52 protein-coding genes and 1 riboswitch (2 of these 53 running past the window's edge) are annotated in these 57,671 nt (G+C 57.7%); of the genes, 47 read left to right on the top strand and 5 right to left on the bottom strand.

Features of this window, described 5'->3' with window-relative positions; all coding sequences use genetic code 11:
- The 17 genes from DESHY_RS03945 to DESHY_RS03865 form a co-directional block, all read left to right on the top strand.
- On the top strand, positions 1 to 906 hold the 3' portion of the coding sequence (locus DESHY_RS03945) for an Ig-like domain-containing protein (protein ID WP_008410580.1). The gene continues 741 nt to the left of window position 1, outside the view; only the last 906 of its 1,647 coding nucleotides appear in the window; its start codon lies off the left edge, out of view; its stop codon occupies positions 904 to 906.
- A 170-nt stretch (positions 907 to 1,076) separates the two neighbouring features.
- Positions 1,077 to 3,551 (top strand): preprotein translocase subunit SecA, encoded by a 2,475-nt coding sequence (gene secA / locus DESHY_RS03940; RefSeq protein WP_008410578.1) that lies wholly within the window; start codon positions 1,077 to 1,079, stop codon positions 3,549 to 3,551.
- A gap of 138 nt (positions 3,552 to 3,689) precedes the next feature.
- On the top strand, positions 3,690 to 4,445 hold the full coding sequence (locus DESHY_RS03935) for a WecB/TagA/CpsF family glycosyltransferase (RefSeq protein WP_008410577.1): 756 nt from the start codon (positions 3,690 to 3,692) through the stop codon (positions 4,443 to 4,445).
- Between the two features lie 281 nt (positions 4,446 to 4,726).
- Positions 4,727 to 5,980 (top strand): LCP family protein, encoded by a 1,254-nt coding sequence (locus DESHY_RS03930; RefSeq protein ID WP_008410575.1) that lies wholly within the window; start codon positions 4,727 to 4,729, stop codon positions 5,978 to 5,980.
- Between the two features lie 52 nt (positions 5,981 to 6,032).
- On the top strand, positions 6,033 to 6,620 hold the full coding sequence (locus tag DESHY_RS03925) for a stalk domain-containing protein (protein WP_008410573.1): 588 nt from the start codon (positions 6,033 to 6,035) through the stop codon (positions 6,618 to 6,620).
- A gap of 34 nt (positions 6,621 to 6,654) precedes the next feature.
- Positions 6,655 to 7,746, top strand: a complete 1,092-nt coding sequence (locus DESHY_RS03920; RefSeq protein ID WP_008410571.1) for an acyltransferase — start codon at positions 6,655 to 6,657, stop codon at positions 7,744 to 7,746.
- Between the two features lie 13 nt (positions 7,747 to 7,759).
- Positions 7,760 to 8,575, top strand: a complete 816-nt coding sequence (locus DESHY_RS03915) for a polysaccharide deacetylase family protein (RefSeq protein WP_008410570.1) — start codon at positions 7,760 to 7,762, stop codon at positions 8,573 to 8,575.
- A gap of 102 nt (positions 8,576 to 8,677) precedes the next feature.
- Positions 8,678 to 10,675, top strand: a complete 1,998-nt coding sequence (locus tag DESHY_RS03910) for an FAD-dependent oxidoreductase (RefSeq protein ID WP_008410568.1) — start codon at positions 8,678 to 8,680, stop codon at positions 10,673 to 10,675.
- Positions 10,676 to 10,792: 117 nt separating this feature from the next.
- Entirely contained in the window at positions 10,793 to 12,133 is a 1,341-nt protein-coding gene (locus DESHY_RS03905; protein ID WP_337999083.1) for an HD domain-containing protein, read from the top strand.
- Positions 12,134 to 12,628, top strand: a complete 495-nt coding sequence (locus DESHY_RS03900) for a YwgA family protein (protein WP_008410565.1) — start codon at positions 12,134 to 12,136, stop codon at positions 12,626 to 12,628.
- 128 nt (positions 12,629 to 12,756) lie between these two features.
- Complete coding sequence (locus DESHY_RS03895; protein WP_008410563.1) at positions 12,757 to 13,935, top strand: iron-containing alcohol dehydrogenase; 1,179 nt, start codon at positions 12,757 to 12,759, stop codon at positions 13,933 to 13,935.
- A gap of 76 nt (positions 13,936 to 14,011) precedes the next feature.
- Positions 14,012 to 16,147 carry a sensor domain-containing protein gene (locus DESHY_RS03890; RefSeq protein WP_008410561.1) on the top strand — a complete coding sequence of 712 codons (2,136 nt, stop codon included), beginning with the start codon at positions 14,012 to 14,014 and terminating at the stop codon, positions 16,145 to 16,147.
- A 146-nt stretch (positions 16,148 to 16,293) separates the two neighbouring features.
- Positions 16,294 to 18,225, top strand: a complete 1,932-nt coding sequence (locus DESHY_RS03885) for a DUF5693 family protein (protein WP_008410559.1) — start codon at positions 16,294 to 16,296, stop codon at positions 18,223 to 18,225.
- The gene (gene csaB / locus DESHY_RS03880) at positions 18,218 to 19,336 is read left to right on the top strand and encodes a polysaccharide pyruvyl transferase CsaB (protein WP_008410557.1); all 1,119 of its coding nucleotides are present in this window, start codon (positions 18,218 to 18,220) and stop codon (positions 19,334 to 19,336) included. The genes DESHY_RS03885 and csaB overlap by 8 nt, the downstream gene beginning before the upstream one ends.
- Positions 19,337 to 19,415: 79 nt before the next feature.
- On the top strand, positions 19,416 to 20,858 hold the full coding sequence (locus tag DESHY_RS03875; protein ID WP_008410555.1) for a phosphodiester glycosidase family protein: 1,443 nt from the start codon (positions 19,416 to 19,418) through the stop codon (positions 20,856 to 20,858).
- Positions 20,848 to 21,855, top strand: coding sequence for a hypothetical protein (locus DESHY_RS03870; RefSeq protein WP_048817839.1), 1,008 nt, complete (start codon positions 20,848 to 20,850; stop codon positions 21,853 to 21,855). The genes DESHY_RS03875 and DESHY_RS03870 overlap by 11 nt, the downstream gene beginning before the upstream one ends.
- 186 nt (positions 21,856 to 22,041) lie before the next feature.
- Positions 22,042 to 22,608, top strand: coding sequence for a hypothetical protein (locus DESHY_RS03865; RefSeq protein WP_008410552.1), 567 nt, complete (start codon positions 22,042 to 22,044; stop codon positions 22,606 to 22,608).
- Here DESHY_RS03865 and DESHY_RS14085 read toward each other — a convergent pair.
- Together DESHY_RS14085 and DESHY_RS03860 are read right to left on the bottom strand one after the other, a co-directional pair.
- A complete protein-coding gene (locus DESHY_RS14085) occupies positions 22,566 to 22,865 on the bottom strand; it encodes a hypothetical protein (RefSeq protein WP_162470931.1) in 300 nt (99 codons plus the stop codon). The genes DESHY_RS03865 and DESHY_RS14085 overlap by 43 nt on opposite strands.
- Before the next feature lie 54 nt (positions 22,866 to 22,919).
- On the bottom strand, positions 22,920 to 24,596 hold the full coding sequence (locus tag DESHY_RS03860; protein ID WP_008410551.1) for an FAD-dependent oxidoreductase: 1,677 nt from the start codon (positions 24,594 to 24,596) through the stop codon (positions 22,920 to 22,922).
- A 202-nt stretch (positions 24,597 to 24,798) separates the two neighbouring features.
- Here DESHY_RS03860 and fabZ point away from each other — a divergent pair, with 202 nt between their 5' ends.
- The 19 genes from fabZ (at position 24,799) to hpf (ending at position 43,895) form a co-directional block, all read left to right on the top strand.
- A complete protein-coding gene (fabZ, locus tag DESHY_RS03855) occupies positions 24,799 to 25,227 on the top strand; it encodes a 3-hydroxyacyl-ACP dehydratase FabZ (protein WP_008410549.1) in 429 nt (142 codons plus the stop codon).
- A gap of 174 nt (positions 25,228 to 25,401) precedes the next feature.
- A complete protein-coding gene (locus tag DESHY_RS03850) occupies positions 25,402 to 26,490 on the top strand; it encodes a glycosyltransferase family 4 protein (RefSeq protein WP_008410547.1) in 1,089 nt (362 codons plus the stop codon).
- A gap of 50 nt (positions 26,491 to 26,540) precedes the next feature.
- Positions 26,541 to 27,425, top strand: coding sequence for a UTP--glucose-1-phosphate uridylyltransferase GalU (gene galU, locus DESHY_RS03845; RefSeq protein WP_008410546.1), 885 nt, complete (start codon positions 26,541 to 26,543; stop codon positions 27,423 to 27,425).
- A 2-nt stretch (positions 27,426 to 27,427) separates the two neighbouring features.
- Positions 27,428 to 28,348 carry an NAD-dependent epimerase/dehydratase family protein gene (locus DESHY_RS03840; protein ID WP_008410545.1) on the top strand — a complete coding sequence of 307 codons (921 nt, stop codon included), beginning with the start codon at positions 27,428 to 27,430 and terminating at the stop codon, positions 28,346 to 28,348.
- Between the two features lie 574 nt (positions 28,349 to 28,922).
- Positions 28,923 to 30,386 (top strand): phosphoglucomutase/phosphomannomutase family protein, encoded by a 1,464-nt coding sequence (locus DESHY_RS03835; RefSeq protein WP_008410544.1) that lies wholly within the window; start codon positions 28,923 to 28,925, stop codon positions 30,384 to 30,386.
- Positions 30,387 to 30,696: 310 nt separating this feature from the next.
- On the top strand, positions 30,697 to 33,738 hold the full coding sequence (locus DESHY_RS03825) for a S8 family serine peptidase (protein WP_008410542.1): 3,042 nt from the start codon (positions 30,697 to 30,699) through the stop codon (positions 33,736 to 33,738).
- A 185-nt stretch (positions 33,739 to 33,923) separates the two neighbouring features.
- On the top strand, positions 33,924 to 35,513 hold the full coding sequence (murJ, locus tag DESHY_RS03820; RefSeq protein WP_008410541.1) for a murein biosynthesis integral membrane protein MurJ: 1,590 nt from the start codon (positions 33,924 to 33,926) through the stop codon (positions 35,511 to 35,513).
- 24 nt (positions 35,514 to 35,537) lie between these two features.
- The gene (locus DESHY_RS03815) at positions 35,538 to 35,801 is read left to right on the top strand and encodes a YlmC/YmxH family sporulation protein (protein ID WP_008410539.1); all 264 of its coding nucleotides are present in this window, start codon (positions 35,538 to 35,540) and stop codon (positions 35,799 to 35,801) included.
- A 62-nt stretch (positions 35,802 to 35,863) separates the two neighbouring features.
- Positions 35,864 to 35,961: riboswitch (SAM riboswitch) on the top strand.
- A gap of 94 nt (positions 35,962 to 36,055) precedes the next feature.
- The gene (metK, locus tag DESHY_RS03810; protein ID WP_048817838.1) at positions 36,056 to 37,249 is read left to right on the top strand and encodes a methionine adenosyltransferase; all 1,194 of its coding nucleotides are present in this window, start codon (positions 36,056 to 36,058) and stop codon (positions 37,247 to 37,249) included.
- A gap of 238 nt (positions 37,250 to 37,487) precedes the next feature.
- Entirely contained in the window at positions 37,488 to 38,231 is a 744-nt protein-coding gene (locus DESHY_RS03805; RefSeq protein WP_008410537.1) for an ATP-binding protein, read from the top strand.
- Positions 38,232 to 38,289: 58 nt separating this feature from the next.
- Positions 38,290 to 38,754, top strand: coding sequence for a glycosyltransferase (locus DESHY_RS03800; protein WP_008410536.1), 465 nt, complete (start codon positions 38,290 to 38,292; stop codon positions 38,752 to 38,754).
- Between the two features lie 46 nt (positions 38,755 to 38,800).
- Positions 38,801 to 40,492: a GGDEF domain-containing protein gene (locus tag DESHY_RS03795; RefSeq protein WP_008410535.1), complete on the top strand. Its 1,692-nt coding sequence runs from the start codon at positions 38,801 to 38,803 to the stop codon at positions 40,490 to 40,492.
- A gap of 179 nt (positions 40,493 to 40,671) precedes the next feature.
- Entirely contained in the window at positions 40,672 to 40,896 is a 225-nt protein-coding gene (locus DESHY_RS03790) for a DUF1659 domain-containing protein (RefSeq protein WP_008410534.1), read from the top strand.
- A 20-nt stretch (positions 40,897 to 40,916) separates the two neighbouring features.
- On the top strand, positions 40,917 to 41,135 hold the full coding sequence (locus DESHY_RS03785; RefSeq protein ID WP_008410533.1) for a DUF2922 domain-containing protein: 219 nt from the start codon (positions 40,917 to 40,919) through the stop codon (positions 41,133 to 41,135).
- A 50-nt stretch (positions 41,136 to 41,185) separates the two neighbouring features.
- Positions 41,186 to 41,395, top strand: coding sequence for a hypothetical protein (locus tag DESHY_RS03780; protein WP_008410532.1), 210 nt, complete (start codon positions 41,186 to 41,188; stop codon positions 41,393 to 41,395).
- Between the two features lie 19 nt (positions 41,396 to 41,414).
- On the top strand, positions 41,415 to 41,882 hold the full coding sequence (locus DESHY_RS03775; protein ID WP_008410530.1) for a hypothetical protein: 468 nt from the start codon (positions 41,415 to 41,417) through the stop codon (positions 41,880 to 41,882).
- Positions 41,883 to 41,895: 13 nt separating this feature from the next.
- Positions 41,896 to 42,639 (top strand): ComF family protein, encoded by a 744-nt coding sequence (locus DESHY_RS03770; RefSeq protein ID WP_008410529.1) that lies wholly within the window; start codon positions 41,896 to 41,898, stop codon positions 42,637 to 42,639.
- Between the two features lie 393 nt (positions 42,640 to 43,032).
- Positions 43,033 to 43,230 carry a cold shock domain-containing protein gene (locus tag DESHY_RS03765; protein ID WP_008410528.1) on the top strand — a complete coding sequence of 66 codons (198 nt, stop codon included), beginning with the start codon at positions 43,033 to 43,035 and terminating at the stop codon, positions 43,228 to 43,230.
- A 143-nt stretch (positions 43,231 to 43,373) separates the two neighbouring features.
- A complete protein-coding gene (hpf, locus tag DESHY_RS03760; protein ID WP_008410527.1) occupies positions 43,374 to 43,895 on the top strand; it encodes a ribosome hibernation-promoting factor, HPF/YfiA family in 522 nt (173 codons plus the stop codon).
- 5 nt (positions 43,896 to 43,900) lie between these two features.
- Here hpf and DESHY_RS13990 read toward each other — a convergent pair whose 3' ends face one another.
- Positions 43,901 to 44,059, bottom strand: coding sequence for a hypothetical protein (locus tag DESHY_RS13990; protein WP_160162478.1), 159 nt, complete (start codon positions 44,057 to 44,059; stop codon positions 43,901 to 43,903).
- A 107-nt stretch (positions 44,060 to 44,166) separates the two neighbouring features.
- Here DESHY_RS13990 and secA (DESHY_RS03750) point away from each other — a divergent pair, with 107 nt between their 5' ends.
- From secA (DESHY_RS03750) to DESHY_RS03705, 10 genes are all read left to right on the top strand, one after another.
- Positions 44,167 to 46,782, top strand: coding sequence for a preprotein translocase subunit SecA (gene secA, locus DESHY_RS03750; protein ID WP_008410526.1), 2,616 nt, complete (start codon positions 44,167 to 44,169; stop codon positions 46,780 to 46,782).
- A 45-nt stretch (positions 46,783 to 46,827) separates the two neighbouring features.
- Positions 46,828 to 47,929, top strand: a protein-coding gene (gene prfB / locus DESHY_RS03745) for a peptide chain release factor 2 (protein ID WP_143147822.1) whose coding sequence is annotated in 2 segments (ribosomal slippage) — positions 46,828 to 46,896 and positions 46,898 to 47,929 — 1,101 coding nt in all. Because the reading frame shifts where the segments join, the coding sequence is not laid out codon by codon here.
- Between the two features lie 213 nt (positions 47,930 to 48,142).
- The gene (locus tag DESHY_RS03740; protein ID WP_008410524.1) at positions 48,143 to 49,000 is read left to right on the top strand and encodes a YitT family protein; all 858 of its coding nucleotides are present in this window, start codon (positions 48,143 to 48,145) and stop codon (positions 48,998 to 49,000) included.
- A 26-nt stretch (positions 49,001 to 49,026) separates the two neighbouring features.
- On the top strand, positions 49,027 to 49,842 hold the full coding sequence (locus DESHY_RS03735) for a transketolase (protein WP_008410523.1): 816 nt from the start codon (positions 49,027 to 49,029) through the stop codon (positions 49,840 to 49,842).
- A gap of 36 nt (positions 49,843 to 49,878) precedes the next feature.
- A complete protein-coding gene (locus tag DESHY_RS03730) occupies positions 49,879 to 50,832 on the top strand; it encodes a transketolase family protein (protein ID WP_008410522.1) in 954 nt (317 codons plus the stop codon).
- A gap of 192 nt (positions 50,833 to 51,024) precedes the next feature.
- Positions 51,025 to 51,711 carry a cell division ATP-binding protein FtsE gene (gene ftsE, locus DESHY_RS03725; RefSeq protein WP_008410520.1) on the top strand — a complete coding sequence of 229 codons (687 nt, stop codon included), beginning with the start codon at positions 51,025 to 51,027 and terminating at the stop codon, positions 51,709 to 51,711.
- The gene (ftsX, locus tag DESHY_RS03720) at positions 51,701 to 52,588 is read left to right on the top strand and encodes a permease-like cell division protein FtsX (RefSeq protein ID WP_048817836.1); all 888 of its coding nucleotides are present in this window, start codon (positions 51,701 to 51,703) and stop codon (positions 52,586 to 52,588) included. Before ftsE ends, ftsX begins: the two co-directional genes overlap by 11 nt.
- A 46-nt stretch (positions 52,589 to 52,634) precedes the next feature.
- On the top strand, positions 52,635 to 53,762 hold the full coding sequence (locus DESHY_RS03715; protein ID WP_008410518.1) for a murein hydrolase activator EnvC family protein: 1,128 nt from the start codon (positions 52,635 to 52,637) through the stop codon (positions 53,760 to 53,762).
- Between the two features lie 119 nt (positions 53,763 to 53,881).
- Positions 53,882 to 55,033, top strand: coding sequence for a S41 family peptidase (locus tag DESHY_RS03710; protein ID WP_008410517.1), 1,152 nt, complete (start codon positions 53,882 to 53,884; stop codon positions 55,031 to 55,033).
- 68 nt (positions 55,034 to 55,101) lie between these two features.
- On the top strand, positions 55,102 to 56,352 hold the full coding sequence (locus tag DESHY_RS03705) for a PDZ domain-containing protein (protein WP_048817835.1): 1,251 nt from the start codon (positions 55,102 to 55,104) through the stop codon (positions 56,350 to 56,352).
- Positions 56,353 to 56,584: 232 nt separating this feature from the next.
- Here DESHY_RS03705 and DESHY_RS03700 read toward each other — a convergent pair whose 3' ends face one another.
- Complete coding sequence (locus tag DESHY_RS03700) at positions 56,585 to 56,848, bottom strand: DUF3243 domain-containing protein (protein ID WP_008410515.1); 264 nt, start codon at positions 56,846 to 56,848, stop codon at positions 56,585 to 56,587.
- Positions 56,849 to 56,989: 141 nt separating this feature from the next.
- On the opposite strand from DESHY_RS03700, the gene DESHY_RS03695 reads away from it, so the two are divergent.
- Positions 56,990 to 57,562 carry a uracil-DNA glycosylase gene (locus DESHY_RS03695; protein WP_008410514.1) on the top strand — a complete coding sequence of 191 codons (573 nt, stop codon included), beginning with the start codon at positions 56,990 to 56,992 and terminating at the stop codon, positions 57,560 to 57,562.
- Between the two features lie 29 nt (positions 57,563 to 57,591).
- Here DESHY_RS03695 and DESHY_RS13315 read toward each other — a convergent pair whose 3' ends face one another.
- Positions 57,592 to 57,671 carry the end of a hypothetical protein gene (locus DESHY_RS13315; protein WP_008410513.1) on the bottom strand. 358 nt of this gene lie beyond the right edge of the window, so only the last 80 of its 438 coding nucleotides appear in the window; the start codon falls outside the window, past its right edge — the gene reads right to left on this strand; the stop codon is at positions 57,592 to 57,594.

The raw sequence follows: 57,671 nt of genomic DNA, 5'->3' as shown, positions 1-57,671 counted from the left end.
AACTATCCCACCAAAGACGGCAACGGCGCCTTTAAATTTATAAATTCCTGGGGTAAAGACTGGGGCCGGCAAGGTTACGGCTGGATGAGTTATGCCTATTTGGCTAACGCTGTTTTTGAGGCCCATGCCATGGAGGATTTAACCGGCACCCTGCAGCTCAGCCAGGCTGCGCTGACCCTCAGCCCCGGCCAAAGGGCGGCCTTAACCGCCCGGGCCGACTATTCCGACGGCACCGTTGAGGATATTACCGGCCAGGCGGTTTGGGCTTCCCTTAACGAAGGGGTGGCCCGGGTGCAGGGCGGCCAGGTGGAAGCGGTGGCGCCGGGCAGAGCCGTCATAACGGCTGATTACGGCTTTAAACAGGTAACCTGCGAAATAACCGTGCAGGACGGCCGGCATATTCCGGTACAAGGCCTGACCCTGGACCGGCAGGAACTGCTGCTGCCCCTTAACAGCCAGGTGCGGTTAACCGCTGTCATCGAACCGGCAGAGGCCAGCAACCCGGCGGTCAGTTGGGCCAGCAGCAACCCGGCGGTGGTGGCGGTGGATAAAAACGGCTTGCTCAAGGCCCGCCGCACCGGCACAGCGGTGATTACCGCCACCAGCGCCGACGGGGGCTTTACCGCCCAGTGCACCGTTGAGGTGGCCCGGCTGAAAAAATTAACTGCCGACAGCACCTATATTAAAGGCTTGCCCGGCCAGTCTGCGGGCCTTACCCTGCTGGCGGATTTCGGCGGCGGCCGGCTGGTGGATGTTACCCAGCAGGCCCGCTGGCGTTCCAACCGCAGCAAGGTGGTGACCGTCAACGCCGGTGAGCTGCAACTGGTTGCCCCCGGTTCAACCACGGTTACCGCCGGTTACGGCGGCAGAAGCATTACCATAAGGGTGAAGGTAGAGAAACCCTGATTAACGCTTCCAAAGGAGCGGCAATAAACCTCCCGCAGGCCGGGAGGTTTATTGCTGCCGCCGGGCAATGGAATTATTTTAAACTGGTGATGCCCGGTGATATATATTATAATGACATTTGACAATAAAAACCTTAATTAAGCATAGTATCCTGAAAGGTGGTTACATACTTGTTAGGCATATTAAAAAACTTGTGGGATGACAACGCCCGTGCCGTGAAGCGCCTGCAGCGCACGGTGGAAGATATTAACGGCCTGGAGCCGGCCATGGCCGGCCTGACGGACGAGCAGCTGGCCCAAAAAACGGTAGAATTCAAGCAAAAGTTGCAGCAGGGCAGCAGCCTGGAGGATATTTTGCCCCAGGCTTTTGCGGTCTGCCGGGAAGCCTCCCGCCGGGTGCTGAACCTGCGCCATTATGACGTGCAGCTGCTGGGCGGCCTGGCCCTGCACCAGGGGGCGGTGGCGGAAATGAAAACCGGCGAGGGCAAAACCCTGGCCGCCACCCTGCCGGTTTACCTTAACGCCCTTACCGGCGAGGGGGTGCATGTGGTAACCGTCAACGACTACCTGGCCGACCGGGATTACCGCTGGATGGCTCCGCTGTACCGTTTCCTGGGGCTGTCGGTGGGCCTGGTGGTGCAGGGCCTGCCGCCGGAGCAGCGGCGGCGGGCCTACGGGGCGGACATTACCTACGGCACCCACAAGGAATTTGCGGTGGATTATTTAAGGGATCACCTGGTGTTGCAGCCCTCCCAGCTGGTGCAGCGGCAGTTGAATTTTGCCCTGCTGGACGAGGTTGACTGCATTTTGCTGGATGACGCCCGCACGCCCATCGGCATTTCCGGCGGCGCCGAACAGCCCAGCGATTTATATTACCAAACCGACAAGCTGGTGGCCGGCTTAACCCGGGACGTGCATTATGTGACAGATGAAAAGTCCCGCACCGTCACCCTCACCGAAGAAGGGGTGGCGTATCTGGAAGAACAGTTGGGCTTAGACAACCTGTATGATGAAGCAAATATTAATTTGAATCACCATCTTAACCAATCCCTCAAGGCCCGTTATTTGCTGCAGCGCAATGTGCATTATGTGGTGCGGGAGGGCCAGGCGGTAATTGTGGATGAAATCAGCGGCCGCCTGTTGTTTGGCCGCCGCTTCAGCGACGGACTGCACCAGGCGTTAGAAGCCAAGGAGGGGCTGCCCATCAGGCCGGAATCCCGTCTCCTGGCCACCATTACTTTCCAGAATTATTTCCGCATGTATAAAAAGCTGGCGGGCATGACCGGCACCGCCCGCAGCGAGGCGGCGGAGCTGCAGCAGGTGTACGGCCTGCCGGTGGTGGAAATCCCCACCCATAAGCCCATGATCCGCCAGGATTTACCTGATGTGATTTATAAAACCGAGGCGGTCAAGTTCCGCCAGGTGGTGGAGGAAATTGCCAACCGCCACCAGACCGGCCAGCCGGTATTGGTGGGCACCACCTCCATTGCCAAATCGGAAGTAATAAGCGCCCTGTTGAAGCGCCGGGGCATCCCGCACCGGGTCTTAAATGCCCGGCACCATGAGCAAGAGGCGGAGATTATTGCCCAGGCGGGCCGCTTGCGGGCGGTGACCATTGCCACCAACATGGCCGGCCGGGGGGTGGATATTTTGCTGGGCGGCAACCCGGAGGTGCTGGCGCAAACCGCCCTGCGCCGGCAGCAGTTAACCGGTGCGGCGGCCCAGGAAGCCTACCAGGCCCTGCTGGAACAATTCACCGGGCAGTGCGAGGCGGAGCGGCAGCAGGTGGTGCAACTGGGCGGGCTGCATATTATCGGCACCGAGCGCCACGAAAGCCGCCGCATTGATGACCAGCTGCGGGGCCGCGCCGGCCGCCAGGGCGACCCGGGATCCAGCCGGTTCTTCCTCTCGCTGGAAGACAACCTGCTGCGGCTGTTTGCCGCCGACCATGTGGCAGGGCTGATGGAACGCCTGGGCATGGAGGAGGAGGCGCCCATTGAATCAACCCTGGTCACCCGGGCCATCGAAACGGCCCAGAAACGGCTGGAAAGCCAAAACTTCAATATGCGCAAGCATGTGCTGGAATACGACGATGTGCTGCACCGGCAGCGCCAGGTGATTTACCGGCAGCGCCGCCAGGTTTTGGAGGGCGCGCAACCGGCTGACACCGTCCGGCAAATTATCCGGGACGTGGTGCAGCGGTCGGTGGAATTTTACTGCCCCGAAGGGGTTCATCCTGAGGAGTGGGATCTGGCGGGCCTGCTGGCCTACGCCAACGAGGTTTATTTGCCCGGGCATACCCTGCAGCCCGGCGACCTGGAGGAGATGGGCAAGCAGGGCTTGCAGGACGAGCTGGCGGAACGGGCGGAAGAATTCTACCGGCAGCGGGAGGCCGCCCTGGGCAGCGACACCCTGCGTGAAGCAGAGCGCCTGCTGATGCTGCAACTGGTGGATAAGCACTGGCTGGAACACCTTGCCGCCATGGAACAACTGCGGCAGGGCATCGGCCTGCGGGCCTACGGCAACAAAAACCCGCTTATGGAATACAAATACGAAACCCACCGCATGTTCAACCACATGATTGCCAACCTGCAGGAAGACCTGCTGCGCCATCTTTGCCGGTTAACGGTATCCGGCAAGCAGTGATTGCTTGCATTGCGGTTAAAACATAAATAACGGCTAAGGGCAAACAGCATAATAACCCTAAACCATGCAACCCTTTTTCCCTTGGCCATGGGCCAGGATATTTATTAAATGTGCCTGTACAAGACAGGAGGATACGGCGTGCGCATCAATCTTCTGGGAGCTAACATAGACGGCTTGAACATGCAGGATACGGTGGCGAAAATTGCCTCTTTCATCAACCAGGGGAACCGGGCCTGCCAGGTGATTACCCTTAATCCCGAGTATCTTTACCGGGCCCAGCATGAACCGGAACTGCTGCAATTGGTCAACCGGGCCGACCTGGTTACCCCGGACGGGGCCGGCATTGTCTGGGCCAGCCGGCTGCTGGGCACACCGGTGCCCGAGCGGGTTACCGGCATTGATCTGATGCTGGCTTTAATGCCGGTGGCCGCCCGGGCGGGCTGGCGGGTCTTCCTGCTGGGGGCGGCGCCCGGGGTGGCGGCGGCTGCGGCGGCTAACCTGCAGCGGCAGTACCCGGGCTTGCAGGTGGTGGGCAGCCGCCACGGCTATTTTACGCCGGCCGAGGAAGCCGCCCTGCTGCAGCAAATTAAAGAGGCGCGGCCCCATTTGCTGTTTGTGGCCCTGGGCATGCCCCGGCAAGAGCAGTGGATCGCCCGCCATAAAGACCTGCTGGGTGTGCCGGTGGCCATCGGGGTGGGGGGCAGCCTGGATGTCATTGCCGGCCGGGTGCGGCGGGTGTCGCCCTGGCTGCAAAAACTGCAGTTGGAGTGGCTGGGCCGCCTGCTGCAGGAACCCTCCCGCTGGCGGCGGCAACTGGTGCTGCCCAAATTTGCCTGGCGGTGCCTGGCCCTTAAATTAGCAAGTTATTGCCCCAAAAGATCCCCTCGACGGTGAGGGGGTCTTTTTTGCTGTGGCCCGGCATAGTTTGCCGCGACACCGGCTGCTGCAAGGTTGGGCTGAAAAGTTTTGGCCGGGGCGTTATTTTTTGCGGCGGCCGCCGTCTATATTAACAAATAAATGCAGGTGGTTAACCCTTGGTGTCGAATTATAACAATATTATTCCGGCGGCCGGGCGGCCTGCCCGGCCAAGTGCCTGTTATTGGCGTTGAATCTTGCCGTTGAATAATGATACAATACCTTTGGTATGCCACTTTGTATTTGAAAGAGGTGCGAGCATGGAACGCCGAAAACGCAGAAAGCTGAAAATATTGCCCTTTATGCTGTTTTGTGCCTTTTTGGTGCTGGTGATCGGCACCGGCTATGTGCTGGCCAACCAGTTCCTGTTTGACGGGGGGGACCCCCTGGGCCTGGTGCCGGATGAGCCCAAGGAAGAGGATGTTTTGAAAAAACGTATGAATTTCCTGCTCATGGGCATTGATGCCCGGCAGGGGGAAACCCGCACCCGCACCGACAGCCTCATCCTGGTGAGCGTGGATAAAGAGCACAACCGCATTGCCATGATTTCCCTTCCCCGGGATACCCGGGTGGAGATTCCCGGCCACGGTTACGACAAGATTAACTCGGCCAACGTGTTCGGCGGGCCGGAGCTGGTGATGCAGACGGTATCTGACCTGACGGGAGTGAAAATTGACCATTATTTAATGACTAACGTGCGGGGCTTCCGGGATATTGTGGATGCCCTGGGCGGCGTTACCATTGATGTGGAAAAGCGGATGTACCACTACGACCCTTACGATGAGCCGGATTTGCGCAAGATTGACTTGCAGCCGGGGGTGCAGCGGCTGGACGGCGCCAAGGCGCTGCAGTATGTGCGCTTTAGAAGCGATGCCCTGGGGGATGTGGCCCGCACCGAGCGGCAGCAAAAGTTTCTTAAAGCCCTGGCCAAGGAAATGATGCAGCCCTCCACCATCACCAAGCTGCCCAAGCTGGTGCCCACCATTAATAAGTACCTGGATACCAACCTGGGCCTCTCCCAGATGATTACCCTGGCCCGGGCGGCCCAAAATTTAAGCAATGTGGAAATTGTCACCCAAACCATGCCGGGCAAGTTCCTCAACCTGAACGGCGTCAGCTACTGGAGTGTGGATCCCCAACAGGCCCGGCAGGTGGCCGAGTCGCTGATCCGGGACGGCAAGGTGTATGAGGTGGTGCTGGGCGAGGAAAACATTAACGACAAAACCCCGGCCCGGCAGGCCGCCGCGAAAGAAACCGCCTCCCGCGAGAGCGCTGACCGCACTGTTAAGCAAACGGCCGGCCGGGAGGGAACTGCCCGCTACCGGCAGGAGGATGCGGCAACCGGCAGGCAGCAGCCCGCCGGACAGGCTGACAGCGGCGTGCAGATCATTGTTAACCCAACCGGGGGTGCGGCACCCGGGCAAAGCAACAACGCCGAGCAGCAGCCGCCTGCCGCCCCCGCCGGCGAAGGCGGATCCGGCAGCGGCAGCTGGCTGCCCGCCGCCCCCCTCTAAGGGCGATGCGGGAGCAGTTCTTGCATAATCTTTGCAAAGGAGAGTTTGCCAGGTGCCAGGTTTACGGCAGTATGTGTTAATGCTGGTGTTTTTGGGCATGTCTTTATTTGGCCTGCCGGCAGCGGCGGCAGCCGGTGAAGCGGTTTTTCCGGTGGGCCGGCAGGTTTACCTGCTGAACGGGCAGCCGCAGCCCATGGAAGCCCAAACTTTTGTCAGCGGCGGCTGTACCTATGTGCCCCTGCGCTACCTGGGCGAGGCCCTGGGGGTGCAAGTACAGTGGGTAGGCGGCTCCGGGCAGGGGCTGCTGATGTTAAGAAAGGGCGATGGCGGACTGGTGCTTCGCCTGAACCGGTCTTCTTACACCGTCATCCGGGGCGGCCGGGCCGCGGTCAGGCAGCTGGAGGCAGCGCCCCTGCTGCAGGAAAACCGTGTTTACCTGCCGGCCCGGCAGGTGGCGCAGGAGTTTGGCTACCGGGTGAGCTATAACCAGGCAGCCCGGGCGCTGCAGCTTTCCTACGCCGGCGAACCCGGGCCGCTGCCGGGCGATGGCGGCCAGGCCGCAGCGGGGCAGGTTAACTGGGCCTGGGTACCCGGCCTGGTGGCCGGGCTGTTGCCCCTGTACAGCCTGCTGGTGTATTAAAGCCCGGGCGGATTCTGAGTGCGGGAGAATTTTTATGAAGGTTACCGACAAGCCGTCCCTGGCGGCCGTTGAGATAACCAGGGGCATGGCCATTTTGGCTGTTTTGCTGATTCATATTAGCGGCCTGCCCCTGCGGTTGCTGGCGCCGGGCAGCGGCGAGCATTTTTTCTATACCTTGCTTAACCGGGGAATGCAGTTTGCAGTGCCCCTCTTTTTGATGATCAGCGCCCTGGTGCTGGCCTACCGCAGCGGCCAGGCCGACCTCTGCCTGGCTGAGTTTTACCGACGGCGCTGGCGGCGGGCGGTGCTGCCCTTTATGGTCTGGACCACCCTTTATTTAGCCCTGCGCTTCTGGGTGCTGCATGACATTCCCTATTTTTCATTAAAACAGGGCCTGCTGTGGTATATTTTTGGCAAAGGTTTCTTCCACCTGTATTTTTTATCGGTGGTCATCCAGTTTTACCTGCTGTTTCCGCTGCTGCACCGCTGGTGGCGGGCCTGGCAGCCGGGCTTTTTGACGGTGCTGCTGCTGTTTGGCGCCGGCCAGGTGGCCTTTTACTGGCTGAACCGGCTGTACTTATACCAGCATTTTACTTATACCGGGTCGCTGCTGTTCAGCTACTGGCTGCCCATTGGCTGCGGCCTCTGGCTGGGCTACAACACTGCCGGCTGGGACGCCTGGTGGCGGCGCCGGCGGCTGTATTGCCTGGTCTTGGCGGCCGCCGCCGGGGCCTTTTATCTGAACCGGCATTTTGCCATATTGGCGGGGGTAAAAATAAGCACCTTTTATTATCAAATGGCCTGGGCCCTGTATGTTACCGCCCTGGGTACAGCAGTTATTTTCCTGGCCCGCCGGCTGGCGGCCGGGGGCCCGGCAGTCGGCTTCTTCGGGTGGCTGGGGCGTTATTCCTACGGCATTTACCTGATCCACCCCTTTTACCTGCTGATGTGGCAAAAACTGGTGGTTCCCCATAGCCCGGCAGCCTTGCACCTGGCGGTGGCCGGCGGCCTGGCGGCGGTAACCGTCCTTTCCTGGTTGACTACCCGGCTGCTGGAGAGGACGGCGCTGGCCGGCCTGCTGTACGGCGTTAACCAAACCAGACCCAGCGGATTATTTAATACATAAGGAGTCAGAGTGTATGCCAAACATGATCAGCCGCATCTTAACCTGCCTGTTGCTGTGCTGCTGGCTGGCGGCTGCCCCGGCCCCGGCAGCGGCGGCCGAGGGGCGGGTGCTGGTGCTGAATTACCACCACCTGGACCCCCGGCCGAGAACCAGCTCCACCATTTCGCCCGCTTTGTTTGCCGAACACATGAAGTATTTAAAGGAACAGGGCTACCAGGTGATCAGCCTGCAGCAGTTGAAAGATTATTTATTGAAAGGGCCGGCCCAGGGGCATACTGATAACAAGCCGCTGCCCCGGAGGGCGGTGCTGATAACCTTTGACGACGGTTATGCTTCCTTTTACGAGCATGCCTTTCCGGTGTTGAAACAGTATAATTTTCCGGCGGTTATGTTTACCATTGTGGGCAAGGTAAGCAATTCGCCCAACGAAATACCCAAATTAACCTGGGCCCAGGTCAAGGAACTGGCGGCCGGCGGGCTGGTGGACTTCCAGTCGCATACATATAATATGCATTACCTGGTGGGCAAAAAGTCTGCCCTGCTGGCGGAACCCGCCCGGCAGGTGCAAGATGACCTGCAGTTGTCCCGGGATGTGCTGGCCTTCCATACCGGGCGGCCGGTGGATGCCATTGCCTTTCCCTACGGGCACTGGGACGGGCCTTTGCTGCAGCTGGCCCGGCAGGAGGGTTTTGCCCTGGGTTTCACCCTTTATCCCGGAGCGGTGCAACAAGGCCTGAACCCGCTGAGTTTGCCCCGGGTGGCAGTGGGGGATGAGAAGATTAATGTGCAAGAGTTGGCCAAGCTGCTGCAAAAATACCTGCCCGACTAAACAAGTTGCCCTTTTCAAAAAGCGCCCGGCTATATCGGCAGGCGCTTTTTTTACAGCAGGCGGCAGGCAGTTTACATAATGTTAGAGGGGTGACCTTAATTTATGAACAAGATAAACAAGGTGTGGCTGCTGTTGCCGGCAGCCCTGCTGGCTGCGGCGCTGCTTTGGCTGGCGGGCGGCCGCCAGGCTGAGCGACAGGTGGTGCCCCTTAAACAAAGCACCGTTAAGGATAGTTACGATGTGCTGGTGGTGGGGGGAGATCCCGAAGGGGTGGCGGCGGCAGTGGCAGCCGCCCGCAGCGGGCAAAAAACCCTGCTGGTAGATACCCGGCCGGTGCTGGGGGGCTTGATGACCCGGGGCTGGCTGAACAGCCTGGATATGAATTACGGGCCGGATAAAGAAATTTTAAATAAAGGTATTTTCCAGGAGTTTTTTGCCGGTGTGGAAGGAGATTCCTTTGATGTGATTACCGCCGCCAATGTGCTGCACCGCCTGGTTAACCGGGAGGCCAACCTGGATGTTTTGCCCGGCGCCAGGGCGGTGTTCCCCATTGTTGACGGCGTGCCCCGGCCCCTGCGGCGGCCCGGCCAGTCGGCGGCGGCGCCTGAGCTGGCTGCCGACGAGGTGCTGCCCCTGGCGGCCCGGCAGCCGGCTGTGGCCGGCCGGCCGGCGGGAGCGCAGCCGGCCCTCAACGGCGTGCAGGTGGTGCTGGCAGACCGGAGTGTCAAAAACATCCTGGCCGGGCGGCTGATAGACGCCACCCAGGACGCCGACCTGGCGGCGGCGGCGGGCGTGCCCTTTACCTACGGGCAGGAGGATTTGGGCAACCCGCACAAGGTGATGGCGGTGACCCTGGTGTTCAAGCTGGAAGGCATCAGCAATGCTAACTGGGTTCGCCTGATGGCGCATTTGAACAGCAGGCGGTTGCAGGCGCCGCCGGACAGCGCGGAACGGCACAGCGGCGCCAACTGGCACAGCGCCTGGGGCTTTGATAATATAATGAAGGATTATCAGCCGGCGCTGTCCCAGGTGGGTATGCGGGGGCTTAACCTGGGGCGGCAGCGGGACGGCAGCGTGCTGGTTAATGCCCTGCAGGTGTACGGCATCGACGGGCTGCGCCGGGAGGATCGCCGGCAGGCGGTGGCCCTGGCCCGGCAGGAGCTGCCCCGCATTGTCGAGTATATTAAAGAACACGTGCCGGGCCTGCACAACGCCCGGCTGGCGGCCACCGCCCCGGAGCTGTATGTGCGGGAAACCCGCCACATCCAGGCGCTGTACCGCTTAACGGTGGATGACGTGCTGGAAAACCGGGATTTTCCCGATCGCATTGCCTTTGGCTCTTATCCCATTGACATCCAGGCCACCGACCCGCATTTCCGGGGCAATGTGGTGGGCGTACCGGTCCGCTATGCGGTGCCTTTCCGCTGCCTGGTGCCCCGGGGAGCCGACAACCTGCTGGTGGTGGGGCGGTCGGCCGGCTTTGATTCCCTGGCCCACGGCAGCGCCCGGGTTATACCGGTGGGCATGGCCACCGGCCAGGCTGCCGGGGTGGCGGCCGCCTTAAGTTTGCAGGCGGATGTTTCCTTTGCCCGGCTGGCCCAGGATGCCGGTCTGGTTAAGCAGTTGCAAGAGCGTCTGATGGCCCAGGGCGTGGCGCTGCAGGCCAAGCCGCTGCCGCCGCCGCCGGAAACCCGCCACTGGGCCTATGAGGGCCTGAAGTTTATGCGCCGCTACGGCCTGGCCGCCGGCGGCTACAGCAACAACTACCGGCTGGATGAAGATATGCCGGAAACCCAGTTTATTAACGGCCTGCACTGGGTGGCCCGGCTGGCCGGGGCGCCGGTGCAGCAGCCGCCCCTGTTGTATGCCGAGGGCAACGAACTGACCCTGCCGGATGTGGCCTACATGCTGGCTTGCTATACCGGCCACCGGTTCAACAAGGCCGAGGCTTACGATTACCTGACGGCCCAGGGTTTCTGGGATCCGCAAATTATTAAGCGGGTGCAGGAAAACCGGGGCGTTGTTACGGTGGGCGCCGGTTACATGCTGCTGCGCGACTTTGCCCGCTGGCTCGACCGGGAGGGCACCGCCGGCCGGTAAACAAGGCTGTGTTTAACAAGTTGGTATTACTTATGCCGGAAACGCTTCCCTGGTGCCAGGGGGCGTTTTATTTAGGCGAGCTGCGTAAAGCATTCCCTTGTCAAGTTACATTATTTAGTGATAAGATACAAAAAACTGGTATTTGCCGGTGGTGACAATGTGAAGGCTATAAGGGATCCCGTTCATAATATAATTTTATTTGACAAAGCGGAAGAAAAAGTGCTGCTGGACTTAATTGACACCAGGGAATTTCAGAGACTGCGCCGCATCAGACAGCTTGGCTTTTCTTCCTTCACCTACCCCGGGGCTGAACACACTCGGTTTATTCATTCTATCGGAGTGGCTCACTTAACTAAAAGATTTATTGAAAAGATAAGCTATGTTAAGGCAGATCGCTGCTTTGCCAAAGACCTTATTGATCGCAAGTTGCTAATTGTTGCATCTGCGTTGCTGCATGATATTGGCCATGGCCCTTTTTCCCATGCTTTAGAACATATTACCCATATACCTCACGAAGAATGGACGAAAAAAATAATTAAAGGAAAAACAGAAGTCAATCAAGTTTTGACTGCGCATGGTATTAATCCTCACGATGTGGCAGAGATGATTCAACGCACCCATCATTTAAAAGCTGCGGTAAAGATTCTATCCAGTCAACTGGATGCAGATCGGATGGATTACTTGCTTCGTGACTCAAAAATGACAGGTGCCGGTTATGGCAGTTTTGATTTAGAATGGATTTTGAACGTACTAAGGATTGGCAAAATTAACGAAGATATAGAAATAGGCTTGGATAGGGAAAAGGGGCAAAGCATTGCTGAGGATTTTGTAATGGCTCGGTATTACATGTATATAAATGTATATTTCCATAAAACTACCAAAAGTGCTGAACTTATGGCAAATAAAATATTTCAAAGGGCCCTGGAGCTGCACAAGGAGCAACAAAATATCTTGCCGGAAGGGTTAAACTTAGTTTTAAGCGACGGCATCTCTGACCACACTTTAAATAAATATCTTGAATTAACAGATGATACTTTTTGGCATTACATTTATTTGTGGCAGCAAAACGATGATCCGATTTTAAAAAATTTATGCAAAAGAATTATTACAAGAAAACTGTATAAAGCCGTTACGCAAAAGGTTGATCCTTTTGAACTGGTTGAAAAGGCTAACCGGGTGGCCGACAAAACAGGCATCCCGCAATCTTATTTAATATTAAGAGACGAGGCAAGTACTAGTTCTTATAAAGATCCTTATTTGCTTGAACCCAAAATTGACGAGCAACAGACAGAGAAAGAAGCTTCAGAACAGATATTTTTATTTGACCGGAAAGGAAAAGCGCAGGAACTTTCCGACATATCTGACGTGATTAGGCAAATCAGAAACAAAAAGATACATATTGAAAGGTTATTTGTACCTGAGGAATACAAAAAAGAAATTTTTGGGGGTGATGTTTAAATGTTTGATGCTGCTTTTAAGTTACTGAATTTATTTAGCCAGGTTGGTGAAATACATGGGCGAAAAAAGTTACAGAAAATGGTGCATTTACTAAAAAAAGGTGGAGTAGCTTTTCCTTTTAAGTACGAGTATCATCATTACGGCCCTTATTCTGCTCAACTGCAGTCGGAAATAAACTCCCTTGTATACAATGGGTTTTTAGCGGAGAAAAAAGAAAACGATACTTATGTATATTCATTGACGGATCAGGGACGCAGGTTTAAAGAGAAACTGGCTGAATGTCTCCATTATCAATTTGAAATAAAGAAGACTTTGGTTAATCTTTTGGCTGAGAAAAACTCACAGTTTTTGGAGATGGTCAGCACCTTTGCTTTTCTCATAGACGCCGGTTATGATGCGGCCGCAGCCAAGGAAAAATGTTTAGAACTAAAACCGCATTTGCAAAAGCACATTGATGAGGCAATTGCTTTTTATGAGAAAAACTTTTTACAATAAAAAATTAAGAGCATGTTTGTTAAATTGTTAAAAACAGATTTAAAGTGGCGCTTGGCTTTGCACCAAGCGCTTACATATTCTTACATATTAAAGAAAATGTACCATACCTGGCAGAGGAGGTGTTAGTCATGGAAAGGGAGGTAATACCAAACCAGGAGCTTTACAAGCTTTTGCTGCCGGAGATATTCGGGGGCAGCGGTTGCCGTTTGCTGGTGGGCCAGTACCTGCGACAACTGGCGGTGACAAGGGTTTTATTAGTGACTGACGAGCGGGTATGGCAGGCCGGCTGGGGGCAGGAGATGCATTATACGCTTCAAAAAGAAGGCTTTCATGTTACGGTATTCCGCCGGCTCAGCAGCAATCCCCGGGTCACCGAGGTAATGGCCGGGGCGACCTGCTACAGTGAGGAGTTTTGTCAAGGTATTCTGGCAGTGGGAGGCGGCAGCGTGATAGATTGCGCCAAAGGAATTGGTGCAGTGGTCAGTAACGGCGGACATGTTTTAGATTATGCGGGTATTAATAAGGTATTGCGACCGCTGCCGCCGCTGCTGGCTGTTTGCACACTTGCCGGCAGTGCGGCTGATATTTCACAGTTTGCCGTTATTACTGATGAAATAAGCCGTCATAAATATGTGCTGGTAAGCAAAGCCCTGGTGCCGGATGCCGCTTTTTTAGATCAGCAACCCCTGGCAACCGTACCAATGGCTATGGCAGCCTATGGCGCTGCAGATATTCTGGTACATGCTGTTGAGGCAGCTGTTTCCAGCCTGGCTTCGCCTCTGACCGATGTTTTTGCTTTTCAATCTCTGCGCCGGTGGTCACGGGCCATCGAGAATTTTCACAAGTACCGGGAGAGTGAAACTGTGCGAGGAGATTTACTGTTGAGTAGTTTTTACGCCGGAGCGGCTTTTTCCAACGCTTCTTTAGGGGCAGCCCATGCCCTGGCCCACAGCTTAGGGGGCTGGCTGGATTTACCCCACGGCCAGTGTGTGGCAACCCTCCTTTCCGGTGTAGTTGAGTTTAATTATGCGGCGGCAGCGGCACGTTACCGGGAGGTAGCCGTGCACCTGGGCTGCTGGCGGCCGGAGCAGGATGAAGGCTTGGTGCTGCCGGCATTGCTGCAATATTTGCATGATGTTAGACAACGCCTTGGTATAACCACAGACAACCTTGGCAACTTGCAGGTGCAGGAAATTGCTTTGTTAGCCGATCGGGCAGAGCAGGATCCCTGCCTGTTGACCAATCCCTGTTGGTTGACCAGGTCAGATTTAGAGGTGTGTTATGGTAGAACCTGCAGATCAAAATAAAGCACTTTTACAACAATTGCGTTTGCAGTTGGCGGGGTTGGGCTAACATTCCCAGCGAAAAAATTATTATCCTCAGTTGCAGCAGCATTTAAAAGATAGTGAGCGCTTCCGGGCGCTGTTGGATCAAGTGTCGGAGGCTATACTGGTACTGGAAGCGCCCCATTGGCGTTTTGTGGATGTCAACCAGGCGGCCTGTACTTTGCTGGAGTTGGAGATGAGTGCTTTTTACGAAAAAACGGCACCCCAGTTGCCTGGTTTGGCCTGCTTGCCTGTCTGGCAGGAGGCTTGTGTTGCCTGGGAGCGGGGAGAGCCTTATGTCCAGCGCTTTATCCACTATTTTAACCCATCCGAGGGCAGCCAGGCGTCGGATCCCAGGGTGCTGGAGATTGAGGCCCGGCTGTTGCGGTTTCAAGAAAACAGCTACCTGGTGGCGATTGCCCGGGATATCTCTGAACGACATGCCATGGAACAGGAACTGTGCGCCGTCAATGAAGAACTGGAAGAAACCATTGCTGAACTAACCGCCGCCGAAGAGGAACTGCGCCAGAATTATGTGTTGATGCAAGAAAGAGAAAGGCAACTGGCTGAGTGGGAACGGCGTTTTCGCAACCTGTTGGAGAATATCCAATTGCTGGCGGTGTTGCTGGATCAACAGGGGAAGATTGTTTTCATCAATGATTTCTTTTTAAACTTAACCGGCTGGCGACGCCAGGAGGTTTTAGGGCAAGATTATTTCAAATTATTTATCCTGCCCGCAGAGCGGCAACTAATGTCAGGCAGGTTTTGCCAATGCATTAAGGAAGGTTGCATAGAAACCAATTTTAAAAACTCTATCCTTACTCGCCGGGGCGAACAGCGGCTGATTTACTGGAATAATACAATTTTATATGACGAACAAGGCAGAGCCATAGGAACGGCCAGCATCGGCGAGGATATTACCGAACGGCAGCGTTTTGAAGAAAAAGTAAAGTTTTTGGCTTACCACGATGCCATGACCGGGTTGCCCAACCGTTTAAGTCTTACCGAACAACTGGCCCGGGAAATTAAACGGGCGGAACAGCTGGGCAGCTGTTTGGCGGTGCTGTTTTTGGATTTGGACCGTTTTAAACTGACCAACGATACATTGGGGCATACGGCAGGCGATGAATTGCTCAAACAAGTGGGGGAACGGCTGTTGGGGCTTTTAAACCGGCAGGGTATGCTGACCCGCCTGGGAGGCGACGAGTTTATTATTATATTGCCTGATCTGACGGTGCCGCAGCAGGCTGTGGAATATGCCGAGGCATTGCTGCAAACCTTTCAGCGACCCTTTAATGTCATGGGCAGCCAACTGCATGTGACCTGCAGCATTGGTATTGCTTTATTCCCGGATGACGGCAAAGATGTACAAACTCTGCTAAAAAACGCCGACCTGGCCATGTACCGGGCCAAAGCACAGGGGCGCAACAGTTACCGGTTATATACGCCGGAGCTGCAAGAAACGGTACAGCGGCAATTAGAACTGGAAGAGGCCCTGCGCCAAGGGTTGGCGGGACGGGAGTTTACGCTTTTTTACCAGCCGGTGCTTGATCGCCAGGGACGAGAGGTATACCGGGAGGCACTGCTGCGTTGGCAGCGTCCTGGGGGGATATGTATTTCTCCCGCTGAGTTTATTCCGGTAGCGGAAGAAACCGGCCTTATTTTGCCCTTGGACGACTGGGTGCTTCAAGCGGCCTGCCGGCAGGCCGCCAACTGGGATGTGCAGGTGGCGGTTAATATGTCTGGCTTACAATTTGCCCAGCCCAACCTGGTGGACAAGGTGGCGTCGGTATTGCGTGAAACCGGTTTGCCGCCTGGCCGGTTAATTATCGAGATTACAGAAAATACGGCCATGCGCAATTTACAGCAAACCATAAAACATATTAACGGCCTTCGACGACTGGGGGTAGAAGTGGCACTGGACGATTTCGGCACCGGCTACTCCTCATTAAGCTACTTAAAAAATTTTGCGGTGAACATTATCAAAATAGACCGTTCCTTTGTGGCTGACCTTTTAAATAACCAGGTAAGTGCTGCCATTGTGCGGGCAGTATTGTTGATGGCGGAAAGCCTGTCGGTGGCTGTAGTGGCTGAAGGGGTGGAAACCAGGCAGCAGTTGACGGCCTTACAGGACATGGGCTGCCGTCATTTTCAGGGTTATTTGCTGGGGCGCCCCCAACCGCCTAACCGATAAAGTGGCGCACCCTTCATAAAACAACAGATCACAAAGAACCGGCAAGATTTGTTTCCTTATGTGCCGTGCCATGATGCGGCTTTATTTGTGCCGGTTTGTTGAGCGAGATATAATAGATAAGGACTTTCTCAGAGGAGGTAGATAGTTTGTCCAAGTGGTGGCGTTACGGCCTGTGGGGGCTGCTGGCGGTGGCTGTGCTGGCGGCGGCCCATGTGGCCTTCTGGCAGCGCTATATGGTGGAAAGGGAACATACCCGGGTGCAGCTGGTCTTTAACTATGACGAGGTCAGCTCGCTGGCCGGCTTAAAGGGTATGACGGCCCTGCAGGGGTTGCAGGAGTTGCGGCGGCACGGCGTTACCGGGGTGGTGCTGCGGGAACCCACCCTGGATGATTTGCGGCTGGCCGGCGACATTCAAATTTATACCGGGCAGGGGCTGTTAAACCTGCAGAACAGCCACACCGCTCCATCCTGGCTGGCCGGTTTGCTGCAAAAAACCGCCCCGGTAAAAAACAGCACCTATATCATCACCCTTGATCCGGATATTTGCCGGCAACTGCAAGAACAGCTGCCGGCCAAACTGGCGGGCGTAAAATTTATGGCGGTGGGCGATTCTGCCTACGCTTTTGAGGTGGCGGCGCCGTATTTAGCTATTAAAGACCTGGGGGCGGGTTTTCCTGCCACCGCCATAGCGGATGCCCGGCAGGCGGGCATGTCTGTCATACTGCAGGTACGCCAGTGGCCGGGGGCAACCCAAACCGGCATCGACAAAGTTTTTGCATCTTACCGCAACATTCCGGGTGTATCGGCCGTCATGTTTAATGATGACACTTTGCCGGGTTACCCGGCCCTGCTGCCGGAGCTGGCGGCGCAAATCAAGCAGCTGGGGGTGCCGCTGGTACAGGTGGAATTCTTTCCCCAGTTGGGCTTGAACAAAGTGGGCCTGCTGCTGGACAAAAACGTTGTCCGGCTGCATACCATCCCCTCCGGCGAACTGAAGCGAATGACGCCGGCAGAGGCCCTGGATCGCTACGCCCTGGCAGCCGCCGAGCGGAACCACCGCATCCTGCTGGTGCGCCCCTGGTTAACCGGCGGTGACCTGCTGAGCGGCAACCTGCAGTTTATTGACCGGCTGGCAGACCGGCTGGCGGCCGAGGGGCTGCCGCTGGGAACCGCTGCGGACCTGCCGCCGGTGCCGGTTTCCCGCTGGCTGGTGCTGCTCAGCGGTCTGGGCGTAATTGCCGGCGGCCTGCTGTTGCTGGATAAACTGAAGCTGACCAGGCTGCTGCCCTTTGTCGGGGCGGCCTGGCTGCTGCTCTGGCCGGCCGCCCTGTATGTTGATTTAAACCTGGCCAGAAAGCTGATGGCGCTGCTGTCGGTAATTATTTTCCCCAGCCTGTCGGTAATTTCCCTGGTGGGCCCCCGGGGCTTGGCGCCGGGGGCGGCGATCCGGCACTTTGTAAGCATTTGCCTGGTTTCCCTGCTGGGGGCGCTGTTTATGGTGGGCCTGCTGGCGGATGCCGCCTTTATGCTGAAGCTGGACCAGTTTGCCGGGGTAAAACTGGCCCATGTGGTGCCCCTGCTGCCGGTGCTGCTGTATTTTTCACTGCAGGCGGCCGAGGGCGAAGGGCTGCCGGACAAACTGGCCGGGCTGTTGAAGCGGCCTGTCCTGCTGGGGGTGGCCCTGGCGGGCGCCTTGATGGCGGTGGCAGTGGCGGTTTATGTGGCCCGCACCGGCAACGAGGCCTTGCCGGTCAGCGGCCTGGAGCTGCAGTTCCGCAGCCTGCTGGACCAAATTTTGGGGGTGCGGCCCCGCACCAAAGAATTCCTGCTGGGGCACCCGGCTTTGCTGCTGCTGTTGCTGTACGGCTACCGGGATAACCGCCTGTTGCCCCTGTTGTTGCTGGGGGTCATTGGCCAGGCTTCCCTGGTCAATACCTTTGCCCACATTCACACCCCGCTGGCGGTGTCCCTCATCCGGGCGGGCCACGGCATCTGGCTGGGCATTGGGCTGGGGCTGGCGGCGTATTGCTTGATTAAGCTGGTGTACCGTTACGGGAGAGGGGTGTACCATGGCTAAAGTAGTCATATCCGGTTATTACGGTTTTGACAACCTGGGGGATGAGGCGGTTCTGTTCAGCATCTTAAAAACCCTGCGGGAGCAGTGCATCGGGCTGCGCATTGAAGTGCTGTCCCACCGGCCGGAAAAAACCGCTGAGATTTACCAGGTAACCGCCGCCAACCGGTGGCAGCCGCTGCAGGTTTACCGGGCCCTCAAGGAGTGCGACCTGCTGCTCAGCGGCGGCGGCAGCCTGCTGCAGGATGTTACCGGCCTGAAAAGCCTGCTTTATTACCTGGGGGTAATTTGGCTGGCCCGGCGGCTGGACAAACCGGTTTTCTTTTACGCCCAGGGCATCGGGCCGGTGCGTTCCCGGCTGGGGCGCCTGGCCATGCGGCTGGTGGCCAACCGGGTTAATTACATTACCGTCCGGGATGAATTATCCCGGCAGGATTTGCTGGAAATGGGCGTCTGCCGGCCGCCCGTTGAAGTTACGGCGGACCCGGTGCTGGGGCTGGAAGAAAAATTTGTGGACAAAGCCCTCGGCCGGGCCGTCTTGGAAGCAGCCGGGCTGGATTTATCCATTGAGAGAAAACTGGTGGGCGTGTCAGTGCGGCAGTGGCAGGAGCTGACCGCCTACCAAAAAACCTTGGCGGAGGTTTGCGACAAGTTGAGCCGGCTGGGCTACCAGGTGGTGTTTTTGCCCATGCATTACCCGGACGACCTGGCGGCCTCCCGGGCAGTGGCAGAGTTGCTGGAACAGCCGGCCACCGTACTGGAGGGCAGCTATTCGGTGGCAGAGATGGCCAGCCTGATTGCCAATATGGATTTGCTGATCGGCATGCGGCTGCACGCCCTGATTTTGGCGGCGGTTATGCATGTGCCGCCGGTGGCGGTTTCTTACGACCCCAAGATTGACCGCTTTATGGGGCTGCTGGGCCGCACGGCCGCCACCACAGCCGACAACCCCAGCTATGACGACTTGTGGCAGGCGGTGGAAGCGGTGCTGTGCGAGCCCTGGCAGGTGCGGGAGGAGCTGGCGCGGCAGGTGGCGCCCCTGCGCCGGCGGGCCCAGCATACCGCCACCCTGGCCCTGCAGCTGCTGCAGCGGTCTCCCACCAAATATCTATAAGACAAAGACAAGTCAGGGACGATTCTTAACTTGCCTGCAAGCTGGGAATCGCCCCCGACTTGCCTGCAGGAGGTAGTTTATGAAATTAAGCAAGTGGCCGCTGTTGTTGTGCCTGTTGTTTGTTATTGTGTGCGCTGTGCCGGCCGGAGCCGCCGAACAGGTGGCCCCGGGTATCCGTCAGTGGTCCTTTGAGCGAACCAACTGGGATGGCAAACCTGTAAAAGGTTATGTGCTGGAGGTTAACCCGTTGCAAAAAAATACCGAAATCCGCGTGGTGCCCGGCCATGAAGTGCTGGGCAGCAAGGAAACCCTCAGCAGCATGGCTGAACGCACCGGGGCAGTGGCTGCTGTTAACGGTGGTTTTTTTGATACGGTAAGCGGTTTGCCGGTGGGTAACCTGTTCATTGACGGCCAAGCCGAGTATATTTCGGATATTTTGCGCACCTCCCTGGCCTTTGCCTACGACGGCAGTGTTAAGATGGGCTACCTTAATCCCAAGCTGTTTGTGGAAGTTGCCGGCCAGGGCAGGCTGGCGGTGCAAGGCATCAACCTGCGGGCGCCGGGCGACGGCCTGGTGCTGTATTCCCGGGCCTATGGCCAGGCGGCGCCGGGTGATGCCCGGGTGTTCCTGGCACCGGCCGGGGGCGGGCTGTTTTTGGTGCAGCCGGCCGGCGGCAGTTTGCCGCCGGCAGGTGGTTATGTGCTGAGCGGTTGCGGGGCTGCCGCCAGCCAGGTGATGTCCCTGCCGGCCGGCGCCAAAGTAAAGGTGGTGACAGAACTGCCGGCGGGCTGGGGCAACCTGCGCCATGCTTTATCCGCCGGCCCCCTGCTGGTGGAAGACGGTTTGCCGGTGGAACAGGCGCTCCAGGAAGGGCTGTGGGGCCAGTTGTTGAAGCCGGCGCCGCGCACCGCCCTGGGAGTCACCGCCCAGGGGAAGGTGCTGCTGGTGGTGGTGGACGGCCGCCAGGAAAGCAGCGCCGGGTTAACCCTGGAGGAACTGTCCTACCTGATGCTTGACCTGGGGGCCCGGCGGGCGGTGGCCCTGGACGGCGGCGGTTCCAGCGAAATCTGGGTTAAGGGCAAAATCCTGAACAGCCCTTCCGATAAAAAGGAGCGGCCCCTGGCCAACGGACTGCTGGTGATCCGGCAAATGCCGGTATATGTTGACCGGCAGCGGCTGTATTTAGACGTGGCGCCGGTAATTGAACAGGGCCGCACCCTGGTGCCGATGCGCAAGATTTTTGAGCGGCTGGGGGTTGCTGTGGCCTGGGATGAAGCCGGCAAAACCGTGACCGCCGTTAAAGGAGATTGTACCGTTAAACTGACGGTGGGCCAAACCGCCGCACTGGTGAATAACAAAAAGGTTAAGCTGGATGTGCCGGCCAAAGTGATTAACGGCCGCACCATGGTACCCATGCGGTTTGTCAGTGAAGCCCTGGGGGCCCGGGTAAATTACCAGGCCGCCCCGGTGCAGGCCGTGTACATTGAAAGCCCGGAGGGAGGCGGCGGTGATGGTCAATAAGCTAAGAATTATTATCTGCAGCCTGCTGTGTTTTGTCTTGCCGGTGCTGCCTGCGGCGGCGGCTGAGCAGACACCGCCGGAGCTGCAGCAATTTCTCATGGAGCAGGGACAGCAGGCGGAAAACCGGCAGCCGTTCCGGCTGACGGTGGACTATATTGCCAACATCACACACAACCTGGTGGGCCATGCCCAGTTGCTGCCCAACGGCAACCTGCTGCTCTGCCGGGTGGGCGCCTGGCAGCCCGGCCTGGTTGAGGTGGATGCCCAGGGCAAAGAAGTGTGGGTATATTACGGCATCCAGGCCAACAGCGCCCTGCGGCTGCCCAACGGCAACACCCTGGTGGCGGACAGCGGGGCACCGGGAGCGCCCTATGTGCCCCGGGTGGTGGAGTTGACCCGGGAAGGCAAAAAAGCCTGGGAGTACACCCTGCCCTCCCTGGCCCAGGCGCCCCGTTATGCGGAGCGGCTGTCCAACGGCAATACCCTGGTGGTGCTGCCCTTTGCCATCCAGGAAGTAACCCCCGAGAAAAAGGTGGTGTGGCAGTACGGCCCGGGCAAACCCGGGCGGCCCGGTACGCCGGGCGGTCTGGTGCGCCCTTGGCGGGCCCACCGCCTGGCCAACGGCAACACCCTGATTGTGGACCGGGGTTATGGCGGCAACGGCCGGGTGCTGGAAGTAACTCCCGCCAAGCAGGTGGTTTGGCAGTTGGCAGCGGTACCGGCGGCTGCCTCCGGCAGCCAGCCTGCCCTGCGGGAGCCCCTGGATGCCCGGCGGCTGGCGGACGGCACCACCCTGGTAACCGATAAGAAACAGGATCTGCTTTTTTACGTTGACCCCCGGGGCCGGGTGCTGCAGACCAAAAGCTGGGCCGATCTGTATAAAACCGCAGCGGTCAGCGACCTCTGGTTTGCCCGGCCGGCGGACGACGGCAGCGTATTGATTGCCGCCACCATGGTTACCGGACGCACCCGGGTAACCGGCATAACCTGGGAATAAAAAGTGAATAACTTGAGAATGACTTGGGAAGAACTTGAGATAACTTGAAATGCCTTTGATACCTGGTAACCAAGTTGTTTATTCGCAGCAAGGGAGGCTAAAGCAGCTTGTCAAATACTTAGGCTAAAGACAGTTAATTTTATGTTAACCCAAAATTGTTACAATGGCAGCAGAGGTGATAATCTTGTGAGAAAAAAAATAACGTTATGGCTGGTTTTAATTATGGCTGCCGGCTTGCTGGTGATGGGCTGCGGCCAATCCAAAACCAAAGTGGAAGTAAAAACACCGGAAGAAGCGGCCAGGATGGAGGGTGACCCGGTACAAAACCTGATCATTAAAGAAAGGGAATGGCTGGGCCGCCTGGATGCGGAGCATGCTAAAATCGGCTCGTTATTTAGCGCCTGGCAGCAGGGTCAGGCCACCCGGGAAGATTTTATGCAGCAGTTAACAAAATCGAAAAGGGTTGTCAGGGGTTTAATTAAGGAATACGATTTGCACATGGAGGTTAACAGCTTCCCGGAGGACAAGAAAAACCAGGCCGTCTATCAGGAGGGTCTGGCCTACGGGGATAAATTGCGCACCGCTGTCAATAATTTTATCTTTATGGCCACCGAAGGGGTTATGGATGCCGAAACCAAGCAGTTGAAGCCGCTGACGGATGAGCAAGTTAAAGAGCTGTATCAGAAGTATATGGTGGAAAAATATGAGGATTACAAGGCCAAGCTGACAGCCGTGTTGGAAAAGAACAAATAAAGCCGGGCAGCTTCTGGCTTGGCCTGGTTGCTGACAAATGTTGCAAAAAAATTCGAGGTGGTTTTATGATCCCCTGCCAGCGACTTGTCGAAGCACCGGTCACAGCACTTGATGAGCGAAGTAGCCATTGGGGTGGCGCCCACAGGACGTGGGCGCCAGCCGAACCGGGCCAGGATGGCCCGTTTGAGGCGACCCCAATGGCGACCGTAGCGAATCATAGTGCTGTCGGTGCGTAGACCGGAGCTAAAGGGGATCATAAACCACCGGTAAGGTTTGCCGACAGTAAGCCGGGCAGCCACAGCTGCCCGGCTTTATTTATCAAGGCGGGCGCCGAATTGCTCCAGTTTTTGCTGCAGCCAGGCGATGTCTGCCCCGGTAAACCGGCGGGGCGTCCGGTGAACGGCCAGGCTGCGGGCAGCGGCCACACCGGCTGCATCACCCAGCACCGCCAGATTGGGCAGTACCCGCAGCTCCGCCCAGGCAAAGGAGGAAATGCCGGCCGCATAGCCCGGCACCAGCAGGTTTTCGGTGCGGGCGGGCAGCAGGGCGGCGAAGGGCAGGTAAACCGGGTTAACCGGCTCGCCGCCGGCCGCCAGCCAGTCCGGCCGCAGGTGCCCGGTAACCGGCCAGCGATAGCTGCCGGCAGCCTTTAGATCGCCGGGGCAAAAGGCATTAATGTCCATCATGTAGTAGCCCAGGCCGATGCGCCGGTCGTAATGGCCGGCATCCGCCCCCTGGGCGGCGGCCGCCCCGGCCCCCTGGGCTTGCCGGGCGGTAACCGCAAACCCGGTATTCTCGCTGCCGGGGCCTGCCGCCTGCCGCAGCGGGCTGTGGACAGATTCCCGGATATATAAAACCTGGCCCACCACCGGCCGGCCCTGGCTGTCCAACACCAGCGAGGCTTCCCCAAAGCCGTACCAGCGGCCGCTGGCCGGGTCCTGCACTTTAAACTGCCGCAGGGCTTGCAAAAATTCAGGGTTCTGCAGGAGTTGCCGGGCCTTTTGCCAGGCCTGGTCGGTGGTTAAATGCCCCGGCAGCGTGTCGGACGGGTAGCGCCGGCTGCCGGCGTCCCGGTCATGGGCCCGGGCATCCACATGGAAAACCAGCAGGCAATTAACCCACCAGGTCCGGCTGTCCCGGCCGTTGCTGGCGGCGTTAACGGGTTTGATGGCAAAGCCCTGGGGGCCGTATTTATCGTTAAAGGCAATGACCTGCGGGTTGCCGGCAAACACCTGCTTGCCCCCCGCCAGCCCCCAGCTGCCTTTGGCGTCCCGCACAAATTCCCAGTCGCCGATTTGGGCAGGACGGGGCGGTGTTTGCACGCCGGTAACCTGAAACATTAAAGTGGCGGCCTGCTGCCGGGCAACCTCTCTTTCGTCCGCCGGCAGGAACTGCGGCGGCCAATCCCGGCGGCCCGTGCTGAGGGGATTGCCGGCCAACCGGGTTAAGCGGCCGTCCGGCGTGGCGTCAATAAAAATCTTACCTTTAACCCTTTGCCGGTTCTCGGCCCACACCGTTTTCCCGCTGGCTTGCCGGATAACCTTGCGCAGCCGCACCTCCTTGATCAGGTCGTTTTGCACAACAACATCCTCAATGTCATGGCCGTAAAGAATTTTTAAGTTAGGGAACCGGCTTAAATCCTCTTTAATAATTTGCGCCAGCCGGCCGGTATTGTAAAACTGCCCGGCCCGGGCATACCAGCGCCCAAAGGAGCCCTGGGTAACCAGCCGGCCCTGCCAGAGGCGGATGTCTGTAAAGTTTTGGCCGCCTACCGTGGCCAGGCCGCCCAGCTCCGGTACGGGGTCGTTTACCACCAGCAAAATTTTCTTATCCGGTGCTGCCGCCGCTGCGCTGCGGGCGGCGGCGCAGCCGTCCAAACCGGCGCCGATAATCACCACATCCGGCCGCAGCACCTGGCTTAAGGCAAACAACCCGTAGCCCAGCAGCGGCAGCAAAACAAGCAATAAAACCGGCAAGATTTTTCTCATAGCCAAAACCCTCCCATAACCAAAAGCCGGCAGCTTTCAAATTATATTTCCGTGTCGAGGCGGTTTTATGATCCCCTGCCGGCGACTTGTCGAAGCACCGGTTACAGCACATGAAATATCCTTAAAACTTGTATTTTCCGGCAGGAATCACTATAATATTGGCGAAAACAACCCTGTATAAACATTCAAACCGGAGGCTGACATGCTGGATATTAACGCTATACAACAAATTTTACCACACCGTTACCCCTTTTTGTTAGTGGACCGTATTTTAGAAGTGGAACAGGGCAAAAGAGTTGTGGGGATAAAAAATGTTACGGCCAACGAAGCCTTTTTTCAGGGCCATTTCCCCAACTACCCGGTAATGCCCGGGGTTTTAATTATTGAAGCCATGGCCCAGGTGGGGGCGGTGGCCATCCTCAGTATGCCCGAATACGCCGGCCGTATTGCCTTTTTTGCCGGCATCGATAAGGCCCGTTTCCGCCGGCAGGTGTTGCCGGGAGATACCCTGCGCATTGAGGTGGAGGTGCTGAAATTGCGCGGTTCGGTGGGCAAGAGTACGGCCAGGGCCTATGTGGGAGAAGAATTGGCTGCGGAAGCGGAACTAATGTTTGCTATGGGGCAGCAATAACAAGCGGCGAGGCGAATTTTAACCATATTGTCAGGTTAACGCTTTTGTTGTCATGTCAAAGGTTTTTTTGGGTCTATCTCAAGGTTTGCGGCCTCTTTTCTTACTGTACACGTTTGTACCTGTTGGGGTAGAATAAATAAGATTTGACATGGCAGCCCAATGGAGGGATAAATCGTGCTTAACTCTTTACCCATAGCTGTCTGCCTGGCGCTGGTTATTGCCCTTGGTGTTACCCCGTTGGTGCGCCGGGTTGCATTTCGTATCGGCGCGGTGGACCGGCCGGATCACCGCAAGGTGCACAGCAAAATTATGCCCCGCCTGGGCGGCCTGGCTGTGTTTATTGCTTTTGCGGCGACCGTTTTGCTGTTTGGTCAGTTAGATAACCGAATAATTGGTTTGCTCACAGGCGGCTGCCTGATTATTTGGCTGGGCATCCTGGACGATACCCGGGGGCTGCCCGCCAAAGTCAAGCTGGCAGGGCAGATTGCCGCTGCTGCTGCGGTGGTGCCCTTTGGTATTCAAGTGGAGTTTATCACCAACCCCTTTAACGGCCACCTGGTGCAACTGGGTGTTTGGGGGGTTCCGGTAACCGTTTTTTGGATTATTTCCGTTACCAATGCCATTAACCTGATTGACGGCCTGGACGGCCTGGCCGGCGGCACTTCCTTTATTGCCGCCCTGACCCTGGCGGCGGTGACCTGGCGGCAGGCCGGCCTGCTGGGCGGGGCCGGCTTGGAAGTGGTGGGCCTGGCCCTCATCCTGGCGGCGTCTATCCTGGGCTTTTTGCGGCATAACTTTTACCCTGCCCGCATTTTCCTGGGGGATACCGGTTCCATGTTCCTGGGTTACGCTTTAAGCGTGCTGGCGGTAATGGGTGTGGCCAAGGCCGCCACCGCCATTTCGGTTATTATTCCCATGGTAATTTTGGGCATTCCCCTGCTGGATGTGTTTTTTGCCATTTTGCGCCGCTACCAGAGCCACCGGCCCATTTTCCAGCCGGATAAGGAGCACCTGCACCACCGGATGATGGCTTTGGGCCTGTCGCACAAGCAAACGGTGCTGGCCATTTATGCCATTAACCTGGTGCTTGGCATCAGTGCGGTAATTCTCACCATGCTGACCACCAGCCAGGCGGTGCTGCTGCTGTTCATGCTGGCGGTGGCGGTGATTGTGGCCGCCAACAAGATAGGCGTCATCGGTAAGGCCGGCCGGGCCTCTGTAGCAGCAAGCCGGACTTTGCAGCAGCGGTCCTCGAAAATGTAGGGCCGCTGTTTGTTTTAGCAGTCAGAGCCATCTCTGAAAGGAAGGATACCATGCGGGTACGCAAAGCCATTATACCGGCAGCCGGCCTGGGCGTGCGGTTTTTGCCGGCCACCAAGGCGCAGCCCAAAGAAATGCTGCCCATTGTGGACACGCCCACCATCCAGTACATTGTGGAGGAAGCGGTGGCTTCCGGCATTGAAGACATCCTTATTGTTACCGGCCGCCACAAGCGGGCCATCGAGGATCATTTTGACAAGTCCCTGGAACTGGAAATGCAGCTGAGCAGCAAGCAGAAGCATGAACTGCTGGGGCTGGTGCGGGACATCAGCGAAATGGTGGATATTCACTATATCCGCCAGAAGGAGCCGCTGGGCCTGGGCCATGCGGTTTACTGCGCCCGCAAGTTTATCGGGGATGAACCCTTTGCGGTGCTGCTGGGGGACGATGTGATCCGCAGCCAGGTGCCCTGTTTAAAACAAATGCTTAACCTGTACGATGATGTGCGCTATACCGTGCTGGGGGTACAGGAGGTACCCCGGCAGCAGGTGGACAGGTACGGCATTGTGGCAGCCGCCCCGGAACGGCAGGGGGTTTGCCGCATTTACGACCTGGTGGAGAAGCCGCCGGTGGACCAGGCCCCTTCCCAACTGGCGGTGATGGGCAGGTATATCTTAACCCCCCGCATCTTTGATATTTTGGCGGCCACCCGGCCGGGCGCCGGCGGCGAGATTCAACTGACCGATGCCCTGAAAAAGCTGGTGCAGGCGGAAGCCATTTACGGCTGCTTGTTTGAGGGCAAGCGCTATGATGTGGGAGATAAGCTGGGCTATTTAAAGGCCACGGTGGAGTTTGCCCTGGAACGGCCGGATTTAGCGGCGGATTTCCGGGCATATTTAAAGGAAATTGTTAACCAAACAGTAAAGGATGAAGCGTAATCGTGCGTGTACTGGTTACCGGCGGCGCCGGCTTTATCGGCTCCCATGTGGCGGAGGCCTTGCTGGCGGCCGGCCATGAAGTGTATGTGATTGATAATTTAGCCGGCGGCAGCACAGCCAACCTGCCGCCGGGGGTTACATTTTGCCGGCAGGATATTACTGACCCGGCTGTGGTGGGGTTGGTGGGGGAAATTAAGCCCCGGGTGATCATGCACCAGGCGGCCCAGGTGGCGGTGCCGGTTTCCCTGCGGGACCCGGTGTTTGATGCCGGCGTCAATATTATCGGCACCCTGCACCTGCTGGAAGCCTGCCGGCAGCACGGTGTAGCCAAAATTGTTTTTGCGTCTTCAGCGGCTGTTTACGGCACCCCCCGCTGCCTGCCGCTGGACGAATCGCACCCGGCTGCTCCCCTGTCCGGTTACGGCGTGGCCAAATATGCGGTGGAAAAATACCTGGCTGCTTACGGGGAACTTTACGGCCTGCGCTGGACCGCCCTGCGCTATGCCAATGTATACGGCCCCCGGCAGGATGCCCAGGGCGAAGGCGGCGTGGTGGCCATCTTTATTGACCGGCTGCTGCGCCGGCAGCCGGCGGTTATTTTTGGCGACGGGCAGCAGACCCGGGACTTTGTTTATGTTAAAGATGTGGCGGCCGCCAACCTGCTGGCCATGGAGCGGGGTGACGGCCGGATTTTGAATATCAGCACCGGCCGGGCGGTGACCGTGCAGCAGTTGTATCAGTTAATCCGGCAGCAGACGGCATCCCACCTGGAGCCGGTTTACCGGCCGCCCCGGCCGGGCGACATTGTGCACAGCTATCTGGACAACCGGGCGGCGGTGGCCTGCCTGGGCTGGCAGCCCCGCTATGACCTGGCCGACGGCCTGCGGGAAACGGTGGCCTATTACTTGAATAAAAAGAATTAAGGGTTGGCTCAAGGGGATGCCAACCCTTTTATTTGCGTCAAATACATGGTAACATTCTGCGCAACAAACTGGCTGATTTAGAACGCAAGCTGTTTGGTTAATAACAAAAAACAATAAAGGTTGCCCGGTTTGGCTGCAGGGCAACCTTTTTCTGAATTTCCCTTTACGGTGGTTTGTGATTCCCGTCATAAAACACCTCGGGATTTTTGCCTAAATCGCGGCCGGCGGTTTAGGCAGCCGGCTTAGCGGCCGTTTTTGGTACTGTTTTTTGAGGCCTGTTGTTTCCTGCCCGCTGCCACATAGGCTGCCAGCATCCGGCGGCGGCGGTTGAGGGCTTTAATATCTACGGCTTTGGCCATGGTAAACCAGCTCCTGGGTAAAATTTTGCTAACTAACCATAGTATGCCCGCTAAATCGACATGATAAACCTTGCCAGTGCTGGTATAATGTGCATAATAACGGTGCCGGCATCATAAAATATATTTTGTATCAAGTGTCGGCAAGCGTTAACTGTAATTGACTTTCTTTTGTCTACAGCCTGTTTTTGTATTAACTTGTTGCGGAGGAGATAACCGTGAGTCATAAAATATCCTTTGGTACGGACGGTTGGCGGGGCATTATCGCCCAAGATTTTACCTTTGACAATGTAAGGCTGGTGGCCCGGGCGGTGGCCGCCTATATCAAGGACCGGGGCAGTGCCCGGCAGGGCCTGGTGGTGGGCCGGGATAACCGCTTCCTGGCAGAAGAATTTGCCCAGGCGGTGGCGGAAGAATTTGTGCAGCAGGGCATACCGGTATACCTGTGCTGCGGCGCAACCCCCACCCCGGTGACGGCCTACGCCATTAAAATTTACGGGGCGGCCGGGGCGGTAATGCTGACGGCCAGCCACAACCCGCCCCCCTACAACGGGCTGAAGTTTATTCCGGAATATGCCGGGCCGGCCCTGCCTCACATTACCCGACAAATTGAAGAAAACATAGCCAAACTGCTGGCGGCAGAGCCCTGTGATGCTTACCGGTCAGTACCGCCCCGGGGCCGGTACGGCAATTTGACGGACGACGTCCCAACGCCGGCTGTCGGCTGCAGCCTGCAGCAGCCCTTTCAAGCCTATGTGGAGCATGTGGCATCCCTGGTGGATCTGCCGGCCATTGGCCGGGCGGGGCTGCGGGTTGTCATCGACCCCATGTACGGGGCGGGCATTGGCTACCTGGAGCATATTTTAGGAGAAGCGGGCGTGCAGGTGGAGGTTTTCAACAATTACCGGGACCCGCTGTTTGGCGGCACCCTGCCCGAACCCACCGGCCAGTCCCTGGGCAAGCTGCAAAGCCGGGTCCAGGCCGGCGGCGCCCAGCTGGGCCTGGCCCTGGACGGGGATGCGGACCGCTTTGGCATTATTGATGCCAACGGGGCTTATATTACCCCCAACCAGTTTTTGCCCCTGCTTTATTACCACCTGCTGACCGTGAAAGGCTGGCGGGGCCCGGTGGCCCGCACGGTGGCCACCACCCACCTGCTGGACCGCATGGCGGCCAGGTACGGCCAGGCGGTGTACGAATCGCCGGTGGGCTTTAAGTACATCGGCCAAAACCTGCTGGAAAAAGGCTGCATACTGGGCGGCGAGGAAAGCGGCGGCTTATCCGTAAAGGGTCATATCCCGGAGAAAGACGGTATTTTAGCCGGCCTGCTGGCGGCCGAAATGGTGGCCTGCCATGGCCGCAGCCTCAGCGAGCTGCTGCAGCAGGTTTACGAAGAATTTGGCCGGCTGTACAGCGAGCGGCTGGATATTCACACCACGCCGGCACAAAAGGAGGCCGTGCTGCAGCGGCTGCAGGAATTTTCGCCTGCTGAGCTGGCCGGCCGGCCGGTGCAGCAAAAAATTACCATAGACGGCACCAAGCTGGTGCTGGCGGACGGCGCCTGGGTGCTTATCCGGCCTTCGGGCACCGAACCGCTGTTCCGCCTTTATGTGGAAGCCAACAGCCTGGGCCAGAAGGTGCAGCTGCAGCAGCAGGTGCAGCAGTTGCTGCAATTAAGTTAACATAATCATAGGCTGCCGCAAGGGCCGGCAGGCAAAGGCTAAAACCCCGGGCAGGATTATAATCCTGCCGGTGCCTGCCGGCGTGCCGCAACAGCGTTTGCTGAACGTGTTTGATCAAGCCGAGATCAGAGGGTTTGTCAGCAGCCCGGCTGGCAGCAAATGTTTTGACTGGCAGCATATTTCAGCCGGGTATTTTAAGTTATTTGTTTATTTAAAAGGACTTATTTACGATGCCGTCGAACAATTTTCGATGGTGTCTTTTTTATTGCCTTTTTTGTTTCCTTGGGATGTCCTGTAACGGGGTGATAACTTGTTATTTAAGCAGCGATACAAATCAAAACGCCTGGCCGGCTGCCTCAGCCTGCTGCTGGCCTGTTTGCTGTTGCCCTGGCCGGTCTGGGCAGGCGGCCTGGCGGCTTACCGGTTTGAAAATAACTTGGCCGCCGGCATGATGGGGGTACCCGGCCTGTGGTCTTTGGAGCGGGGCGCCAACGGCGCCGGCCTCACCGGCCAGGGTCAGGTGGTTGCGGTGGCGGATGCCGGGCTGGACGGCGGTTCGTGGGAAACCCTGCACCCGGATTTGCAAGACCGCCTGGTGGGAGTGAAGGATTTCAGCGGCGACGGCTGGGCTGATCCCAACGGGCACGGCACCCATATTGCCGGCAGCATTGTGGGCAGCGGCGCCCGCTCCCAGGGGAGCGTACAGGGCCTGGCCCCCGAGGCGGGCCTGTATTTTCAGGCTACTTACAATGCCAAAGAAGACAAACTGCATATTCCCTCGGTTTATGAACTGCTGCTGGATGCCTATCAGGCACCCGGCCGGCCGCGCATTCATGTGAACAGCTGGGGTGCCAGTTTCAGCGACGGCATTTACGACTGGGACACCTACAGTTTGGACAAGTTTGTCTGGGAACACCCGGATATGGTGGTTTTAAAATCCGCCGGCAACGGCTACAAAACAGCCAAACCCTTTGTCAGCTCCCCCGGGGCGGCGAAAAACGCCATTACGGTGGGGGCTGCCGAGGGGGTGCGGGGGGTGGACAGCAATTCAGACAACCCGGATCAGGTGGCGGGCTTCAGCAGCCGGGGCACCCTGGACGGCCGCCTTAAACCCGAGGTGCTGGCCCCGGGCACCTGGATATTGTCCACCCGCAAAACCCGGCCGGACACCGAACGGGACAGCTATATCGGCATGTACAACCAGTATTACGCTTACATGAGCGGCACCAGCATGGCCACCGCCCTGACGGCCGGCTCCCTGGCGCTGCTGCGCCAGTACCTGGTGCAGCGGGGCGAATCGCCCAGCGCCGCCCAACTGAAGGCGCTGCTGATTTTCGGCGCCCGCCGGCTGCCCGGCGTTTCATCGCTAGACCAGGGCTTTGGCCGGGTGGATGTGGAAACTTCCCTGCTGGCCCTGGAAAAGGGGGAGGCCCGCAGCTTGCAAAACCCGGGCCTGCAAACCGGGCAACGGGCAACCTACACCTTTACCGGCAACGGCCGGCCCTTTAAGGCAGTGCTGTCTTACACCGACTATCCCAAAACGCCGGGCATCGGCAAAGACCTGGTTAACGACCTGGATTTAAAAATTACCGGGCCGGACGGCAAGGAAATATATTGGGGCAACGGCTATATCGACGGCGACCGGCTGAACAATACGGAAGAAATTACGATTAATAAGACCCAGCCGGGCGAAACCTATACCATTGAAGTGATCGGCTGCCAGGTGGTTAAGGGGCCGCAGACCTTTGCCCTGGTTTACGGCACCCAGCCTTACCGGGGTACCCTGCAAAAGGTTAAGGACAACAGTCTGGTCTTTGCCAACGGGGATGTTTTTCAACCGGCAGCCGGGGCAACGGTGCGCCTGGTGGAAGGGAGCAAGACGGTTAAAAACGCCCGGCTGCAGGATGTGCCGCCCGGGGCGGAGGTTTACCTGGCCTTTGACGCAGCGGGCCGGGTGTGCCACCTGGATGCCCTGTACAGCACGGTTGTCAGCAAAGTACAGGCCAAAGAAGGCAGCAACCGGCTGATTATTTATGACGGCACCCGCTGGACCCTGGCGGACGAAGCCGGCATATACGTGGGGGATAATGACGTTAAGTGGTCCGAGCTGCCCATTGAAGCGACCGTTAAAATGACCGTCAACCCGGTTACCGCCCGGGTGTGGCGCATTGATATCCAGAGCCTGCCGGATCATTCACCCTATTTGCCGCTGGCCCTGCCGGATCAGGAGGTCAGGCAGGCCATCGAAAAATCCCATGCCACCGGCAAGGTGGTGCTTGCTGCCGAGGGTACCCCGGGCGAGCCGGTTACTCTGGCCTTTGGGGCGGCCATGGCGGAGGAATTGTACCGCAACGGGCGGCCGGTGGAGCTGAAGCTGCCCGGCCTCAGCGTGGAGATACCGGCGGCCGAATTTGGCCGCAACGGCCAGCCGGACCGGACAGCCCAGCTGCAGCTGCGGGTAACCTGGCAGGCGGTGGGGGATCAAGCCTTGCCCGGCACCGATCCCTTAATGTACCTGCGGCCGGCGGGTTACCTGGTGGAGCTGCGGCCGGCCATTGTCTGGCCGGACGGCAGCCAGTTGCCGGTCAGCCAGCCGAAAAACCCGGTACGGCTTACCATAACCACCCCGGTGGGCGCCACCGCCGGCTTAAATATTAAAAAAATCGGCGCTTACCGCCTTAATGAGCTGACCCGCCGGTGGGAGTTTATCAGCAGCAATTACAACCCGGATACCGGCAAGTCATCCTTTATGACGGAAAGGTTTGGCCGGTTTGCCATTCTGGAGGCCAGCCGCACCTTTAACGATATTGCCGGCCACTGGGCCCGGCCCAACATTGAAATCATGGCGGCCCGCCATGTGGTGCGGGGGGTCACCTCGGAAACCTTTGGCCCGCATGAAACGGTTACCCGGGGCCAGTTTGCCGTTATGCTGGTAAGAACCCTGGGCCTGCCGGAGGATGCCGCAGCCACCGGCTTTCAAGATGTGCCGCCGGGCTACTGGTGTGCCGGGGCGGTGGCTACCGCCGCGCAAATGGGACTGGTGGCCGGCTATGGCAACGGCACCTTCGGCCCCAACGACCCCATTACCCGGGAACAGATGGCGGCTATGCTGGTGCGGGCCCTGCGGCTTAACAGTTTGCGGGTAATCCCGGACAGCCCGCTGGCGCCGGGACTGTTTAAAGACGGCGAGAGCATCGCCCCCTGGGCCGGAACCTCGGTGGCCGTGACAGCCCAGGCCGGGCTGATGCGGGGCCGCGGCGAAGGGTTGTTTGCCCCGCAGGCCCTCACCACCCGGGCCGAGGCGGTTACGGTGCTGGTGCGGCTTTTGGCCTACCGGGAGAATAACCGGTAGGTTAGCGGATTTTCCGCCGGCCGAGTTTTTCTGCAGTTTGCGGCTTCCTCCCGCTGCCGGAAGGCGTTTCTTTTTGCCTGCCTGTTTAAAAAGGCAGGATATGGGCAACTAAAGTAGAATATACTACGATTGTTGTCGAATTCCGGCTCCAGGTTGAGCTAACGGCTAATTGGGGGGTTTTAATTTTGTCCACCGGAAAAGTCATTGCCCGGGCCACCCTGGTCATTGCGGTAATTAACCTGCTGTCCCGCATCCTGGGGTTTGTGCGGGAACAGGTGATAGCTTATATGTTTGGCGCCACCGGCGTCACCGACGCCTATGTGGTGGCCTATAACATTCCCAATGCGGTTTTTGCCATTATCATCGGCGCTCTGGCCACCGTGGTGGTGCCGGTGTTCAGCGAATACGCCGCCCAGGGCCGGCGGGAGGAGGCCTGGCGGCTGTTCAACACCGTCATTACCCTGGTGGTGATTGTTTTTTCCTTGTTTACCCTGGTGGGAGTTTGGGCGGCGCCCTTGCTGGTTAAACTGACCGCCCCGGGGTTAAGCGCCGAAGTGGCCGGGCTGGCCACCCGGCTGACCGTAATTATGCTGCCCATCCTGGTATTTTACGGTTTGTCCACCGTATTTCAGGGGCTGTTAAACGCCAACCAGGTATTTGGCATCCCGGCCCTCAGTGTCAGTGTCACCAATCTTACCATTATTGCGGCGGCCCTGACCCTGGGCAGCGTCTACGGCATCGACGGCCTGGCCGCCGGGACGGTGCTGGGGTTTGTGCTGGCCGCCCTGATGCAGCTTCCCAAACTGCGCCAGGTGGGCTTCCGCTTCCGGTTCAGCATCGACCTGCGGCATCCCGGCGTACGCCAGGTGCTGCACCTGGTGCTGCCGGTGGCCATTGGCACCTCGCTCAACCAGATTTATCTGATTATCGACCGCATCCTGGCCTCCGGCCTGGCGGAGGGCAGTATTTCCGCCCTCAACTATGCCAACCGGATTATCCTGATGCCTATTACTTTTTTTGTGCTGGCGGTGGGCACCGCCTTTTACCCTGCCATCACCACCCTGGCCGCCCGGGGGCAAAGGCAGGAACTGGCGGATACAGTGGTGCGGGCCGGCCGGATGGTTATTTTATTTTCCCTGCCGGCGGGCATCGGGCTGATGGTGCTAGCCACCCCTGTCATCAAGCTGCTGTTTGAGCACGGCCAATTTACCCCCCGGGCCACGGCGATGACCGCCTTTGCTCTCTCCATGTATGCTGTCGGCCTGGTGGGACAGGCGGCCAACATTATTCTTACCCGGGCCTTTTATGCCCAGCAGGATACCCGGACGCCGGTGAAACTGATGGCGGTTACGGTGGCCATCAACCTGGCCTTCAGCCTGCTGCTCATCGGCCCCTTAAAGCACGGCGGCCTGGCCCTGGCCAACTCCCTTGCTTCCCTGGCCAACACCGCCATGCTGGCCTGGTTCCTCAACCGGCGCCTACCCGGTTTGCTCAATGCCGGTCTGGCTAAATTTGCCGGGCAAACTGCCCTGGCCACTGCTGCCATGGCGGCCGCGGCCTGGTCGGTGCAGGCCGGGGCGGCGGGGTTGGCGGCGGCCCACGGCACCCTGGGGCTGGCGCTGCAGGTGGGGGCGGCCATCGGCACCGGTTTGCTGGTTTTTGTGGCGGCGGTGTTCCTGCTGAAAATGGAAGAAGCCACCCTGGCGGCCCGGTACGGCGGCAAATGGCTGGCCCGCCTGCGGGGCCGGCGCACCAAAACTGACCCCGGCGCATAACATGGCATAGGGGAGGTGCGTGCCATGTTAAAAGCAACCCAACTGGCAGTCAAGGATATTGTCAACCTCAGCGACGGCGCCAAACTGGGGCCGGTGAAGGATCTGCACATTGATCCGGCCACCGGACGGGTGGTGGCCCTGGTGCTGCAGGCCCCCCGCCGCTATTTCGGCCTGGTGCGGTCGGGCAAAGATATGGTGATTCCCTGGGAACTGGTGAAAAAGTTCGGCCTGGATACCGTCCTGGTGGAGCTGGAACCCATGGATCGTTCCTATTATGAAGTAAAATAAATTTGTTTGACACAAAGTACCTGCTTTGCTAAAATAAATCTGGCATTTTGCTGATATTTCTGTGCTCATCAAGAGAGGTGGAGGGACTGGCCCGATGAAACCCGGCAACCTCACGGAAGGTGCCAAATCCTGCAGGAAGCTGCTTCCTGACAGATGAGGTCAAGGTGAGAAAATGCTGGGAAAAGTAACCTCTCCTGCCGGAGAGGTTTATTTCTTGATGATAGCGGAAAAGTTAATAGAGGGAGGGAATGCCTTTGAGCAGAAAACTTTTTACTTCAGAATCCGTAACTGAAGGCCACCCTGATAAAGTGGCGGATCAAATTTCCGATGCCATATTGGATGCCATCCTGGCCAAAGACCCCATGGCCAGGGTTGCTTGCGAAACCTTTGTGACCACCGGTCTGGTGCTGGTGGGCGGGGAAATTTCCTGCAAGTGCTATGTTGATATTCCCAAAGTGGCCCGGGAAACCGTGTTGGAAATCGGTTACACCAGGGCCAAATACGGCTTTGACGGTGACACCTGCGCCGTTCTCACCGCCATTGACGAACAATCCCCCGATATTGCCATGGGTGTGGACAAGGCCCTGGAGGCAAAAACCGGCGAGATGACCGAGGAAGAAATCGAAGCCATCGGCGCCGGCGACCAGGGAATGATGTTTGGTTTCGCCACCGACGAAACACCCGAACTGATGCCCCTGCCCATCTCCCTGGCCCACCAAATGGCCCGCCGCTTGGCGGAAGTGCGCAAAACCGGCCTGGTAGACTACCTGCGGCCGGACGGCAAAACCCAGGTGACGGTGGAATACGACGGCGACCGGCCGGCCCGCATTGACACAGTGGTTATTTCCACCCAGCACCACCCGGAAGCAGAGCTGGCTGTTATTCGCCAGGATATGATTGAAAAGGTGGCCCGTTATGTGTTGCCGCCGGAGCTGGTAGACAACCAGACCCGCTTCTTCATTAACCCCACCGGCCGTTTTGTGATTGGCGGCCCCCATGGGGATGCCGGGCTCACCGGCCGTAAAATTATTGTCGATACCTACGGCGGCCGGGCCCGCCACGGCGGCGGCGCCTTCTCGGGCAAAGACCCCACCAAGGTAGACCGTTCCGCCAGCTATGCAGCCCGCTATGTGGCGAAAAACATTGTGGCCGCCGGCCTGGCCAAACGCTGCGAAGTGCAGGTGGCTTATGCCATCGGGGTAGCCCGCCCGGTATCCGTACGGGTACAAACCTTCGGCACCGGAACAGTCAGTGACGATGTAATTATCCGGCTCATCAACCGCCACTTCGACCTGCGCCCCGCCGGCATTATCAAAACCCTGGACCTGCGCCGGCCCATTTACAAACAAACCGCAGCCTACGGCCACTTTGGCCGCCCTGATTTGGACCTGCCCTGGGAGCGCACCGACAAAGCCGCCCTCCTGCGGGCAGAAGCCGGTCTCAAATAGACAAAGGCAAGCATAAACCGTTAAAGGGTTATCGGCAATCTGAGGCGCTTCACTGTCAGAGGTGAAGCGCCTTTTAATATGCCCGTAAGGGACGGGTAGCAAATTAACGGGTAAATTTTTATTTGCTTTCGACATGATGCAGCAGGGTTCTTCCCACACCTGTGTTATAATACAAAAAATGGTATGCGTGGCAAACAGTGCCTAATAAGGTCTGACCACGCATAAGGAGGCGCTGCGCATGGCGAAAAACCAGGCAGGTGAGGGCGGTTGTCTTTTGCTGAAGGAAGATTTAACCCGCTACCCGGAGTACGCCGGCAATATCATGCGGGCGGTAAAAATTAAGCTGGCCGGGGAAATGGCGGCGGGCATTGCCCACGAAATACGCAACCCCATGACCGCCGTGCGGGGGCTGCTGCAGGTGCTGGAAAAAGAAGCAGCCTGTCCCGGTTTTGCCGAATACCTGCAGGTGATGCTGCGGGAACTGGATCAGGCCAACGCCGTCATTTCCGAAGTGCTGCTGCTGGCGCCTGCCAAAGCCTCTAAGACCAGGTTGCTTCAACTCAACGACCTCTTGTTTGACCTGTTGCCTGCCATTGCCCACCAGGCCCGGCAGTCGGGCAGCCAAGTGCTGTTTGAACCGGGCAACATCCCGCCGCTGTGGCTGAACGAGCAAGAAATCAGCAAACTTATTTGCAATCTGGTATACAACGGTCTGGAAGCTATGCCGGAAGGCGGCAACCTGACCGTTAAAACCTTTCTGGACGACCCGGATGTTGTGCTGGCGGTGCAGGACCAGGGCAAAGGCATCAAGGTGGATGTGCTGAACAAGCTGGGGATACCGTTTTTTACCACCAAAGACCATGGTACCGGCCTGGGCCTGGCGGTTTGCTACAGCGTTGCCGCCCGGCACAATGCCAATATTGTGGTGGAAACCGGCACTAAAGGCAGCACCTTCCTGGTCCGTTTTCAACCTCAACCATAAGTTACCGCTCACCCCCTGTGTTGGCGTAAACATACTCTAAAACACAGGGGGTGTTGTTATGTGGGAGACTGTCTGCTTTTTGCTTATTTTAATCCTGGCCTGCTACGGTGTGTTTTACCTGGTGCAGGACCTGGGCCGCCTGGTCAGGCACCGGCCCGGACCGCCGGTGAGCCTGCTGGTGGTGCTGCAGGACAGGGCGGCGGATGCGGAGTACCTGATGCGCCGGCTGGCGGCCTGGCGCACCCAGCAGTGGGTAAATTTTGACGTGGTGGTGGTGGATGACGGTTCCCGGGATGATACAGCGGGTATTCTCAGGGGGCTGCAGGGCAACCTGGCCTTTCGCCTGGTAACCCTGGAACCGGCTGCGGCGGCTGAACAGTCCGGCCAACCGGACCGGGCCCTGCTTAACGGGCTGCTGTACTGCCATAATGCCCTGGTGTGGGTGGTGGATTTGCGCAAACTGCCCAGCGCCATGCTGGCGGAAAAGGTTTTTCGTGTATTTTTCTGCCAGGGCTGGAGGTAAATTACCATTTATTGTCGAATATTGCAGATTGAAGGAGGTGGCTGTCATGGCCCGACCGGGCGGCTTCGGCTTAATATATACGTGGCTTGTGATTGGGCTTGGCTTTGGCTGGCTGTGGCTGGTGTTTCCCGGGCTTAACCTGGATCAGGGGAGTACCCTGGCCCTGCTGCTTGCCCTGGGCATCCTGGCGGAGTGGCTGGCGGTTCCTCTGGCCCGGGGCTACCTGTCCGGCAGCTACATAGTTGTGGCGGCCTGCCAACTGACCTGCGGCGGGGCGGCCACCGCCTGGGTCACCGGCCTGGTGGCCCTGCTGGGGCTGGGCATTGCCAACCGCGGCAACCCCCTGCGCACCATCCTGTTTAACAGCGCGCAGCACGTTTTAGCGGCGGCGCTGGCGGATGCCGCCTACCGGCTGGCAACCGGCCAGGTGTTGCCCGTCCTTATTTTTACCGTTGTATATTTTATGGTCAACCACCTGCTGGTTTATCTTTACCTGCTGCCCGGGCGCCGGGATCACCCGGATATATTTGGCTGGGATGCCCTGCGCTGGGACGCTTATACATATCTTTTAACCACCCCTTACGGTATCTTGATGGCCGCCCTTTTTGACAAAGCGGGCACCGGCTGGGCGGCGCTGTTGTTCCTGCCGGTGCCGGTGGCCCAGGTAATCCTGCGCAAATATGTGCACATGGAACTGGCCAACCGGCAACTGACCGCCCTTTACCAGGTGGCCCGGCGGTTGCGGCAGGAGGTTGCGCCGGATGATTTTTTTCAAGTATTTTTGCAGGAATGCCGGCGCTTTCTGACCTTTCAAGGGGCGGTGCTGTATTTCCGGTCGCCCCGGCGGCAGTTGTTTTTGCCCTGTGCCGCCCAGGGGCCCTGGCGGGCTGAACTGGGCAGCAGCGTGGTGGTTCCCGGCGAGGGCCTGCTGGGACAAGCCCTGATTAACCGGCAGCCGTTGGTGATAGAGGATGTGCGCAAAGAAGTTGACCAGGCTGCGGCAGGCCCTTGCCGGCATTTCCGGTCAGTGCTGGCGGTTCCCCTGCTGGCCCGGGGGGAAGCAAGCGGCCTGTTGGTGCTGGGCGACACCCGGCCGGGCCTTTATGAGGAAAAGCAGGGTCAAATTGTCAGTATCATGGGCAGCCAGGTGGCTATGCTGCTGGCTAACGAAATGCTGGCCGAGCAGTTGCAGCAGATGGCGGTGGTTGACCCGCTGACCGGTTTGTTTAACCACCGCCGGTTTTACCGCCAGGCGGTAAACCGGCTGCTGGGCCTGGCCCCCGGGGAAACGGCTGCCCTGCTGCTGGCCGGCGTTGATGAACTGCCGCTGCTGAACGCCCGTTACGGGCATGGGGCGGGGGATGCGGTTTTGCAAGCTGCTGCCGGGGTGCTGCGGGATATCAGCCGCCCCGATTGCCTGTTGGGCCGCTACAGCGGCAGCCGGCTGGCTGCTCTGGTGCCCGGCTGCGACACAGCGGCCGCCCTGCAGCTGGCCGAGCGGCTGCGGGCAGCTGCCCGGGACTGCCGGGTGGCGGAAAATTCGCCCCAGCCGCTTAGGTTAACGCTGGCGGTGGGGGTGGCGGTGTTTCCCCAGGATACCAACCGGCCGGACCGGCTTTTCCTGGCCGCCGAACAAGCGCTGGCCCGGGCCGGGGAGCTGGGCCGGGACCGGGCCATTGCCTACAGCCAGACGGTAAAATTAAAAGCAAACCGGGATCCAACTTCAGCAGTTACTTAAAGTGGCATGCCCACTTGCAGCAAGTGGCTGCTGTGCGGGCAGTCAGGCTGCCCGGTTGCGGCAAGTTGAACCTCAACCTGCCGCAACCGGGCTTTTTTCTTTTGGGCAGGAAACCGCTACAATCAGTTTAAGCGCTGAAATCAAACGGGGCCGGCCCCAAATAAAAAGGAGGAAATGCAATGGCAGTGGTAAAACAGCCCTTTTCTTGCAGCCTGAAGTTGCGCTACCAGAAAGGCGTCAACGCTAACGGCGATCCGGTTTACGTAAACAGAACCTATCAGCGGGTAAAACTGACCGCCGGCGACCAGGCCATCTATGAGGTAGCCCAGGCCATCAGCAGCCTGCAGGCGCAAACCTTGCTGGGTGTTTACCGGGTGGATGACGGCGAGTTAATCAACCAATAATCTAAAGGGAGGTATAACCTATGAGCAAAACGCTGGAACTGATTTTTGTCAACACTGCCGGCAGCAAGGTTACCCTGCGGGTGGCCGAACCCAGGGATAACCTGCTGGAATCTGAAGTGCGGGCCGTGATGGAGCAAATTGTGGCCAAAGATATTTTCACCAGCCCCGGCGGCAGCCTGGTGGGGGTGGCCGGCGCCCGCCTGGTCAGCCGGGATGTAACCGAAATGGATATTGTCTAATGCTTGAGGGGCGGGGTAACCCCGCCCCTTAACTATAAGGAGGTGGTCCCGTGTCCCTGGATTTAAGCCTGACCAGGCAAATTGCCGCCCTGGAAGCGGATGTCAGCCACCTGAAAGAGTGGCAGGAACGCCAGACCGCCGCCCTGGAAAAGCTGGAGGCCAGGCTGGGGCAAATCCTGCTGTGGCTGCTGGGTTTAATGGGCGGGGTTACGGCTTCCCTGATTTTGCTGGCGCTCAACCTGGCCGCCGGCAGGCTGTAAGCCGAAGGAGGCGGTGCCAATGACTGACGCTGTAAGCCAACTGCTGCTGGATGCTGCCCTGGCCGCCGCACCGGTGTTGGCCGGCGGGCTTATGATGCTGGTGCGGCAGCTGGTCAACTACCTTAAAGAAAGACGGGCGGCCGGGCAATATTGGTTTTACCTTAACCTTTTAGAGCAAACCGTCAGCGTTACCGTTAAAAGTTTGATGCCCCGGGTGGAACGGTGGAAATGCCAGAACCAAAACGGCCGTTTAACAGCGGAGCAAATCCGGGAACTGCAAAGGGAAGCCCGGCAGCTGGTGCTCAGCCAGCTTTCCCAGGCCGCCCGCCAGGCCCTGCGGCAATTGTGCCGGGATTTGGAAAGCATGATAGCCGCCCGCCTGGAAGCGGCTGTTTACGATACTAAAAACAGCCGCAAAGGCGAGCCCGGGCAGGAGACCCGGGGATGGCCGGAGAATCAGGGAGAGGACAGGCCAAAAATTGGTTAAGGGGAGAAAAACCATGCACCCCCTGTGGGAAGCGCTGCTTAACTTGTTGTTTCCCCGGCGGCCCGGTTGCCCGCTGTGCGGCCGGGCCGGCCCGGCGGATTTATGCCCGGCCTGCCGGCAACTGCTGGCGGATTGGGCGGCCAAACCCAAATGCCGGGTCTGCGGCCGGCCCCTGGCCCTGCCGGAGCAGCAGGCTGTCCTGTGCGGCCGCTGCCGCCGCAGGCTGCCGCCCTTTGAGCTGGCCCGGGCGGCGGGCCCCTATGAAGGCGGCTTGCGGCAGGCCATTCACCTTTTAAAATACCGGGGCCGCAAATCCCTGGCGCCGCTGCTGGGCCAAATCATGGCGGCAAGCCTGCCGGCCCACTCACCGCTGCGGGATGCCCAGTTGGTGCTGCCGGTACCCATGGCCCGGGGGCGTTTAAGGGAGCGGGGCTTTAACCAGGCCGAGCTGCTGGCCGCATCAACAGCCCGGTGCTTAAACCTGCCCCTGGCCAACCGCCTGCTGGTAAAAAGCTTTGACACCCCGCCCCAAACCGGGCTGAACCGGCAGCAGCGGCAGCAAAACCTGCAGGGAGCCTTTCAGGTAACAGCACCGGCGCAAATTGCCGGCCGCCGCATCCTGCTGGTGGACGATGTTTTTACCACCGGGGCAACGGCGGCAGCCGTTGCGGGCCTGCTTAAACAGCACGGGGCGGCCGGGGTGTATGTTCTGACAGCGGCCAACACCGAGCAAGACCGGGCCGGTTCAAAGTGCTAAAAAGGGAGGGAAAAACCCACGCCCGGCGCTGCTGCCGCCCGGCAGCGGCAACAATACGACTTGCTTGGCCAAGCAAAATTCCCTGGGTTTATATTTTATATATGGGAAAATAAAAATCTTCTACAAAAATTATGCCAACGGTTCTCTCCTTTTGACAAAATACACACCTCTATCCACTTAATGTCCACAGAAAAACCGCCCATTTAATGGGTTATTAACAGACTTATCCACATTGTCCACAGAAAAATGCTTTTTCAACAAGAAATTTTTCGACAAACAGGCAGTTATCCGCCACGGCAGGCAACCCTTGACAGAACCCCGGCAAAGTGATAAGATAACGGCATGTGAGTTCCCTTGGGCTCCTGGAAAGTATTTTGAAAGCGAGGAATGTAAATGCTCGGCAAGGTAAAATGGTTTAATGCGGAAAAAGGTTATGGTTTTATTGAAAGAGAAGAGGGCGGCGATGTCTTCGTCCACTTTTCCGCCATTCAAGAAGAAGGTTTCAAAACATTAGCTGAAGGTCAAGAAGTTGAATTCGACATCGTTGAAGGAGCTCGCGGGCCTCAAGCTGCTAACGTTGTTAAACGTTAATAAAAAATTGAGAACTTTCTACCCTGGCCGTCCGGCCAGGGTTTTAAAATTATGTTAAGTTTAATGCAGGAATTCGGTTTTTTTTCGGGAATACTAACTACAGGTATTTACTTCCTACTGACACTGCGAAAGGAGTGGTGCTTGTGAAAGTGCAAGTTCGCGGTAAGAACATTCAAGTGACTCCGGCCCTGCGGGACTATGTGGAAAAGCGTTTAAACAAGCTGGACAGATTCCTGGATAATATGGGAGAAGCCGTAGCAACCCTGGTAGTGGAAGGCGATTCACATAAGATTGAGGTTACCATCCCGGTTAACGGGATGCTGTTGAGGGGCGAAGAAGCCACCGGCGAAATGTATTCCTCGGTGGATCTGGTGGTGGAAAAACTGGAGCGCCAGATTGAGCGCTACAAAGCCAGGATTAACCGCCGCAGCGGCCGCAGCGCAACCGGTGCCGTGGCTGAAGCGGATAAACCGGCGGATGAGGCACCCCAGGTCATTAAAACCAAGCGGTTTGCCATCAAGCCCATGTCTTTGGACGAGGCTATCCTGCAGATGAACCTGCTGGGGCATGACTTTTTTGTTTTTTCCAACGCAGAAACCGAACAAACCAACGTGGTTTACCGGCGTAAAGACGGCAACTACGGACTAATTGAACCGACCTTTTAAAGGAACTACCGGGGCACGCCAGACAGGCGTGCCCCCTCAGGCTTTTGGGCTGTTTTGGGCCGGCCGGGCAGACCGGCAGCCGCCGGGCTGCAAAAGAGAATCCTGACATTACCAGGGCCGGGCCGGGAGGAATCCCCGGCCCGGCGGCGAATCCTCTGCTGCATGGCCATTGCTTGCGTTGCCGGGACACCGGTGATAGAATGAATTTGCCGCCGGTATCGGGCAGGAACCGCCTGCCGGCGGCAAGGGAAAACCTGAAAGGTGGATCAGTGTGCTGAAGTTTATTAAAAATTTGTTTGATGATAACGCCCGAGAAGTTAAACGGCTGCAGCGGGTGGTGGATGAAATTAACGGGCTGGAGCCGGCCGTCGCTAAATTAACCGATGAAGCATTGCGGGGCAAGACGGCCCACTTCAAGCAGCAGCTGGCCAACGGCCGCAGCCTGGATGACATCCTGCCCGAAGCCTTTGCGGTGGTGCGGGAGGCCGCCCGGCGGGTGCACAACATGCGCCATTATGACGTGCAGCTAATCGGCGGCATAGTGTTGCACCAGGGCCGCATTGCCGAAATGAAAACCGGCGAAGGCAAAACCCTGGTGGCCACCCTGCCGGTTTACCTCAACGCCTTAACCGGCCGGGGCGTGCATGTGGTGACGGTCAACGATTACCTGGCCACCCGGGACAGCCAGTGGATGGGGCAAATATATAACTTCCTGGGCTTGTCGGTGGGGTTAATCGTGCACGGCCTGGATTGGGAGCAGCGCCGCCAGGCCTACAACGCCGACATCACCTACGGCACCAACAACGAATTTGGCTTTGACTACCTGCGGGACAACATGGCCCTGCACCCGGAACAACTGGTGCAGCGGGAATTGCACTATGCCATCGTGGACGAGGTGGACAGCATCTTAATTGATGAGGCCCGCACCCCCTTGATTATTTCCGGCATGGCGGATAAACCGACCGACCTTTATTACACCATGGCCCGCATTGTGCCCAAACTGGTGCAAGATACCGACTATACCGTGGATGAAAAGGCGCATACGGTTTTGCTTACCGAGGAAGGAGTAAGCAAGGCGGAAAAATTGCTGGGCGTGCCGAACCTGTATGACGACAGCAACCTGGAGCTGACCCATCACCTCAATCAAGCCCTCAAGGCCCATGCCCTGATGAAGCGGGACCGGGATTATGTGGTGAAGGACGGCGAAGTGGTGATTGTGGATGAGTTTACCGGCCGCCTGATGTTTGGCCGCCGCTACAGCGACGGGCTGCACCAGGCCATTGAGGCCAAGGAAGGGGTTAAGATTGAGCGGGAGTCGCAAACCCTGGCCACCATCACCTTCCAGAATTACTTCCGCATGTATAAAAAGCTGGCCGGCATGACCGGCACCGCCCTTACCGAAGAGGAGGAATTCCGCAAAATCTACGGTCTGGACGTGGTGGTGATTCCCACCAACAAACCCATGATCCGTAACGATATGCCCGACCTGGTGTATAAAACCAAAGAGGCTAAATACCGGGCGGTGGTGGAAGAAATTGTCCGGCGCCATGCCACCGGCCAGCCGGTGTTGGTGGGTACCATTTCTATTGAAACATCAGAGCTGCTCAGCAGCATGCTGAAAAAGAAAGGCGTGCCGCACCAGGTCTTAAATGCCAAATACCATGAAAAAGAGGCTGAAATCATTGCCCAGGCGGGCCGCCTGGGAGCGGTGACCATTGCCACCAATATGGCGGGCCGCGGCACCGACATTTTGCTGGGCGGCAATCCGGAGATTTTGGCCCTCAGCGAACTGCGCCGGCAGGGCCAAAGCGAGGCGGCCGACCCGGCTGCTTATCAGGCCCTGGTGGCCAAGTACAAACAGCAGTGCGAGGAAGAACGCCGGCAGGTGGTGGAACTGGGCGGCCTGCACATTATCGGTACCGAACGGCACGAAAGCCGCCGCATTGACAACCAGCTGCGGGGCCGGGCGGGCCGCCAGGGCGACCCGGGTTCCAGCCAGTTTTACATTTCCCTGGAAGACGATTTGATGCGCCTGTTTGGTTCGGATAACATTGCCGGTTTAATGGAAAAGCTGGGCATGGAAGAAGATGTGCCCATCGAGCACGCGCTGATTACCAAGTCTATTGAAACCGCCCAGAAACGGGTGGAAAACCGCAACTTCGACATCAGAAAGCATGTCTTAAATTACGACGACGTGATGAACCAGCAGCGGGAGCTGATTTACAGCCAGCGGCGCCAGGTGCTGACCGGCCAAAATATAGCCGACAACATTCAGGAAACCATTGCCAAAGTGGTGGCCCGGTCGGTGGACGCCTACTGTCCCGAAGGGGTGCACCAGGAGGAATGGGATCTGGCCGGCCTGTTGGATTATGCCGGCCAGCTCTACCTGCCCGGCCATAACTTGCAGGTGGCCGATCTGGAGGGGCTGGGCCGGGATGCCCTGCGGGAAGAACTGCTGGTGCGGGCCCGGGAGCTGTATAAAGCCCGGGAAGCCGAGCTGGGGGCCGCAACCATGCGGGAAATCGAGCGGGTGGTGCTGCTGCGGCTGGTGGACGAAAAGTGGATGGATCACCTGGACGCCATGGACCAGCTGCGGGAAGGCATCGGCCTGCGGGCTTACGGCCAGAAGGACCCCCTGATTGAATACAAATTTGAAGCCTACGAAATGTTTAACAACATGATTGCCAACATCCAGGACGATGTGGTGCGTTATATTTACCGGGTTAACCTGGTGCCGGAACAGCCCCGGGAACAGCGGGTGGTGGTGGAAAACCGCACCTCTGACGAGGGCCCCCGCAAGCCCCTGCGCAAAGAGCAGCAGGTGGGCCGCAACCATCCCTGCCCCTGCGGCAGCGGCAAGAAATACAAAAAATGCTGCGGCAAGTAACTTAATAACTTAGGTACGGGTATCAAGAAAGGATGAGTGTGTGTGCTGGATGCAGAAGTAAGGCGCAACCTTGAACAGCTGGGTAAGCGCATCCAAGATTTGAGGGTTTCTCTTTGACATCGACCAACAGCAAGCAGCCATAGCCAAACTGGAGCAGACCATGCTGCAGCCGGGTTTCTGGGACGACCTGGAGCACAGCCGGCAGCTGAACCAACAGCTGGCCGGCCTGAAAGACCGGGTCGCCCGCTTCGCCTCCCTGGAGTCGGCCTTGCAGGATTTAGAAGTGATGCTGGAACTGTGCCAGGAAGAACAGGACCCCTTGTTGGAGGAAGAATTGACGGCCGGGCTGGAGGACCTGGCCAGGCGGCTGGCAGATACCGAGCTGGAAGTGCTGCTGGCGGGGCCCTACGACCGGAACGACGCCATCCTGTCCCTGCACCCGGGAGCGGGGGGCACCGAATCCCAGGACTGGGCCCAGATGCTTTTGCGCATGTACACCCGCTACTGCGAAAACCACAATTATAAGGTGGAAGTGCTGGATTTGCTGCCGGGGGACGAGGCGGGCATCAAAAGCGCCACCATCCAGGTGGCCGGCCCCAACGCTTACGGCTACCTGAAATGCGAAAAAGGGGTACACCGGCTGGTGCGCATTTCCCCCTTTGATGCCGCCGGCCGCCGCCACACCTCCTTTGCTTCGGTGGATGTGCTGCCGGTGGTGGAGGAAGAAGTGGAAGTGCAGATTCGCCCGGAAGACTTAAAGATTGACACTTATCGGTCCGGCGGGGCCGGCGGCCAGCACGTCAACAAAACCGATTCGGCGGTGCGCATCACCCACCTGCCCACCGGTATTGTGGTAGCTTGCCAGAACGAGCGGTCGCAAACTTACAACCGCATGGCGGCCATGAAACTGCTGAAGGCTAAGCTCATCGACCTGGAGCTGCGCAAAAAAGAAGAGGAACTGGCGGCCCTGCGGGGTGAGCAAAAAGACATTGCCTGGGGCAACCAGATCCGCTCTTATGTCTTCCACCCCTACAGCCTGGTGAAAGACCACCGCACCGGGGTGGAAACAGGCAACGTCCAGGCGGTGATGGACGGCCGGATTGAAGAATTTATTGCCGCCTGCCTTAAACAAAAAGCCAACCGCTAGCAATACCAGCAGGGGCGGTTTCCGAAACCTGAATTCGCTGCCGCGAAGACCGGGCCGGGAACCGTCCCTCTTTTGATTTCGACAAGATTTTTTGTTTGATGGAAGGATTTAGCACCAAAAGCAAGAACACTTATACTGGGAATGCCGGGAAATGCTGCGATAGGCTTTTTCTTTTTCGGGCATGCTAAAGGAAAACAGTGAAGGGACTAAGATATGCTGCTGCGCTGGCTGAAAGATTACGCAGGTGTTACCGTAGGCGTTATTTTAACCGCTGTGGGCCTGGATGCTTTTCTGGTGCCGGCTAAAATTGCTGCCGGCGGCTTAAGCGGTGTGGCGACAATTTTTTACCATATAGCCCAGTGGCCGGTGGGCCTCAGCATGCTGGTAATGAACGTGCCCCTGTTTATCTGGTCTGTGATCCGGCTGGGCTGGCGCTTTACGGTTAATTCGGTATACGGCACCGTTGCCCTGTCGGTATTTGTTGATTTATTGGCCCCCTATCTCCCCCTGCTGACCGAGGACTTGCTGCTGGCCAGTTTATACGGCGGAGTATTATCGGGCATTGGCCTGGGGCTGGTGTTCCGCTTCAACGGCACCACCGGCGGCACCGAGCTGCTGGCGGCCATTTTAAGGTCTTATATGGGCATCAACATCGGCCAGCTGTTATTCATCATTGACGGGCTGGTGGTTTTATGGGCCGGCATCGTCTTTAATTCCGCCGAGCTGGCTATGTATGCCCTGATAACCATTTTTCTCACCGCCTGGATTATTGACCTGGTGATTGAGGGTTTCAGCTCAGCCAAGGCCTTTTTGATTATTACCCGGAAAGCGGATGCCATTGCCCGGGGCATAATTCAGGAGCTGGACCGGAGTGCCACCGCCTGGAAGGCCACCGGCATGTATTCCGGCCAAGAGCAGGAAGTGCTTGTTTCGGTGGTGGGCCGGGCGGAGGTATCCCGGCTTAAGGAGCTGGTTAAAAAGGAAGACCCCGGGGCCTTCATCATCCTGGCCGACGTGCATGAAGTGCTGGGCGAAGGCTTTAAGCAATGGGAAGACGCCCATAAATTTTAAATAAATTACTTGCTGGAGGGAAACAAATGGAACAAAAAATATCTTATTTACAGGAACGGGCCAGGGCTATCCGCCGGCATATTATAACCATGCTGGGCGAAGCCGGTTCCGGCCACCCGGGCGGTTCGCTGTCGGCAGCGGATATTGTCAGCGTGCTTTTTTTTGATACCATGCGGTTAGACCCGGACAACCCCCACTGGCCGGAGCGGGACCGCTTTGTGCTGTCCAAAGGCCATGCGGCGCCGGTGCTGTACGCTGCCCTGGCGGAAAAGGGCTTCTTCCCCCCGGAAGAACTGCTGACCCTGCGCAAGCTGGGCAGCCGCTTGCAGGGCCACCCGGATATGAAAAAGCTGCCCGGCGTGGAGATGTCTACCGGCTCCCTGGGCCAGGGTTTATCGGCCGCCCTGGGGATGGCTCTGGGCCTGCGCTTGGACGGCGGCGACCAACGGGTGTATGCCCTGCTGGGGGACGGTGAAGTGCAGGAAGGGCAAATTTGGGAAGCTGCCATGGCGGCCGGCCACTTTAAAACAGACAACCTCACCGCCGTTTTGGATTACAACAACCTGCAAATTGACGGGCCGGTTGACCAGGTTATGAATGTGGCGCCCCTGGCCGACAAATGGCGGGCTTTTAACTGGCATGTGATTGAAATTGACGGCCACGATATACCGCAAATCCTGCAGGCCTTGGCGGAGGCGCAGCAAACCAAAGGCCGACCCACCGTTATTATCGCCAAAACGGTAAAAGGCAAAGGGGTTTCCTTTATGGAAAACCAGGTGGGCTGGCACGGCAACGCTCCCAAACCGGAGCAGGTGGCCCAGGCCCTGCAGGAACTGGCCTAAATATCCCATAAATCACCAAAGGACTGGAGGTTTACCATGACTAAGAAAATTGCCACCCGGGACGCCTACGGCCAGGAGCTGGTGCGCCTGGGCGCTGAGAATAAAGACGTGGTGGTGCTGGACGCTGACCTGTCCAAATCCACCAAAACCCATGATTTTATGAAACACTACCCGGATCGTTTTTTTAACATGGGCATTGCCGAAGCCAATATGATGGCCACGGCGGCCGGCCTGGCGGCGGTGGGCAAGGTTCCTTTTGCCAGCACCTTTGCGGTGTTTGCCACCGGACGTGCCTTTGAACAAATCCGCAACAGCATTTGCTACCCCCGGTTGAATGTAAAAATTGCCGCCACCCATGCCGGCATTACCGTAGGGGAAGACGGCGGGTCACACCAGTCTGTGGAGGATATTGCCATTATGCGGGCGCTGCCCGGCATGACTGTGTTTGTGCCGGCTGATGCGGTGGAAACCGCCGCCGCCGTCCGGGCTGCGGCAGCCATTAAGGGGCCGGTGTACATCCGGTTGGGCCGCTCCGGGGTGCCGGTGCTGCACGGTGAAGACTTTGAATTTATTCCCGGTGAAGCGGTTACCCTGCGGCAAGGGACCGATGCAGCCATTATGGCCACCGGCATGATGGTGGCCGCTGCCCTGGAAGCGGCGGACACCCTGGCCCAGCGGGGCATCAGCGCCCTGGTGCTGGATGTACACACCATTAAACCCCTGGATATTGTGGCGGTGGTGGAAGCCGCCAGAAAATGCGGGGCGGTGGTTACCGCCGAGGAACACTCTGTGATCGGCGGCCTGGGCAGCGCGGTGGCCGAAACCCTGGCCGAACACTGCCCGGTCCCCCTGCGGCGGGTAGGCATTAAGGACACCTTCGGCGAGTCGGGCTCCCCCAGGGAACTGCTGCAACGCTACGGCCTCACCGCCGACCACATTGTGGAAGCCGTATATAAGGTACTCAAAATGAAGGGCGCATCTGATGAATAAAGCGGCCGGATAAACAAACAACATCCCGTTGCACTGGAAAAGTGGGGCGGGATGTTTGTTGTTTTGCCAAAATAAGGTTAGGCAGGTGGTACCAGGCAACCATAAATTTGGCGTTTTTTAAAGGAATTTTACTTTTTAGTGTCGAAACGGAATAGGTGTTGTCCGGAAATTAAGACTTGGAAAGGTGTTAAGATGATACAGTTTTACAATGTTTCCAAGGTTTACGACAATGGGGTTAAGGCGTTAACGGATTTAACACTGCATATAAAAAAGGGTGAGTTTGTTTTTTTGGTGGGCCCCAGCGGCGCCGGCAAGTCTACCCTGATTAAGCTGGTTTTCCGGGAAGAACTGCCTACCCGGGGGCAGGTTATGTTTAACGGCAAAAACGTTGTCCGCATGAAGGGGCGGGAGGTTCCCCATATGCGGCGTAAAATCGGCATGGTGTTCCAGGATTTTCGCCTGCTGCCCCAGAAAACAGCGGCGGAAAACGTTGCTTTTGCCCTGGAAATTACCGGTGCGTCAAGCAAAGAAATTAAACGGGCGGTGCCGGAGGTGCTGGAACAGGTGGGGCTGAAAGACAAAGGCCACCTGTTGCCCGGCCAGATGTCGGGCGGCGAGCAGCAGCGGGTGTGCATTGCCCGGGCCATTGTCAACCGTCCGCTGCTGATTATTGCCGATGAGCCCACCGGCAACCTGGACCCGGATACCTCCTGGGAGATTATGAAGCTGTTCCAGGAGATTAACCGCCGGGGCACCACCATATTAATGGCCACCCACGATTCCGAAATTGTCGATGCCATGAAAAAACGGGTAATTGCTTTGGCCAACGGCTGCGTGGTGCGGGATGAAGAAAGCGGGGTGTACCGCTGTGAACCTTAACACCCTGAGGTATTTTTTCCGGGAGGCCTTTACCTCCCTGATCAGAAACAGCTGGTTATCCCTGTCTTCCGTCGGCATTGTGACGGTTTCCCTGATTATCCTGGGCGTATCTTTGCTGCTGGCGGTAAATGCCGAAAAACTCACCCAATCGGTGGAAAGCAGCGTGGAAATTACCGCCTTTTTGGAAGAAAACGTGGGCCGGGTGGACCGCGACCGGATTGCGGAAGCAATTAAAAGCAGCCCGGAGGTGGCCCGCCTGGAGTTTGTTTCTAAAGAACAGGCCCTTAAGGAAATGAAGGAAAGTTTCGGGGAACGGGCAGATATTCTGGAGTCCCTGGAGGAAACCAATCCCCTGCCGGATGCTTTCCGTATTAAAACCCACCAGGCTGCCGCCGTGCCGGCGGTTGCCCGCCAGATAGAGCAAATTAAAGGCGTGGAACAGGTGCGCTACGGCCAGGGTGTGGTGGAAAAACTACTTAATGTGACCCGCTGGATTCGTTATGTCAGCGCTGTTGCCGTGACCCTGCTGACCCTGGCGGCCGGTTTTTTAATTGCCACCACCATTCGCATGTCGGTATTTGCCCGGCGGCGGGAAATCGGCATTATGAAAATACTGGGCGCCACCAACTGGTTTGTCCGCTTCCCCTTCATACTGGAAGGCATTGTGCTGGGGCTGGCGGGAGGGCTGCTGGCTGTGCTGGCGGTGGATTTGGCTTATCTTTCCTTAATTAACAAGTTAAAAATCTCCTTGCCCTTTATTCAGTTAGTCAGTGAACCGCGGGTTATTTTAACCATTCTGGGCGGTATGGCAGGGCTGGGGGTAATGATCGGCGCCCTGGGCAGCTGGTTTTCCCTGCGCAAGTTTTTAAGGGTGTAACACCTTTAGCTGTCCAACCACAGAGGCAAGTTAGGGAGTGATACCTGTGCGGCATAAGTGGAGCCACAAGATACTGGCCGGCAGTCTGGCGCTGGCCCTGCTGGCAGGGACGCCGGTATTGGCTGCGCCTTCTTTAGACCAGCAGTTGAATCAAGTCAGACAACAGTTAAACCGGAAAAAGGCCGAGGAACAAAAAACCCGGCAAGTGGTGAAAGACTATACCCGGCAGCTGGTCTCCCTGAATCAATCCATTAACCAGAAAACCGAGCAGATCCAACAGCTGCAGGGTTCGCTCAAGGTTGCCATGAGCCGCCTGGAGAGCACCCGGCGGGACCTGGCAGCGGCGGAAGAACGGTTGGCCCGGAGCAACGAGCAGTTGAAGAAGCGGGTCAAGGGCATTTACCAGAGCGGGCCGGTCAGTTACCTGGAAGTTCTGTTAAGTGCCGGCAGCTTTGCGGATTTTACCAACCGGCTGGAGTTTTTGCAGCGGATGGTGGAGAGCGATAAGGCCATTGTGGATCGCATTGCCAGTGAAAAACAGCAAATTGAGGAGTATAAAAGCGCTTTGGAAAACCGCACCCGCCAAATTGCCAGCCTGAAAAACGAGCAGGAATACGCCAGGCAAATGCTGGCCCAGGCCCAAAGCGAGAAGGAGCAATTGCTGAAAGAAGCCAAACAGGACCTCAAGCAGACGGCAGCGGAAATTGACCGCCTGGAGGCCCAGGAAAACGCCATTTTAAGGCAAATTGCCCTGGAAAACGCCAAAAAGGGCGGCAATTACCAGGGCGGCGTGTTTAGCTGGCCGGTGCCCGGCTACAGCCGCATTTCTTCCCCCTTTGGCAACCGTGTGCACCCTATTTTGAAGCAAGTACGTTTTCACACCGGCATTGACATCCCTGCCCCCACCGGTACCGCTGTGATTGCGCCGGCTGACGGAACGGTGATTTATTCCGGCACCATGACCGGCTACGGCAAGGTGGTAATGATTGACCACGGCGGCGGGGTGGTGAGCCTGTACGGGCACCTGTCCGCCCAGCTGGTGGGCAACGGCCAGGCGGTTAAGCGGGGCGCCACCATCGCCCGGGTGGGCAGCACCGGCATGTCCACCGGGCCGCACCTGCACTTTGAAGTACGCAAAGACGGTACGGCGGTCAATCCCCATAACTACCTGTAAGAAGCCGGGCCGCTGCCCGGCTTTTGCCGACCAGAAACTGGAAAAGTCTTTGTAATTTATCTGATTCTGGTGTAGTATAATACTTGTGTAAGAGATAAAGGCAACGGGCAGGTGTTAATGTGAAAAGAGATTTATGGGCCTTTTGGGGCCGGCTGGCCATTGCCCTGGCCGGGATGGTGTTTGTCATCCTGCTGCTGCTGGGCGGTACCGTGGCCGCCAACTACAAAGGGCTGGGCAATTTAGTGAAAGTGGTGACCCTGATCAAGGGTCAGTATTTGTTTGACGTGACACCGGAAAAGCTGGTGGAAGGAGCCGTTAAAGGGGTGGTGGAATCCCTGGATGACCCCTATTCGGTTTACCTGGATGCCCGCACTTATTCCAACCTGCAGGAGCAAATCCGGGGTTCCTTTGGCGGCATCGGGGTGCTGGTGGGGGTAAAGGATCACTTTTTAACGGTGGTTAAACCTTTCCCCAATACGCCGGCCGCCGAAAAAGGCATTAAGGCCGGGGATATTATTTTGCAGATCGGTGACCGGCCCACCAAGGAAATGGATACGGAAACCGCCGTCAGCCTGATGCGGGGACCGGTGGGTACCGTGGTGGAGCTGACCCTTTTGCGGGAGGGGGTTAAAGACCCCTTTAAGGTGGCCTTGACACGGCAGGAAATCAGCGTACCCACCGTGGAAGGGCGCCTGCTGCCCGGCAATGATAAGCTGGGCTACATTGCCATCAGCCAGTTTACCGAGAATACCGGGGAAGAGCTGGTGAACATGCTGCAGCAACTGCGCCGGCAAGGCATGTCCGGGCTGGTGCTGGACCTGCGGGATAATCCCGGCGGCGAGCTTAACTCAGCCATTAAAATTGCCGACCAATTTTTAAGCCAGGGCCCCATCGTGCATATTGATTACCGCATCGGCCGGGATTATACCTTCCATGCCGAACCGGATCAACTGGCTTTACCTCTGGTGGTGCTGGTGAATAAGGGCAGCGCCAGCGCTTCGGAAATTTTAGCCGGCGCTGTTAAAGATGCCGGGGCAGGCACCCTGGTGGGCACCAAAACCTTTGGCAAAGGGGTGGTGCAAACCGTGTTCCCCCTGGATAACGGCGCCGGGCTTAAACTGACGACCGCCCGCTATCTAACGCCCAAGAAGCATGATATAAATAAAAAGGGCATTGCGCCGGACGTGGTGGTGGAACAAGGGCCGGATGACCGGGTCGATCAACAATTAGAGACTGCTGTTAAATTGTTAAGGGAAAAGCTTCATAAATAAAAATAAAGGCCGGGGTGGGATGTTTTCCCACCTCTCACTTCACCCTCGCCAAAGGGCAGGTGGTTTATGTGACGTTTCCTCTCGGGGCGGTTACCCCGGAAATTTTGCAGACCTTGGCGGCAGTTTTCAGCGAGCCGCAAATCAACCGGTTGTTCCTGCTGGTGCTGGCCATTGTGGCTCTGCAGTATTACCGCATCGCCAAAGTAAGGGAGAAATTCTTTGGCTTGCCACCCCGCGGCGTATGGCGGGATGTTTTGCAAGCAACTTTTTTCGGCCTGCTGGGCGGCTTGTTGGCCAGCTACCTGATAGTTGGGGTGGGGCTGACCCTGTCCGGCTCCGGCTTAATCTACCTGTGGCCCCTGGCTCTTTTGTTAATGCTGATTGATGCCAGGTTTTTGTGCTTTGCCTATGCCGGCGGCCTCCTGGCCCTCAGCGCGCTGTTGTTTGGCTGGCCGGACATCAGAGTGCCCCAGATGCTTGGCCTGGTGGCCATCCTGCACCTGGTGGAGGCTTTTCTGATTTTAATCAGCGGCCACCTGGGGGCCACCCCGATTTTTATAAAAAACCAGGCGGGCCAGGTGGTGGGCGGCTTTGCCCTGCAAAAACTATGGCCCATCCCGCTGACCGCCCTGGTGGTGGTGGGCCACGGCAGCGGGGCGGCCGGGGGCATCAGCATGCCCGATTGGTGGCCGCTCATCAGGCAGGGCCTGGGGCAGCATGTTGATACCGTTATGTTTGGGCTTATGCCGGTGGTGGCCGGCCTTGGTTACGGTGATTTGGCGGTGGCCCGCACGCCCCGCCAAAAAAGCAGGATTTCTGCCGGCATCCTGGGCATTTACAGCCTTTTGCTGCTGGGCCTGGCTGTGCTGGCCGACCGGCAGCCCGGGTTGGCGGTGGTGGCGGCGCTGTTTTCGCCGCTGGGCCATGAACTGGTGATTTGCCTGGGCAAGCGGCTGGAAGCGGGCAAGGCCGTTTACCGGCCGGTTGCCCAGGGGGTTAAGGTGCTGGATGTGCTGCCCGGCTACCCGGCCTGGCAGGCAGGCATCCGTTCCGGCGATATTATTATGGAAGTTAACGGCATGGCGGTGAGCAGCCGTCAGGGGCTGGAATTTGCCCTGGGCATCTACCCGCACATCCAGCTAACCTACTATTCGGTTGGCGACCGGCGGGTTTACCGGGAGGGTATTGATTATCAAGGCAAGCAGCTGCTGGGGCTGCTGCCGGTGCCGGAAGGCGGTGAGGAAAGTTATATGGAGCTGTCCACCCGGGGCCCCTTCCGCCGCTGGTTGAACAACCGGTTTATTCGGCGGGATGCCTGAGCCCAGGCGGTTAACGGCGGCAATAAAAAAGACCGCCCATGGTAAGTGTGGTCTCAGACTGTAAACAAAGGTTGTAAAATAAAATGAGGTGGTTTTATGATCCCCCGGTCGGTGCGTAGACCGGAGCCAAAGGGGATCATAAACCGCCGATAAAGTTTGTCGACACTCTGAGACCACCCTGGGTAAGTGTGGCCTCACTATGATACAAGAAGCGGTGCTGAACAGCGCAGCTTTAACGGGAACGGCCGGCCAGTTTGGTCATCAGGCGGGCAATTACTTCCTGTTCGTCCCGGTCGGCTACTTCCCACAGCTCTTTCAGGGCTTTTTGCTCGGGGTTGGCGGGCTGCACGTTGTCGGCCAGGATGGAACCGGCGGTTACCGCATATTGTTGGATTTTATCCCGGGAGATGCCCAGTTCTTCGGCAAATTCCATGGCCTGGCCCAGGTATTTCTTCCAGTTTTCCCAGCTTGTGTTGGCTTTGCTTAAATCCAGCATGTTAATTCCTCCTTTTCTTTTGCTGCCTGTGGGGATTGTCGGGTTAATTATAGTTTGGCAGCCGGCAGGTAAATTATACATTGCTGGAAATAAAAGTCTGGCCCTGCGGGGCAGGGCCGGGATTTAACGGAGGTACGTTTGATGTCGCTTGAGCAGTTGGCTTTGGATATACAGCACTGTACCCGCTGCGGCCTGGCCCAGGGCAGGAATAAAGTGGTTTTTGGCATGGGCAACCCGGCAGCCCGCATGATGCTGATTGGCGAGGGGCCGGGCAAAGACGAGGATGAGCAGGGTTTGCCCTTCGTGGGCCGGGCCGGGCAGCTGCTGGACCGGATTCTGGCCGCCATCGACCTCACCCGCCGGGAGGTGTATATTGCCAATGTGGTCAAATGCCGGCCGCCCAACAACCGGGTGCCTACCCGGGCGGAAGCCCAGGCCTGCCTGCCTTACCTGTACCGGCAGATTGAGCTGATCAAACCGGCCATTATTGTCCTGCTGGGCAGCACCGCCCTGACCAACCTGATCGGCCCGGAGGCCCGCATTACCAAGATGCGGGGCCAGTGGCTGGAGTCCCGCAGCGGCATAAAAATCATGCCTACCTACCACCCGGCGGCGGTGCTGCGCGACCCCAATAAAAGGCGCCCGGTGTGGGAAGATTTTCAAAAAATACAGGAAGAATACCTGCGGCTAACAGGAAAGATTGCACGAGAGTAGGACTTCTTTAACACAAAAAGCTGCTGCCTTTACTTGGCAGCAGCTTTTTTGAGGTAATATAGCTTTTGTTCATGTTCCATTAATTTCTCTTGAATAAAGTCAAATTTGT

It is taken from the genome of Desulforamulus hydrothermalis Lam5 = DSM 18033 (genome assembly GCF_000315365.1).
Classification (GTDB): domain Bacteria; phylum Bacillota; class Desulfotomaculia; order Desulfotomaculales; family Desulfotomaculaceae; genus Desulfotomaculum; species Desulfotomaculum hydrothermale.
The sequence above is the reverse complement of the archived record's forward strand: the minus strand, read 5'-3'. Positions and strand labels throughout refer to the sequence as shown.

Coding starts and splice junctions, on each gene's coding strand:
- DESHY_RS03930 (WP_008410575.1), top strand. CDS start 4,727: ATGGAACGCCGAAAACGCAGAAAGCTGAAAATATTGCCCTTTATGCTG.
- DESHY_RS03920 (WP_008410571.1), top strand. CDS start 6,655: ATGAAGGTTACCGACAAGCCGTCCCTGGCGGCCGTTGAGATAACCAGG.
- DESHY_RS03915 (WP_008410570.1), top strand. CDS start 7,760: ATGCCAAACATGATCAGCCGCATCTTAACCTGCCTGTTGCTGTGCTGC.
- DESHY_RS03910 (WP_008410568.1), top strand. CDS start 8,678: ATGAACAAGATAAACAAGGTGTGGCTGCTGTTGCCGGCAGCCCTGCTG.
- DESHY_RS03900 (WP_008410565.1), top strand. CDS start 12,134: ATGTTTGATGCTGCTTTTAAGTTACTGAATTTATTTAGCCAGGTTGGT.
- DESHY_RS03895 (WP_008410563.1), top strand. CDS start 12,757: ATGGAAAGGGAGGTAATACCAAACCAGGAGCTTTACAAGCTTTTGCTG.
- csaB (WP_008410557.1), top strand. CDS start 18,218: ATGGCTAAAGTAGTCATATCCGGTTATTACGGTTTTGACAACCTGGGG.
- DESHY_RS03875 (WP_008410555.1), top strand. CDS start 19,416: ATGAAATTAAGCAAGTGGCCGCTGTTGTTGTGCCTGTTGTTTGTTATT.
- DESHY_RS03870 (WP_048817839.1), top strand. CDS start 20,848: ATGGTCAATAAGCTAAGAATTATTATCTGCAGCCTGCTGTGTTTTGTC.
- DESHY_RS14085 (WP_162470931.1), bottom strand. CDS start 22,865: ATGATCCCCTTTAGCTCCGGTCTACGCACCGACAGCACTATGATTCGC.
- DESHY_RS03860 (WP_008410551.1), bottom strand. CDS start 24,596: ATGAGAAAAATCTTGCCGGTTTTATTGCTTGTTTTGCTGCCGCTGCTG.
- fabZ (WP_008410549.1), top strand. CDS start 24,799: ATGCTGGATATTAACGCTATACAACAAATTTTACCACACCGTTACCCC.
- galU (WP_008410546.1), top strand. CDS start 26,541: ATGCGGGTACGCAAAGCCATTATACCGGCAGCCGGCCTGGGCGTGCGG.
- DESHY_RS03815 (WP_008410539.1), top strand. CDS start 35,538: ATGTTAAAAGCAACCCAACTGGCAGTCAAGGATATTGTCAACCTCAGC.
- DESHY_RS03805 (WP_008410537.1), top strand. CDS start 37,488: ATGGCGAAAAACCAGGCAGGTGAGGGCGGTTGTCTTTTGCTGAAGGAA.
- DESHY_RS03800 (WP_008410536.1), top strand. CDS start 38,290: ATGTGGGAGACTGTCTGCTTTTTGCTTATTTTAATCCTGGCCTGCTAC.
- DESHY_RS03795 (WP_008410535.1), top strand. CDS start 38,801: ATGGCCCGACCGGGCGGCTTCGGCTTAATATATACGTGGCTTGTGATT.
- DESHY_RS03790 (WP_008410534.1), top strand. CDS start 40,672: ATGGCAGTGGTAAAACAGCCCTTTTCTTGCAGCCTGAAGTTGCGCTAC.
- DESHY_RS03785 (WP_008410533.1), top strand. CDS start 40,917: ATGAGCAAAACGCTGGAACTGATTTTTGTCAACACTGCCGGCAGCAAG.
- DESHY_RS03775 (WP_008410530.1), top strand. CDS start 41,415: ATGACTGACGCTGTAAGCCAACTGCTGCTGGATGCTGCCCTGGCCGCC.
- DESHY_RS03770 (WP_008410529.1), top strand. CDS start 41,896: ATGCACCCCCTGTGGGAAGCGCTGCTTAACTTGTTGTTTCCCCGGCGG.
- DESHY_RS03765 (WP_008410528.1), top strand. CDS start 43,033: ATGCTCGGCAAGGTAAAATGGTTTAATGCGGAAAAAGGTTATGGTTTT.
- DESHY_RS13990 (WP_160162478.1), bottom strand. CDS start 44,059: ATGCAGCAGAGGATTCGCCGCCGGGCCGGGGATTCCTCCCGGCCCGGC.
- DESHY_RS03740 (WP_008410524.1), top strand. CDS start 48,143: ATGCTGCTGCGCTGGCTGAAAGATTACGCAGGTGTTACCGTAGGCGTT.
- DESHY_RS03735 (WP_008410523.1), top strand. CDS start 49,027: ATGGAACAAAAAATATCTTATTTACAGGAACGGGCCAGGGCTATCCGC.
- DESHY_RS03730 (WP_008410522.1), top strand. CDS start 49,879: ATGACTAAGAAAATTGCCACCCGGGACGCCTACGGCCAGGAGCTGGTG.
- ftsE (WP_008410520.1), top strand. CDS start 51,025: ATGATACAGTTTTACAATGTTTCCAAGGTTTACGACAATGGGGTTAAG.
- DESHY_RS03700 (WP_008410515.1), bottom strand. CDS start 56,848: ATGCTGGATTTAAGCAAAGCCAACACAAGCTGGGAAAACTGGAAGAAA.
- DESHY_RS03695 (WP_008410514.1), top strand. CDS start 56,990: ATGTCGCTTGAGCAGTTGGCTTTGGATATACAGCACTGTACCCGCTGC.